The sequence below is a fragment of the Chryseobacterium taeanense genome (genome assembly GCF_900099685.1).
GTDB classification, from domain to species: Bacteria; Bacteroidota; Bacteroidia; order Flavobacteriales; family Weeksellaceae; genus Chryseobacterium; species Chryseobacterium taeanense.
In genome coordinates this window covers 226,491-284,161 of the sequence record NZ_FNDW01000003.1, presented here as the reverse complement: position 1 = coordinate 284,161, position 57,671 = coordinate 226,491, and the positions used below count along the sequence as shown (strand labels likewise).

At 35.1% G+C, this 57,671-nt stretch carries 51 protein-coding genes (2 of these 51 cut by a window edge); 25 read left to right on the top strand and 26 right to left on the bottom strand.

Annotation, left to right across the window (positions count from 1 at the left end):
• From BLR30_RS06815 to BLR30_RS06795, 5 genes are all read right to left on the bottom strand, one after another.
• Positions 1-727 carry the 5' portion of a glycosyltransferase gene (locus tag BLR30_RS06815; protein WP_175443615.1) on the bottom strand. Its footprint begins 425 nt before the window's first position, so the window shows 727 of its 1,152 coding nt (coding positions 1-727); it begins with the start codon at positions 725-727; its stop codon lies off the left edge, out of view.
• On the bottom strand, positions 728-1,921 hold the full coding sequence (locus BLR30_RS06810; RefSeq protein ID WP_089856402.1) for a glycosyltransferase: 1,194 nt from the start codon (positions 1,919-1,921) through the stop codon (positions 728-730).
• Positions 1,921-2,760: a glycosyltransferase family 2 protein gene (locus BLR30_RS06805; RefSeq protein WP_089856400.1), complete on the bottom strand. Its 840-nt coding sequence runs from the start codon at positions 2,758-2,760 to the stop codon at positions 1,921-1,923. Before BLR30_RS06805 ends, BLR30_RS06810 begins: the two co-directional genes overlap by 1 nt.
• Before the next feature lie 12 nt (positions 2,761-2,772).
• Positions 2,773-3,591 (bottom strand): glycosyltransferase family 2 protein, encoded by an 819-nt coding sequence (locus tag BLR30_RS06800; RefSeq protein WP_089856398.1) that lies wholly within the window; start codon positions 3,589-3,591, stop codon positions 2,773-2,775.
• 61 nt (positions 3,592-3,652) lie between these two features.
• A complete protein-coding gene (locus BLR30_RS06795) occupies positions 3,653-4,207 on the bottom strand; it encodes an acyltransferase (protein WP_089856396.1) in 555 nt (184 codons plus the stop codon).
• Positions 4,208-4,298: 91 nt separating this feature from the next.
• On the opposite strand from BLR30_RS06795, the gene BLR30_RS06790 reads away from it, so the two are divergent.
• Positions 4,299-5,069: a class I SAM-dependent methyltransferase gene (locus tag BLR30_RS06790; RefSeq protein ID WP_089856393.1), complete on the top strand. Its 771-nt coding sequence runs from the start codon at positions 4,299-4,301 to the stop codon at positions 5,067-5,069.
• Between the two features lie 23 nt (positions 5,070-5,092).
• The gene (locus BLR30_RS06785) at positions 5,093-6,115 is read left to right on the top strand and encodes an acyltransferase family protein (protein ID WP_139164600.1); all 1,023 of its coding nucleotides are present in this window, start codon (positions 5,093-5,095) and stop codon (positions 6,113-6,115) included.
• Positions 6,116-6,126: 11 nt separating this feature from the next.
• Here the strand turns inward: BLR30_RS06785 and BLR30_RS17570 are convergent, their stop codons facing one another.
• The 18 genes from BLR30_RS17570 to BLR30_RS06695 form a co-directional block, all read right to left on the bottom strand.
• A complete protein-coding gene (locus tag BLR30_RS17570; protein ID WP_139164599.1) occupies positions 6,127-6,894 on the bottom strand; it encodes a hypothetical protein in 768 nt (255 codons plus the stop codon).
• 560 nt (positions 6,895-7,454) lie between these two features.
• Positions 7,455-8,393 (bottom strand): glycosyltransferase family 2 protein, encoded by a 939-nt coding sequence (locus tag BLR30_RS06775; protein ID WP_089856387.1) that lies wholly within the window; start codon positions 8,391-8,393, stop codon positions 7,455-7,457.
• Positions 8,394-8,395: 2 nt separating this feature from the next.
• Positions 8,396-9,334, bottom strand: coding sequence for a glycosyltransferase family 2 protein (locus tag BLR30_RS06770; protein WP_089856385.1), 939 nt, complete (start codon positions 9,332-9,334; stop codon positions 8,396-8,398).
• Positions 9,334-11,130, bottom strand: a complete 1,797-nt coding sequence (asnB, locus tag BLR30_RS06765) for an asparagine synthase (glutamine-hydrolyzing) (protein WP_089856383.1) — start codon at positions 11,128-11,130, stop codon at positions 9,334-9,336. Before asnB ends, BLR30_RS06770 begins: the two co-directional genes overlap by 1 nt.
• A 53-nt stretch (positions 11,131-11,183) precedes the next feature.
• Positions 11,184-11,852, bottom strand: coding sequence for an NAD-dependent epimerase/dehydratase family protein (locus BLR30_RS06760; RefSeq protein WP_089856381.1), 669 nt, complete (start codon positions 11,850-11,852; stop codon positions 11,184-11,186).
• A gap of 38 nt (positions 11,853-11,890) precedes the next feature.
• A complete protein-coding gene (locus BLR30_RS06755; RefSeq protein WP_089856379.1) occupies positions 11,891-12,832 on the bottom strand; it encodes a glycosyltransferase family 2 protein in 942 nt (313 codons plus the stop codon).
• Between the two features lies 1 nt (position 12,833).
• On the bottom strand, positions 12,834-13,919 hold the full coding sequence (locus tag BLR30_RS06750; protein WP_089856377.1) for a glycosyltransferase WbsX family protein: 1,086 nt from the start codon (positions 13,917-13,919) through the stop codon (positions 12,834-12,836).
• Positions 13,920-13,938: 19 nt separating this feature from the next.
• Positions 13,939-14,859: a glycosyltransferase gene (locus BLR30_RS06745; protein ID WP_089856375.1), complete on the bottom strand. Its 921-nt coding sequence runs from the start codon at positions 14,857-14,859 to the stop codon at positions 13,939-13,941.
• Positions 14,860-14,894: 35 nt separating this feature from the next.
• Positions 14,895-15,995, bottom strand: a complete 1,101-nt coding sequence (locus tag BLR30_RS06740; RefSeq protein WP_089856373.1) for a DegT/DnrJ/EryC1/StrS family aminotransferase — start codon at positions 15,993-15,995, stop codon at positions 14,895-14,897.
• Between the two features lie 7 nt (positions 15,996-16,002).
• Positions 16,003-17,871, bottom strand: a complete 1,869-nt coding sequence (locus tag BLR30_RS06735; RefSeq protein WP_175443614.1) for an acyltransferase family protein — start codon at positions 17,869-17,871, stop codon at positions 16,003-16,005.
• Between the two features lie 9 nt (positions 17,872-17,880).
• The gene (locus BLR30_RS06730) at positions 17,881-18,660 is read right to left on the bottom strand and encodes an acyltransferase (protein ID WP_089856548.1); all 780 of its coding nucleotides are present in this window, start codon (positions 18,658-18,660) and stop codon (positions 17,881-17,883) included.
• Positions 18,650-19,057, bottom strand: a complete 408-nt coding sequence (locus tag BLR30_RS06725; RefSeq protein WP_089856369.1) for a sugar 3,4-ketoisomerase — start codon at positions 19,055-19,057, stop codon at positions 18,650-18,652. Before BLR30_RS06725 ends, BLR30_RS06730 begins: the two co-directional genes overlap by 11 nt.
• Positions 19,057-20,313: an ABC transporter ATP-binding protein gene (locus tag BLR30_RS06720; RefSeq protein WP_089856367.1), complete on the bottom strand. Its 1,257-nt coding sequence runs from the start codon at positions 20,311-20,313 to the stop codon at positions 19,057-19,059. Before BLR30_RS06720 ends, BLR30_RS06725 begins: the two co-directional genes overlap by 1 nt.
• A 28-nt stretch (positions 20,314-20,341) precedes the next feature.
• Positions 20,342-21,190: an ABC transporter permease gene (locus BLR30_RS06715; RefSeq protein WP_089856365.1), complete on the bottom strand. Its 849-nt coding sequence runs from the start codon at positions 21,188-21,190 to the stop codon at positions 20,342-20,344.
• Between the two features lie 173 nt (positions 21,191-21,363).
• Positions 21,364-22,224, bottom strand: a complete 861-nt coding sequence (rfbA, locus tag BLR30_RS06710; protein ID WP_089856363.1) for a glucose-1-phosphate thymidylyltransferase RfbA — start codon at positions 22,222-22,224, stop codon at positions 21,364-21,366.
• Positions 22,225-22,274: 50 nt separating this feature from the next.
• Positions 22,275-22,655: a GxxExxY protein gene (locus BLR30_RS06705; protein WP_089856361.1), complete on the bottom strand. Its 381-nt coding sequence runs from the start codon at positions 22,653-22,655 to the stop codon at positions 22,275-22,277.
• Positions 22,656-22,673: 18 nt separating this feature from the next.
• Complete coding sequence (gene rfbB / locus BLR30_RS06700) at positions 22,674-23,765, bottom strand: dTDP-glucose 4,6-dehydratase (RefSeq protein ID WP_089856359.1); 1,092 nt, start codon at positions 23,763-23,765, stop codon at positions 22,674-22,676.
• A gap of 5 nt (positions 23,766-23,770) precedes the next feature.
• On the bottom strand, positions 23,771-25,084 hold the full coding sequence (locus BLR30_RS06695; protein ID WP_089856356.1) for a UDP-glucose dehydrogenase family protein: 1,314 nt from the start codon (positions 25,082-25,084) through the stop codon (positions 23,771-23,773).
• Positions 25,085-25,292: 208 nt separating this feature from the next.
• On the opposite strand from BLR30_RS06695, the gene rimP reads away from it, so the two are divergent.
• The 13 genes from rimP (at position 25,293) to pckA (ending at position 48,901) form a co-directional block, all read left to right on the top strand.
• Entirely contained in the window at positions 25,293-25,760 is a 468-nt protein-coding gene (gene rimP / locus BLR30_RS06690; protein WP_089856354.1) for a ribosome assembly cofactor RimP, read from the top strand.
• Positions 25,761-25,775: 15 nt separating this feature from the next.
• The gene (gene nusA / locus BLR30_RS06685; protein WP_089856352.1) at positions 25,776-27,011 is read left to right on the top strand and encodes a transcription termination factor NusA; all 1,236 of its coding nucleotides are present in this window, start codon (positions 25,776-25,778) and stop codon (positions 27,009-27,011) included.
• Between the two features lie 77 nt (positions 27,012-27,088).
• Complete coding sequence (gene infB, locus BLR30_RS06680) at positions 27,089-30,064, top strand: translation initiation factor IF-2 (RefSeq protein ID WP_089856350.1); 2,976 nt, start codon at positions 27,089-27,091, stop codon at positions 30,062-30,064.
• 311 nt (positions 30,065-30,375) lie between these two features.
• A complete protein-coding gene (locus tag BLR30_RS06675) occupies positions 30,376-33,195 on the top strand; it encodes a SusC/RagA family TonB-linked outer membrane protein (protein WP_089856347.1) in 2,820 nt (939 codons plus the stop codon).
• Positions 33,196-33,206: 11 nt separating this feature from the next.
• Positions 33,207-34,643, top strand: coding sequence for a RagB/SusD family nutrient uptake outer membrane protein (locus BLR30_RS06670; RefSeq protein ID WP_089856545.1), 1,437 nt, complete (start codon positions 33,207-33,209; stop codon positions 34,641-34,643).
• A 341-nt stretch (positions 34,644-34,984) separates the two neighbouring features.
• Positions 34,985-38,038: a SusC/RagA family TonB-linked outer membrane protein gene (locus BLR30_RS06665; protein WP_089856345.1), complete on the top strand. Its 3,054-nt coding sequence runs from the start codon at positions 34,985-34,987 to the stop codon at positions 38,036-38,038.
• A gap of 11 nt (positions 38,039-38,049) precedes the next feature.
• On the top strand, positions 38,050-39,684 hold the full coding sequence (locus BLR30_RS06660; protein WP_089856342.1) for a SusD/RagB family nutrient-binding outer membrane lipoprotein: 1,635 nt from the start codon (positions 38,050-38,052) through the stop codon (positions 39,682-39,684).
• 89 nt (positions 39,685-39,773) lie between these two features.
• Positions 39,774-41,717: a putative porin gene (locus BLR30_RS06655; protein WP_089856339.1), complete on the top strand. Its 1,944-nt coding sequence runs from the start codon at positions 39,774-39,776 to the stop codon at positions 41,715-41,717.
• A 13-nt stretch (positions 41,718-41,730) separates the two neighbouring features.
• Positions 41,731-43,317: a bacillithiol biosynthesis cysteine-adding enzyme BshC gene (bshC, locus tag BLR30_RS06650; RefSeq protein WP_089856336.1), complete on the top strand. Its 1,587-nt coding sequence runs from the start codon at positions 41,731-41,733 to the stop codon at positions 43,315-43,317.
• 37 nt (positions 43,318-43,354) lie between these two features.
• Complete coding sequence (locus tag BLR30_RS06645) at positions 43,355-45,289, top strand: amino acid ABC transporter substrate-binding protein (protein WP_175443613.1); 1,935 nt, start codon at positions 43,355-43,357, stop codon at positions 45,287-45,289.
• 70 nt (positions 45,290-45,359) lie between these two features.
• Positions 45,360-46,235, top strand: coding sequence for an ACP S-malonyltransferase (gene fabD / locus BLR30_RS06640; RefSeq protein ID WP_089856332.1), 876 nt, complete (start codon positions 45,360-45,362; stop codon positions 46,233-46,235).
• Positions 46,236-46,250: 15 nt separating this feature from the next.
• Positions 46,251-47,156, top strand: coding sequence for a GYDIA family GHMP kinase (locus tag BLR30_RS06635; RefSeq protein WP_089856330.1), 906 nt, complete (start codon positions 46,251-46,253; stop codon positions 47,154-47,156).
• A 128-nt stretch (positions 47,157-47,284) separates the two neighbouring features.
• Positions 47,285-48,901: a phosphoenolpyruvate carboxykinase (ATP) gene (gene pckA, locus BLR30_RS06630; RefSeq protein WP_089856328.1), complete on the top strand. Its 1,617-nt coding sequence runs from the start codon at positions 47,285-47,287 to the stop codon at positions 48,899-48,901.
• A gap of 122 nt (positions 48,902-49,023) precedes the next feature.
• Here the strand turns inward: pckA and BLR30_RS06625 are convergent, their stop codons facing one another.
• Positions 49,024-49,437, bottom strand: coding sequence for a type II 3-dehydroquinate dehydratase (locus BLR30_RS06625; RefSeq protein ID WP_089856326.1), 414 nt, complete (start codon positions 49,435-49,437; stop codon positions 49,024-49,026).
• Positions 49,438-49,750: 313 nt separating this feature from the next.
• The gene (locus BLR30_RS06620; protein ID WP_089856323.1) at positions 49,751-50,140 is read right to left on the bottom strand and encodes a hypothetical protein; all 390 of its coding nucleotides are present in this window, start codon (positions 50,138-50,140) and stop codon (positions 49,751-49,753) included.
• Between the two features lie 387 nt (positions 50,141-50,527).
• Between BLR30_RS06620 and BLR30_RS06610 the strand changes: the two genes are divergently transcribed.
• The 3 genes from BLR30_RS06610 (at position 50,528) to BLR30_RS17565 (ending at position 53,233) form a co-directional block, all read left to right on the top strand.
• Complete coding sequence (locus BLR30_RS06610; RefSeq protein WP_089856319.1) at positions 50,528-50,947, top strand: Fur family transcriptional regulator; 420 nt, start codon at positions 50,528-50,530, stop codon at positions 50,945-50,947.
• A gap of 44 nt (positions 50,948-50,991) precedes the next feature.
• Positions 50,992-52,959: a heavy metal translocating P-type ATPase gene (locus BLR30_RS06605; protein WP_089856318.1), complete on the top strand. Its 1,968-nt coding sequence runs from the start codon at positions 50,992-50,994 to the stop codon at positions 52,957-52,959.
• Positions 52,960-53,029: 70 nt separating this feature from the next.
• On the top strand, positions 53,030-53,233 hold the full coding sequence (locus BLR30_RS17565; protein WP_139164598.1) for a hypothetical protein: 204 nt from the start codon (positions 53,030-53,032) through the stop codon (positions 53,231-53,233).
• A gap of 40 nt (positions 53,234-53,273) precedes the next feature.
• On the opposite strand, the gene BLR30_RS17560 is transcribed toward BLR30_RS17565, so the two are convergent.
• Positions 53,274-53,501 carry a hypothetical protein gene (locus BLR30_RS17560; RefSeq protein WP_139164597.1) on the bottom strand — a complete coding sequence of 76 codons (228 nt, stop codon included), beginning with the start codon at positions 53,499-53,501 and terminating at the stop codon, positions 53,274-53,276.
• Between the two features lie 55 nt (positions 53,502-53,556).
• Here BLR30_RS17560 and BLR30_RS06590 point away from each other — a divergent pair, with 55 nt between their 5' ends.
• The 7 genes from BLR30_RS06590 to BLR30_RS06560 form a co-directional block, all read left to right on the top strand.
• Positions 53,557-53,919 (top strand): hypothetical protein, encoded by a 363-nt coding sequence (locus BLR30_RS06590; RefSeq protein WP_089856313.1) that lies wholly within the window; start codon positions 53,557-53,559, stop codon positions 53,917-53,919.
• A gap of 230 nt (positions 53,920-54,149) precedes the next feature.
• The gene (locus BLR30_RS06585; RefSeq protein ID WP_089856311.1) at positions 54,150-54,416 is read left to right on the top strand and encodes a YHS domain-containing protein; all 267 of its coding nucleotides are present in this window, start codon (positions 54,150-54,152) and stop codon (positions 54,414-54,416) included.
• Positions 54,403-55,083 (top strand): SCO family protein, encoded by a 681-nt coding sequence (locus BLR30_RS06580; RefSeq protein WP_089856309.1) that lies wholly within the window; start codon positions 54,403-54,405, stop codon positions 55,081-55,083. The genes BLR30_RS06585 and BLR30_RS06580 overlap by 14 nt, the downstream gene beginning before the upstream one ends.
• 104 nt (positions 55,084-55,187) lie before the next feature.
• Complete coding sequence (locus tag BLR30_RS06575) at positions 55,188-55,862, top strand: superoxide dismutase (RefSeq protein WP_089856306.1); 675 nt, start codon at positions 55,188-55,190, stop codon at positions 55,860-55,862.
• Between the two features lie 9 nt (positions 55,863-55,871).
• Positions 55,872-56,240, top strand: coding sequence for a hypothetical protein (locus BLR30_RS06570; protein WP_089856305.1), 369 nt, complete (start codon positions 55,872-55,874; stop codon positions 56,238-56,240).
• A gap of 190 nt (positions 56,241-56,430) precedes the next feature.
• Positions 56,431-57,255: an MbnP family protein gene (locus BLR30_RS06565; protein WP_089856543.1), complete on the top strand. Its 825-nt coding sequence runs from the start codon at positions 56,431-56,433 to the stop codon at positions 57,253-57,255.
• A gap of 67 nt (positions 57,256-57,322) precedes the next feature.
• A protein-coding gene (locus tag BLR30_RS06560; protein ID WP_394332369.1) for a cytochrome-c peroxidase crosses the window boundary here: on the top strand, positions 57,323-57,671 show its 5' portion. It continues 650 nt past the right edge of the window; 349 of the gene's 999 nt are visible here — the first part of the coding sequence; it begins with the start codon at positions 57,323-57,325; the stop codon falls past the right edge of the window.

Sequence of the window (57,671 nt, the reverse complement as noted above, 5' to 3'; positions counted from 1 at the left end):
GATGTTTTAATCCTTCATCGATGAGTCTTTTATGTACATTCAGCAGTCGGTCGTACCCTTTTTGTGGAAATATTGTACCAATGCTTATAAATGTTGGAAGACTTTCTGTAAAAGGAAAATTATGAATTTTAACATCTGCTTTTCTTAGTGTCTCATTCCGGTCAATCGGGTTAAATATTTTGATGACAGCCGTTTTCTCATCTTCGTTTTGTGCCAGATCGTACATCCCGTCGCGGATTTTATTGGAGATAACAAGAATCCTGTCATATCTGAAAAATTTACGAATTATCTTAGGAGTATAACCTCGTATACTGAAAATGTCGTTATGCACCCAGATGATTTTTTTTGAATTTTTCTGCGGGCTTGAAAGTATTTCTTTATAAAGACCATGAATGCCTGCGATCTCTACGTCGTATTTTTTATTTTTTAAAATGAATCTGTAAAGCAGAAAAGGAAACCAAAGAAACATTTTTTCATAAAGAACCCTCAACGCTTTTATAGGAATATCTTTAGGTCTGTTGGTCGTTATCATCTCACCTTTTATCAGGTAGTAAAGATTTATCCAGGAAGGAACTTCCTTTATGTATATTCCGGAGTATAGATTCAGGAGAAGATCAATTTCATATTTATCCGGAGGGATATTTTTCAGAAAATTAATTAATACCTTTTCTGCCCCGCCGTGGCGCAATGAACCGATACGGATAAGAATTTTTTTCTTTTTTATCATTTATATTGTATTGATCTGATTTAAACGATTAGGACTTTCTTTTCCGACAAGGTTTTCAATGATTTCTTCTACTGCATCAAAAATCTTCTGATTGTCGAATTTACTTTCAATATTGATAAGATTTTTTTGAATATTTTCTAAAAGATCTCTGTTGGTGAGAAACTCCTTAATTCCGTTGTATAAGCCTTCCTGAGAGGATTCTGTGAGGTATCCGTTCGTTGAATGTTCAACCATTTCAGGTACACCGCCTACTGCTGTTGCTACAATAGGTTTCTGAAGAATCAATGTTTCTGCAATAATGAGCGGCCAGCCCTCGCTTTCAGAGGGCATAATGTAGAAGTCTGCATTTTTCACATACGGATATGGATTCATTTGAGTGCCGAGAAGCTTGAAAGAATTTCCGACTCCCAGTTCATCAATTCTCTTAGAAAGCAATTCATAGTCTTCGCCATTTCCAATCACATAAATATGGTGGGTATAACCATCGGCTAAAAGTTTTTGGTGTGCTTCGAGAAGCGTTCTGTATCCCTTCCTGATATGCAGTCTTCCTACTGAGACAAAGGTGGGAAAGTCCTCAAATTCTGGGATAAAAGCCTGTGCTTTCTTCTTTAGCTCCTCGATCGGAATGGCATTGAGTATCACTTTTCCGGGAGGGAATTGTACATCGGGATATTTTTCATTCAAAACATCTTTGCACTGTTGAGAACCATAAATGATATAATCAAACTGCTTCATGCTGTTGAAGATATCGTCACGGTACGCGTCAAAAGAAGGAAGTGTAAGATCTGAATGAAGCCAGGCAATTTTTTTTGAATTTTTATTGCTTGAATTCAGGACCGTTTTGTAAACCGCATAGGTTGTTGCAATTTCCACATCGAATTTGTCTTTCAGGATGCGATCTGCAATTGACGAATCTTTACTGGCTTTGTTAAGCCTGAATCTTCTTATTATCAACTGTATTTTTCGGATCATTGAATTTTTTGAAAGATCTTCCCTACCTTCTGCGATATATACTTTCCTGATGTGGGAAGGAAATTCATTTCTTAGTTCTCCCTGATTGATATTAAGGCATATGGTAAGCTCAAACTTATCTCTGTTGAGGTTATTGAGCATGCTTAAAACAACCTTTTCCACCCCTCCCATTTCCATGGAGCGATGCCTGAACAGAACTTTTATTTTATCTTTTTTCATCATTAGCTAAAAATTTGCTGAATATAAAGGGTTGCCTTTTTCTTTATTTTTGAAAGAAAGTTGTTCTGATATTCAAGAAGGCTATAGATTTCATCTGCATTTCTGAATTCATGCGGTACAGGTCTTCCATTGATTTTTTCTAAATTTCTCCGTTTCATTGCATTGAAAATTACTTTTGCAAAATATTCTCTTGATTTCGGTTTATTTTCATTTTGTGAAATTCCGCCTGAGTGCATTCGGTACAGATAATTCGGCTCATTGATAAAATGCACTTTTCCTTTTTCATACATTTTAAGGTAAAGATCCTGATCTTCCGCAATTTTCATAGAAGAGTCTATCTTTTCTGTCTGGTTGTAGATTTCTTTTTTAAACGTAACAAAATGAGCAATTTCGATAGGACTGTTAAAAAAATATCGAGACTTATTAATAACCTGTTTTCCGCCATTGAAAACTTCCTGAGGATTAAGATTCTCATCACACTTTGTAAAAAGCGAATAAGTAAGCACGACTTCCGGTTTCTTTTTATATAGATTTATGCAGGAAGAAATAGCTGTAGGTAGTATGGCATCATCCGGATCTACAAAGCCACAGATTTCTCCCTCGGCGAGCTCTATCAATCTACTTTTGGTAATTCCGACACCACTGTTTTCTTCACTATAATAAATTTTGAACCGTTCGTCATTTCCTACAATTTTTTTAATGACTTCTACAGAATCGTCTGTGGAAGCGTCATCAAGAATCACGGCTTCCCAGTTCTGATGCTTTTGGTTCAGAATAGATTGATAACAGTCTTTAAAGTGTTTGCCGTTATTGTAATGGGCGATTAATATCGAAAATTTCATTATTTGTGTTATTTACGGGATAATGTTATACGATTTGCGGATAATTTTGAAAAATAGAGTGTTGCGTTTTTTATATAAGTAAGATGGAAGATTTTTGATTTCGTCAATATTTTTATTAAAAATCTTCCTGAGCTCTCTTCTTTTGAGTGCATCATAAAGTACGAGGTGCCAGTTTTTATATAAATTTTCTTTATTGTTTTTATTTTGCGAAATCCCGTTTTCATGAATTCGATACAGATACAGCCCTTTTTTTATAAAATGAAAGTCCCCTTCTTCATACAATTTTAGATATAAATCCTGATCGACAGAAGATGTTAAATGTTCATTTATTTTATCAGTTTTTTCGTACTCAGTTTTCCGGAAAGTAAAAAAATGGTTTACTTCAAAATCAAGATTCAGGAATTTTTTTTGCTTGTTTTTTACTTTCCTTGAGTTAGCAAATAGTTTTTGCGGAATGAGATCTGAAGAACAAATATAAAATTGAGAATAAGCAGCAATGATATTTTTATTCTTGAATACTTCAATACTTTCTTCTAAAGCATCGGGAACTAAAGCATCATCAGGATCCAAAAATCCTAATATATCGCCTGTAGCAAGTTCTGCACATTTTTTTTTAGTATATCCTACGCCTTTATTATTTTCATTTTTATAAAAGAAAAATCTTTCGTCGTTCGCAATCAACCTTTTGATGGCCTGTTTTTCAGATTCCTTAGAGCAGTCATCAACAATAATTACTTCAAAATTGTGATAGGTTTGTTTTATGATGCTATGAAAGCAATCTTTAAAAAAAGTAGCATTATTATAATGGGCAATAAGTATTGAAAATTTCATTTATTTATGCTTAATTGTTATAAAAACAGGATTTGGTTTCTTTGCATTCAGGTATTGTAGATTACAAACCTTTAGTGACGGGCTTGCTGATAAGATCCTGATGGTTTATAATAATGGTATTAGGTGATACATCTTTATAGATTACACATCCCGCACCTATGATGCAGTTATCTCCTATAGTAACTCCTTTTAGAACCGTAACATTACTTCCAAGCCAACAATTGCTTCCAATTTTTATCGGAGCAGTTTTGAATTTATCAGGATAAACTTTAAATGTGGGGTCTGTTTCATAACGATGGTTGTGATCGTACAGTTTTACGTTTTCCCCAAATAATGTATTGTTTCCTATGGATATACTTTCAAGGCAATTAATAGAACAGAAATTATTCATGAAAAAATCTTGTCCAATCTCAAGGGATGCGTTCTGTTGAACAAAAATATGAATGAAATTTCTCAATGAAGCAGAATTTCCTATGGTAAGCTTTTTAATATCGTGATGAAGTACAAAATGATTGTAATTTCCTAGTTTAAGGTCTTTAAAGGAAACTTTTTTATGTTTTTTGAGGAGATAGATCTGGTTTTTTCTCTGAATTTTCTCGAAAATTTTGAAAGCCATTGGTGTAAATTTTTCGTCATATTTGTATTACAAATATAATCGTTTTGTGTAATTAAAAAAAATATATATTTTTGTTTTCAAATTTAACACAATGAGTGAAATATCAAGAGTTCTCAAAACATTTGTTGCCTATCTCAAAAGGCCTGATCTCTATCCCGAGCTGGGAAGAAAAATCATTAAAAATACAGTAAACCGAAAGAGTGCTTTCAAAGGAAAAGAAAAAACAAATTCCTGGGCTGCTTCGGTTGCAATTTCCCAGAAAGAAGCAGTTTTTAAGCTTTTCGCCATAAATATTGAAGACTTCAGAGATCAGTATGCTGAAGTTTTGCAATCTGCAAACCGCAGAGAGAGAGAATGCCCTATTAAAATGGGCGGCCCTGGAGCATTGGAACTTATCTACTATGCTTGTGAATTTACTAAAGCAGAAAATATGATTGAAACAGGTGTTGCTTACGGTTGGTCTTCTCTGGCTGCATTGCTCTCTTTAGAGAAAAGAAACGGGACTTTGTACAGCTCGGATATGCCTTATCTTGCACAGGATGGCGATCAGTATGTAGGATGCATTGTTCCCGAGAATCTTAAAAAACACTGGAAATTATTCCGTTTTGCGGATAAGGAATCTTTACCGAAAATCTTTGCTGAATGTTCTTCTTTTGATGTTCTACACTATGATTCCGATAAAAGCTATAATGGCAGAATGTGGGCATACAACGAAGTGTATGGCAAACTTAAATCGGGTGCGGTGTTCATAAGTGATGATATAGGTGACAATTCCGCATATCAGGATTTCTGTGAAAAAAATAATATTGAAACGACTGTGGTAGAATATGAAGGAAAATATATCGGAGTCTTTGTGAAATAGACTTTTAGATGTATTTTTGATCCGTGAAAATAGGTCAGATTACATTTACCCGATTTGTCGCTGCCATGGCGATCGTTATTTCTCATTTTAATAAAGATTTATTTTTATATAAAATCCCTTATATCTCTGATGTTTTCTTAAAGGCAAACGTCGGAGTAAGCTATTTTTTTATTCTTTCGGGTTTTATCATGATTGTTGCTTATCACAGAAAGGCCAGAATTGATTATAAAGATTTTTACAGAAACAGATTTGCCAGAATTTCCCCTTTGTATGTGGTAGGATTACTGCTGTATCTTGTGACCAGATATTCTGATTTTAGTTTTTATAAAGCTTTTTTATACCTTTTGGGCATTCAGAGCTGGATACCGGGAAAAGCCCTTGTTCTTAATTTTCCGGGATGGTCGATCTCCGTAGAATTTTTATTTTATCTTCTATTCCCTTGGCTGTACAATTATTTTTATTCAAAAGGGAATAAAAGCATATGGGTTATTGCTGTTTTAATCTGGATAGGAACTCAGTTTTTTACAAATCTTTATGTCGATTCCCATGCATATAAAGGACCGCATACGATGAGTCATGAATTCAGCCATTATTTCCCTATGTGGCATGTCAATGAGTTTTTGATTGGAAATCTGGCCGGCTTATTTTTTGTGAACAACCGTAAGAAAAAGAATTACGATATTGCCATTGCTTTAATTTTTATAGGAATTTTACTATCCTTGATTTTTATTCCGCTTAATTTTCATAATGGTTTAATGGCATTACTTTTTGTTCCGTTGATTTATTTGATTTCCTGTAATAATGGGCTGCTGACAAAAGTATTTTCCTTAAAACCTTTGGAATTTCTTGGGGAAATTAGTTATGCTATCTATATTATCCATATTCCCGTGCTGTATATTTTGAGGTCTGTTTTGTGGGATTATTTTCAGATATATCAGAGCAATACCGTATTCTGGATTTACCTGATAGTTCTGATGGTTGTATCAGCATTTTTTTACCGTTTTATCGAAAAGCCGACAAGAGATTATTTGAAAAGAAAAGCTTAAATTCATTAAGTTTATGGTTTACCTGTAATATCAGATGTACGAATATAATATTCAAATTCATGATGATCTGTAGCGTTAGATTCTATTATCTGGTAGTTTTTATCAATAAGAATTGCTTTGAAAAGCAACAATCTGGCATCATTTCTCTCATTATTATCATTTATATTTTTGTAAATGATAAACATTTTTTTATCTCTGGATGAGCTGTCAATTAATTTTTCATATCGAGAAATGTAAGTTTTGATGTTTTCAGAATAAATAAGCACCGTAACAGAATTAAATATAAGAATACCGATAATCAATATTTTAATATAGTTGATCGTATTCTTTGGCAAGTTAATAACAATAAAAAGGATGAGATATAAATAAGCATTACTCTGAATACGGATAGAATCATCAATATAAGTTATATAATAACTGTAAAAAAGACTTACGAGAATACCGCCGAATCCGAAAAGTAAATATATACTAAAATCACTTATTTCCTTTTTTTTAATTAATGCATATAATACAGGAAAAAAAATCATTCCTAAACCTACATACATATGGAAGAAGGATATTTTAGCTAATATTCCTTTATGGAGTATTGCATTAAAGATGCTGAAATTCTTACCAATAGAGAAAATCATTTTCGGAACAAAAGCACTGAAAAATTCAATATGTTTTACTTCAAGATGACTTCTCTTTCCAAAGATATATCCGCAGTATAAATAATTAATTATTAGATATATAATAATTCCGAGTGCAGATAATGTAGCAGTATTTAAAAAAGATCGCAAAGAATATTTTTTCTTTAAAGTGATATAAAACATAAAAAGTATTGACACTGCAAATATGAATATTCCGGAGAACCGTACTGAAACCAGCAAGAAGAATAAAAAGAATAAAGTAATTGAACTTTTTGCACTAAACCCGCTATCTATAATTTTAGATATGATATAAATAATAATATAATTGATGAAAAAATATAAAGGCTCAGAAATGCTGTAAGAATAAAAGTTTATTAAAGGATAAAATGAAAAAACAATTAAAGTTTGAGAAAAGTAAAATTTCTTTCGGTACGAAAAAATAATAATTCCGAGATATGAAAACAAATTAATCAGTTTGGATGCGGAAAAAAGACTTCCAGTAATAAAACTTAATGTTTTAATCGTTAAGGGATAACCTAACGGAAAATTAACTTTATACTTCCAGAAATCATTTGCCTGATTAAAATATTGAATACTGTCCGGGGTAAGCATCCCTGAAGAGTAAACCAACCGTATGTATATGAACATAAGAGAACAGGAAATGACCAAAAAGTCTAACAAAGTATTTTTACTTTTCATAAAAAGAATTATTACATCAAATCCCGTCTGAAATTAATATTATATAATCCGGAACGGATGCTCGGGTAATCAGTGACCAAATATTTTAAAATCATAAACCACTTCTTAAAAAAAGGAGCTATAGCAATTTCAAAACTGCGGGTCATTCTTTTGATATGGATTTTAACGTCATCAGGAATAGCTGCTTCTCCTTCTGCCCAATCATTAACTTCTCTCCAAAGCATGACTCTCGTGGTGGCAGGATTTATTTTTCGAGTATCCACTTTTGTAATCCGGTTATTTTCATGAACACCTCTCATGGCAATGGGCTCATTTAATATCCCGGGATAGAGATTCGTGAAAAATGACAACCGGAACAGAAATTCAGTATCCTGATGCAGTCTTAATGTTTTTTTGAAAAAAGTATCCAGCTTGTATAATGCATTTTTACGAATCGTTAATGTATCCAGATGGATCAGCCCAAAACTACCTTTCATACCCAACTGTCCTGGAAAAACATCTTCGGGCTTGTGTTTTTTATATATTGTAGTTAATCGGTTTCCAAATACTTTATAGTAATCGGCCTTCGCTTTTTCGGAATAATAATGAACTCCCAGCGCCCCATATACCCCATCTACATTAAGCTTTTTAAATAATTCCTTCTCAGCGTCAAATCTGTTGGGCAAATAATAATCATCGGCATCAAGAAATGCGATGAAATCACCTGTAGCCTTTTCAATTCCGAGATTTCTTGAAGGTCCGGCACCATGATTCTCTTTATCCGGATGTTGAAAAAGTTTTACTCTATCATGAATCACTGCCAGTTTCCTGCAGATTTCAAGAGCATTATCCGGAGATTTATCTTCAATCAAAATAACTTCATAAACCTCAGAGAATTGAAGGGCAGATTCTACAGCCTGTGTCAAAAATTTTTCAGCATTATAGACAGGAATGATAACGGAAATTTTCATGATTATGATTTATAATAATTGTATCGGTATCTGGTTCTTAATATTTCGTAGTTCTTAATGACTTCCCAAACGATATTGAAATATTTTCTCAAACCCTTTTGTTGGGAAAGATCAAAAGACTTAAAGCTTAAATAAATCCTTTTTCGGTATTCTGAAGGTAAATTGTTGGTAACAGCCCAATGGTAGAGAGACTGCCACAAAATAAACTGTCTTTCATTATATTCCGGAGAATATTGAATAATCTTGGTAATTCTGTTGTTATCATGAACCCCTCTTATTGCGACCGCTTTATCAATAATACCCGATTTTAAATGACAGAAATAAGAAAGCTTTATATTAAAATCTGAATCCTGATGTACTCTTAGGTTTTCATTGAAGCGAAGGTTATATTTTTCAATTGCAGACTTTTTTATGGTGAGCGCATTCAAATGAAAAAACGTGCCGAAAATCTTTGGGGTAAGACTGAGCAAACCCCTGAAAACCTCCTCACCTTCGGCTGGATAGTTTACGGTGGTAAGAGGTATATCTTTAAATTTTGCCTGAAACTCCTGTCTGCCTTTTTCTGTAAGATATTCAACGCCGATAGCGCCGAACACACCATCAATTGCAGGATCTCTGAAAATTTCTTTATCCGCTTCAAACCTGTTGGGAAGATAATAATCATCAGCATCCAGAAAAGCTATAAAATTACCGGTAGCTTTTTCAATTCCCAGATTTCTAGAAGCTCCGGCACCATGATTTCCTTTATCATGATGTTGAAATAGTTTTATCCTGGAATTTCCTGAAGCTAATTTTTCACAGATTTCCAGTGAGTTATCTGTTGATTTGTCTTCAATCAGTAAAATTTCTTTCACTTCATCAAAATGCAGGGCAGATTGTACAGATTTTTCTAAAAACTGTGCTGCATTGTAAACCGGTATGATGACAGAAATATTGAGCATTATAAATATTTTTGGTTATTGTACGCCCAAAGCGCCAGTTGCAGTAAATTCCAGTGCTTATGATTCTCGTTAAGGAACTTTTGGGTCATTTTAAAATCAATATAATCGAATACTTTCTGAGCCGGATCTTTTAACAAGTCATCGGACAGTTTGATGAGGTTTTCTTCCTCAAACCAGCTTTTTACACTCATTCCAAAACCTTGTTTTTTTCGTTTTCTGATGTTTTCCGTCCAGTAAGATCCCATTGCTTCGCGGAGAATAATTTTATCATTTTTGTGATTGATTTTAAGATTTTCAGGAAGCTGAATGCAGAACTCGGCAAAATCTATATCAAGAAAAGGAGTTCGAACTTCCAGTGAATTCGCCATTGCCATCCTGTCAGATTTTACCATCATATTTCCCGGAACATATCCTTCAAGATCTATTCGCATAATATCATTGAGAGAACTGGTGTTGGGGGAAAAGCTAAATGACTGTTGGTAGTTTGCTGAAATTCCCAAGGCCGTTCTTTCTTCTTTATTGAATGCATTTCGTACAAAATTCTGATGAAAATCGAGTATATTTTCATATTCAAGGTTTTTCTGCGTTAAAAAGGAAACAGGTCTGAACTTTTGATATAACCTTAAACCAAATTTTGCAATGATGTTTTTATAACTGAAATGATTTCTCAATAAATTTTCAACTCTGTAAAAATCATACCCTCCGAAAAGTTCATCGCCTGCATCTCCGGAAAGAACAACCGTGAGCTTTTCTCTTGCATTTCTGCAAATTTCAAAATGAGGAATAAAAGATATATCTGAAAAAGGCTCATCAAAAAACGGAGATATTTTCAGCAATGATGTAGCCAGATCTTTTTTCTTTTCATGAACTTCAATATGATTGGTATGGTATTTTAAAGCAATTTCTTTTGCATATTTCAATTCGCTTTCTGCATGATCGTAACCAAAACTGATGGTAGTCTGTTGAGGCAAAAAATCCGCAACCAAAGCAACAATGGAAGAAGAATCCAGCCCGCCGCTCAGAAAACTTCCTACTTCAACATCCGCAACCAGTTGCTTTTGAACGGCTTTTTTAAGTAGATAATTAAATTCTTCTTTTGCTTCAGAAAGATTCAAAACTCTGTCTTTCACCGGAAGGCAGTAATATCTTGTTACGCAAATTTCACCATTTTTCCAGATGAGCTGGTGAGCCGGCGGCAACGTGTGGATGTTTTCATAAATGCTTTGATGACTACTCACATAACCGTGTTGCAGATAATATGATAGAGCTTCCTGATTTACCTTTGCCTGAATAAGTCCGGATGCAAGAATCGCCTTGATTTCCGAAGCGAAAATAAATTCATTGTTTCTTCCGATTGTATAATAGAAAGGTTTTTCCCCAAAACGGTCTCTGGCACAAAAAAGCTGTTGTCTTTCATTATCCCAAATGGCAAAAGCAAACATTCCAGGAAGTTCGTGGATAAGATTTTCCTGTTTCCTCTGATACATGGCCAATATTACTTCTGTATCTGAACTGCCGCGGTAAGGATAATCATGGTATTTGTTTTTAATATCCATATATCCGTAAATCTCTCCATTAAGTACGATGCATTCTTTTTTTGTAACTGAAAACATAGGCTGCTTTCCTGTCTCGGAAAGGTCAATGATGGAAAGCCTGCGATGGCCAAGAGCTGCATTGTCGTAAAATTCGGAATGTGAAGAATCGGGACCTCTATGAGCAATGGCATCGGTCATTTTTTGAAGTTCTTCCTTATAATTCTTTGCATTGTTGGCTATGATTCCTGCTATTCCGCACATAGGATGTATTTATTAATGAAGTTCATTTATACTTGATGTTTAAGTTCTATTTTTTATAAATAGTTTCTAAAAATTTTATCCAAATAATCTGATGGAGAAATATCTTTGAAATAATCTTTTACGATTATATCGAATTCCATATCATATAATGCCCCTTTTTCCACGGTTTCATAATTTGCTTTTTTAGCCATAAATATTTCCATTCTTTGTATAATTTCCAATGGTGTAAACTGATACGGATAAGCAAAATCGATACGTTGGTTATTAAAATGATTTAAAAAGGAATACACAAATTCTGCAATGTCATCGGCATCAACTAATATTCGACCTGCATTTTTATGAAGCGAAATTTTTTTACCGGTTTCAATAGCGTTTTTCAGAAAATTGATTAAAGTATTTGGATTTCCACCTTTTCCAACGGCGTTTCCTATTCTGAAAATTGTAAAATCATCTGAAATTTCAGAAATGAGATGTTCAATATTAATTTTATGCTGCACATATGGACTTGCAGATTTAGAACTATCATAAATGCTGCAGGTTGAAAAGTAAACCAGCTTCTTGTCTTTGTGATGATCTAGAGCAGAACGTAAAAGGGAAATTTCTCTTTCAAATTCAGCTCTGACCGTTTCCTGTGAGTTTGATACTCCCGAAGCGAAAAAAAGAACATCATCGCTGTCATGTTTTCGTAATGCATTAGCCAGCATGCCGTTTCCGATAATCATAATATTTGTGTTTTTAATTTTTATATCAGACAAGAATATCACTGATTGTTTTTGAGGGCATAATACCGATATCTTGTTTTTAAAAGTTTAGGGTTGAAAATGGTATATATGATGTAATTAAAATATTTTTCAATTCCTTTCATACAGGCGATTCTGGATGATAAATATTTATATCTGAAAACTTCAAGAGCTGTAGCAGGCATTTTCCGTTGTTTTTTACCCCACCGGTACAATGATTTAAAAACGAGTGACTGATGATAAAAATATTCCGAAGAATAGTTTCTGATTTTAGTGATCGTGTTATTCTCATGCCCTGTTCGTACAGCAACCGGCTCACTGATAAAGCCCGATTTCAGGTACGCCAGATAAGAAAGCTTAACGATAAAATCTTTGTCTTCCCCGATTTTCAGTTTTTCATTCAACCTCAGTCCCGTTCTTTGCAGAGCCGCCTTTCTGATGGTGAGGGCAATCATCGAAAAAAATGTTCCATGTTCTTTATTGATCTCAGACAGGCCTTCGAAAACCTCAAGACCTTCTGCTTCCTGATAAACCGTGGTAAGATTATCGTTAAGAAATTTTTCCAGGTATATTTCTTTTCCTTTTTCCGTTACAAATTCTGTGGAGATGGCTCCATAAACGCCTTCTATGTTAGGATTTTGAAAGTATTTTCTTTCAGCATCGAATCTGTTAGGAAGATAATAGTCATCAGCATCTAAGAAGGTGACGAATTCTGAAGTAGCCAGGTCCATACCCAGATTTCTGGAAGCGGATACGCCGTGGTTTTTTTGGTCTGCGTGCTGAAGAACTTTTACGATATCATGCTGTTGTGCCGCTTTTAAGCATATTTGGAAAGAATTATCTTTCGATCCGTCATCAATGAGCAGTATTTCTTTGACTTCGGGGAACTGTATCGCAGAATTCACGGCTTTTTCAACAAAAGCTTCTGCGTTATAAACCGGTATTATTACTGTAATGGTCATTTTATTTTGTGTTTTCTTCTTTCAGTACTTCCAGGTATCTTCTGCCATATCTGCGATCAGGTTCCAGGTAATTTCCTTCAGCCCATTCATTCCAGGATTTGATGAATATGATATTTTCATCATCCGGTTTATTTTCTACGAAATTTATTGCTTCACGTATATGTTTTCTGAAATGCTCAGGTGTAGAATCATGAAGAATCAATGTTTTTCCTTTACTTCTCGGCGAATGATCCCAGTTTGGGAAAACAGTAGGAATAATATTGTCTTTTTTTGATTCGTCTCCCAGCAAAACTTTTATAGCATCCTCATATTTATAGACAGGCAGATTTGCAGAAATATTTTTAAGCTTATATTTAAATTTCTCTTTTAAACTAAGCTTAGGTTTTGGAAGTTGTCGCTCAACTTCATTCATTCGGACAACATTTACGGCATCTAATCCAAGATCTAAAAGGTCCTGATATCTTCTGTAATCGAAAAGGTGGCCTATAAAATAAATCCCTTCCAGTTCGTTTTCTTTGGCTAAAGAATTCCATAAATCCATAAAAAAATTAACGTCCGGGATATCAAATGGTTTGTAAATGACAAACAGGGGTTTATTATTGACGCGGATATACCTTTTATCTTGAAAAGCAGGCAACAATTCATAAAAATGAGTGACATAATCTTCGGTTCCCGGATATTTCTGCTCCGCAAGAATTTGATTATTGAGTCCGTGCCATACCCCTTTCCAGGTTTCATTAGCCCATGCAAGGCAAAACGGAAAATCAGGTTTTCCTGTTTCTAATACTTCTTTGAAGGTACGTTCCAAAATTCTTTTTCCGTTTCCAAACCAATAATGCCAATAGCAAAATCCTTCAATGCCGTGTTCTTTGGCAAGTTGCGCCTGCTGCTCTCTTACTTCAGGAACTCTGAGGTCATAAAATCCAAGTTCTGAGGGCAAATTTGGCTGATGGTGTCCCGGAAAAAGCGGTTTTGCTTTCGTTACATTCGTCCATTCTGTAAAGCCTTTTTCCCACCATTCATCATTTTCAGGAATAGGGTAATATTGAGGGAGATAATATGCTATGGCTCGGGCTTTTGTTTTCATTTTATGTTTTTAAATATTCTTACCAGCTTTTATAATAAATTTTTTGAAAGAAAAGCAAAGTATTATAGGTGACATTTCCTGCGTTATTTAATATTAACTTTTCTGTAAGCGTTTTATTATCAAGTTCTTTAAGGTAGTTTCTGTGGCTTTCTGTCAGTTTTTTTTCTTTATACGCCTGATGTATAAGTTTTAATATTTTCTTCTTCATGACAGGCTGTTCTTTGTGTTTTAAATAAATGTCGAAAAAAGAAGCATTTAAAAAATTTTTCTTTTTATGGGAGTTTGTAGCATGTATTCTATAGCTGCATGATTTGTAATCATCATAGATGAAATTATATTTTTGACTTAACCTCAACCACATATCATAATCTTCAAAGGTTAATGTTTCGTCCCAACCCCCAATTTCCCTTATTATAGAAGATTTCGTGACACAAGACATGGCAGGAATGAAATTATCATTAAGCAAAGTCTCGTAAAAGTTTCCGGATTCAATGCTTAAGTATTTATGAAAATAGGGAATGAATGTATTTTGAAACCGTACCGAATGATCGTCTATTAGGTAAGCATTTGAAAATACCAAAGCTTCATTTTGGGAAGAGTTTTCAAGAATGTTAACATGTCGTTCCACTTTATCATATTCCATCAAATCATCTAATGCTATGGTGATAATATATTTTCCTTTCGAGAGATTAAGCAACTCGTTTAAAGATTTACAAATACCTTGATTTTGAAGATGATTAATGAACTGAATATTTAGTTGTGGATTATTTTCAATCCAATTGTTGATAACTTTCACCGAATTATCTTTGGAAAAATCATCGCAGATTAAAATTTCAATATTACTGTAAGTCTGTAATTTTATACTTTCCAGAGATTCTACAACAAACCGCTCCTGATTGTAACTAAGACATAAAATCGAAACAAGTGGCAACTGGGTCATGATTTCTTGAATTTATCTTTTATGAGAATTAAGTTTTAAAATCGATTCACAATTTCTATGACTTTATCCGTTTCTTCTTCGGTCATTACAGGAGAAATAGGCAGGCTTAATACTTCTTCGTGAATCTTTTCACTTATTGGAAAAGATAAGCTGTTCCACTCTTTATAGGCTTTTTGCTTATGAGGAGGAATGGGATAGTGTATCAGAGTTTGAATGCCATTTTCAGTCAGATATTCTTGAAGCTTTTCACGGTTTTGTACTCGGATTACAAATAAATGCCAGACATGCTCATTTTCATCAGTCGGGAATAGTGGAAGAATTATTTTTGGATTTGATATTTTCGAAATATATTTTCTTGCAATTTTTTTTCTGGTTGAATTTTCTTCATCAATATATTTTAATTTAACCCCCAACACAGCTGCCTGAATTTCATCTAATCTTGAGTTAAGTCCCTGATAGATGTTAATGTACTTCTGATCGGATCCATAATTGGCTAATGCCCTAATTATTTTTGCTAAATTTTCATCATTGGTGGTAACAGCTCCGGCATCTCCCAATGCGCCAAGATTTTTTCCGGGATAAAAGCTAAAACCAGCGGCATCTCCCAGATTACCTGTTTTTTTACCTTTCCATTCTGCGCCAATAGCCTGAGCGTTGTCTTCAATGATTTTTAACTGATATTTTTCTGCAAAGTCTTTAAGCTTATCGGAAAAAACAGTTCGGCCATATAGATGAACAATAAGAATTCCTTTTGTTTTTGAAGTAATATTTTCTTCAATTTTCGCAATATCAATATTATAATTATTAATGTCTGGTTCTACAAAAACAGGCACTAATCCATTGTCTGAAATGGCAAGAATAGAAGCTATGTACGTATTGGATGGTACGAGAATTTCATCTCCTTTTTGCATAATTCCCATTTCTATATATCCACGAAGTATGAGCCGTAAAGCATCTAATCCATTAGCCACACCGATAGTATGCTTTGTTCCTATATATTGAGAAAGACTGCTTTCAAAAGCCGAAAGTTCCTGTCCCATAAGATACCACCCGGAACGAAAAACATGAGAAAGTTTTTTTTCTATTTCGTCCTGATGTGTTAAATTAATTTTTTGCAGGTCTAAAAATTTAATCATCTTTTTATTATTTGTAGTTACAGTACTGCTCTAAGGACTGATGTATTTTTTGTGTTAAAATATTTTTATATTGTTCTGTTCCAAACAGTGTTAAGTGATTGGTATCATACATATAAGGGAAGCTATCTGAAGATACTTTTTCAATATTTTGATCGAGTAAGTCTATATATTTTTTGCCTAAATAGCGCTTTAAAAAAACATTGAAATTTTGATTTTCTTTTATATCTTTTTCCTGTACATACATATTTGCGTTATATTTTTTCTTTATATAATTGTACGTAGGATAATCTATTACATAAATGTCTGTCATGCCAATATAAATTGTTGGAAGATTATATTTTGAATAATATTTTTCGGTCAGTTGGATATTCTTTTTTATTTCTTCTTCAGAATACCCCGAATAATTAGCATTAATAATGATAAGATCTATGCTTTTATAATATTTTGGGATGTATTGTGTAAATACGTAATTAAAATACTTTACAGGATTTTCGTAAGCACTTTTAGAATTTTCCATGGGATATGTAGCATCTGCAGTTATTTGGATAAGATTGGAATTTTTTATACCAGAAAAGATGTTGTGAAGTGTTTTGGAAAACATTCCTGCATGGCTGTCTCCTAAAAGAATGATATTTTTTTTATCCGGAACAGGAATGTCTAAATGTTTTATAAATGATTGATAATCTTTGTTATATAAAAGATGCTTTGCATTAAACTTGTATTGTTTTTCAGCGGCTTTACTGAACTTATAGTTTGAAGCGACATTTATGAACTGGTATTCTTCGGTGTAATTTTTTGCATCAATTTTTGTAATAGAAAATGAGATGATAAATGCTATCATACTCATTGCCAAAATAGACGAAGTCTTCTTAGAGTAGTCTCTTTTTTCTACAAATTCATAAGAAAGTATGGCGAAAACAAATGAAAGCAATATGGTTAAAATACGATACTTTAAATTAATATTTACTTCAAAAAACAGTAGAAATACATAAAACGGCCAATGATATAGATACAGAGAATAAGAAATATTTCCCAGATAGATCGATGCTTTATTTTTATATATCCTGAACTCATAATTCATACAGATAAGCAATGCCGTAAAAAATACCGGAATTATAGCATATGAAGATGGCCACTTAGAAATATAGAAAAGAAAAATGAAGCATCCCAAAACCGAGAGACACAACAGAGCTACAACTAATTTTATTTTTGACGGAATTTTTTGTGACTTTTCTTCAAATAAAAAAGCAAGTCCACCCAACATCATTTCCCATGCTCTGGGATAAAAAATATAAAAGGAAAAATCTGTATCATTTATATTGTGTAGAAGCATCGAAAGAAATGAAATCGACACCAGTAGTAAAAAGATTATGGTGAACTTTGTTCTCTGGTTGTTATATATTTTTTTTAATAAAAGTAAAATGATAGGATAAATTAAATAAAACTGCCATTCTACAGAAAGAGACCAGGAATGTAATAGAAAATTGTATTGCGAGGAAGCATCGAAATATCCATTGTTGAGGTAATAATAAATATTAGAAAAGAATAAAATACTGGAAAATGCACTTCTTAAAAAAAATACAATCTGCGGTTGTAGAAAAATGAATATTAATATTGTAAAGATAATAATTAATGCCAAAAGAGCAGGAATGATGCGTATTACTCTTCTACTATAAAAGTTCCATAGATTAAAGTTGCCTTTATCGAAAGAAGACAAAATAATTTTTGTCATTAAATAACCCGATATGACAAAGAATATATCAACACCAATAAATCCGGACTTAAACCACGGAAATTTATAATGATAAAAAAGAACCGCGAGTACAGAAAATGCCCGCAAGAAAGAAATATCGTATCTGAATTTATTGGCTTCCAAGTTCTTAATTTAATCGTGTTCGTATCCGTTTTTGTTTTTCCAGTTATCAAATCCATCTTCTTCCCAAGGCATGCCTCGAGAAAAGTTGTAAGGCCATGGATAATGTGATCTGCCTGTTTCTTTTGATTTCATTTCGCGAACATCTTTGATTTTTTTTCCAGGATTACCTATTATCAAAGAATAATCTTCAAAGCTTCCTCCTATTAATGACTGAGCGCCTACTAAACAATGTTTACCGACTGTTGTTCCAGGTAATAAAACAGACCCCACTGCTATCTGGGAAAAGTCGCCTATTACAGGACCTATACACATATCGGAAGGAGGCATGGGATCATTGGTAAATACTACATATGGGTAAATAAAAACAAAATTTCCAATCGTAGAGTTTTGGCCGATATGCACGTTGCTGTGAAGCCAGCAGTTATTACCAAAAGTAACGTAGCCTTGTATATCGGTAACCGTACCCAATCTGCAATTATTTCCAAAAACAGAATTTTCCCTTACCGTAACACGATGTCCTGTGGAGAAATTATTTCCGAATCTCGAACCTGCATATAGTATGGTGTGGCTTCTTATCAAAGCATTTTCACCGATGACGGTTTCAGGATTTATATAATCATCTTTGAAATAATAGTCATTCAGAGGTTCTCCGATAATACAGTCATTAGCAATAATAGAATTATCACCAATTGTTACATAGTCATAGATTACAGTATTGTCACCAATTTTTACATTTTTGCCTATTACTGCTTTATCACTTATAAATACATTTCTGTTATTAAATTTCATATTCATAATTTTTAAAATCCTGATAATTTCTAAAATAGTCGCTTTCATCATATAGCTCGGAAGCTAAACATAATAAAACAGCGCTATGACTAAATTTAATATCTCTCCAGATAAGTCTTGGCAGATATAATCCTTTTGAAGGAGAATCGAGTACAAATGTTTCTTCCATTCCATGTAAGTTGATGGTATTGAATTCAATTCTTCCGGAAACTGCAAATATGAGCTGCTCTAATCTTTTGTGGGCATGGCCTCCTCTTACCACATCCTGAGGAGTATAATACGTCCAGTACACACGCTTGATTTCGAAAGGTATATTTTTCATATTTTCGGCCACGGTAATGAAGCCAAGAGAAGAATTACCAATTTTATCTAAACAGAAATATTGCGGATTATTCATTAGCTGATGATTTTAAAATCCAACTCAGGTCTTATAACTCCCGGGAGAAGCTCCATGTTTTTTCCAAGCTTAATATTTTCCACTTCAAAACCTATTATATTGGATATGGTGTACAATGGAATTCTTTGATTTTCACCAAAAATGAGTTTGAAGTAAAAATTTCCGGCATTAAGCAAATTCTTCGGAATGTCAAATTCAATACAATATTCTTTAGTTTCCGAATCATTATCCGTTGTGATAAGAACACCCGTATGAAAAACAGCCACTTCTTCATAAGTTCTCAGCTCAAAGGTTGCGTCTAAATTTATTCCAGGCCTATAATTAAAGAATCTTAATTTTACAGACACTCCGGAATTTATATCTAATAATTCTCCCTGTGTAGCCTTGGCAGAAAATTCAAGAATCTTTATATTCTCATTTCCCAATGCTGTTTCAATGGATCCTTCATGAATGTATTTGTTCTGGATTTCAGAATTTTTCTGATATTCAACGACCGTATCGATAATATCTCCTTCATAAACCAATTGTCCCTGATTCAAAAGAATTCCCTTATTACAAAGCTCTTTTATGGCTGTCATATTATGGCTTACGAAAAGAATCGTCCGTCCGTCTCCTTTTGTGACATCATTCATTTTGCCCAGACATTTTTTCTGGAAATCTGCATCTCCTACGGCTAAAACTTCATCTACGATTAGAATTTCCGATTCCAAGTGGGCTGCAACTGCAAAAGCAAGACGAACATACATTCCTGACGAATATCTTTTCACAGGCGTGTCAATATATCTTTCTACACCAGAGAAATCAACAATTTCATCAAATTTTCTGCTGATTTCTTTTCTGGTCATACCAAGAATGGCTCCGTTAAGAAATACGTTTTCTCTTCCTGTCATTTCCGGATGGAAACCCGTTCCCACTTCCAGTAAGGACGCAATTCTTCCTCGTGTGTAAATTTTCCCTGTGGAAGGTTTTGTTACTTTACTCAAAAGTTTTAGGAGGGTAGACTTTCCTGCTCCGTTTCTCCCGATGATTCCTACAGCATCTCCCTGTTTAATTTCAAAATTAATGTCACGGAGTGACCAGACGTAATCAGATTCTCCCTTTACAGTCCGGTCATTAGCTTCGCCAATTTTCAGATACGGATCTTCTTTTCCGCGCATTTTGTGCCAGAATCTGTTGAGATCATGAGATAGGGTTCCGGTGCCTACCTGTCCTAATCTGTATTGTTTTGATATATTTTCTGCTCTTAAAGCCAACATACTTTTAGAATTTATAAATAATAAAACTTTAAACGGTGTCCATAAAAGTCTTTTCCACCTTATTGAATGTAAGAGTACCAATCATGAGGAGTAAAAGGATAATGATTGTACTAAAAATAAGCATGACAGGCGAGAATTTTCCAATCCCAAGCCATGCGTATTTGAAACACTCAAAAATTCCTGTTAAGGGATTATAAACAGCAAGGTTTTTGAAAAAACCGGGTAATGCTGAAGTAGGATAAATGACTGGCGTTGCATACATATATAAGCTGACTCCGAACCCCAAAAGCATGCTCATGTCTTTATATTTTGTTGTAAGGGCAGAAAAAATCATCCCTGTTCCCAAGGCGAATAGTGCCATAAGAATTATCAAGAATGGGGTTGCCAAAATCCATAGGTTGGGCTGTATTTCTTCTTTAGATAAATAATACATCCAGGCGATCAAAAATAAAAGAAATTGTATCCCGAATCGCATCAGATTAGAAATTACAATAGATAAAGGAGTTACGAGCCTTGGGAAATAAACCTTACCAAAAATACCGGCATTTCCCACAAATGTAGAAGAGGTTCCTAAAAGACACGATGAAAAATAATTCCAAAGCGTAACACCGGAAAGATAAAATAATAAAGGTGGTGCGCCATCTGTAGGAAGATTGGCAATTTTTCCGAAAACAATAAGATAAGTAATGGTGGTGAAAATCGGGTTAATAAAAAACCAGACAGGACCTAAAATTGTCTGCTTAAAGCTTGATATGAAATCCCTTTTTACAAACATGTAAACGAGATCTTTGTACTTCCATACCTCTTTTAATTTTAAGTCAAACAAAGAATGCCGGGCTTCAATTATTTCGGTCCACTGTTGTTGTGGTTCATTCATCTGTGTATAGTTTTATGCAAATTTATATTATTTTAGTAATATTTCATATTTTTTTTCTTAAAAAATTATCATTTAGTTAAAAATTAAAAGTTTAGTAACCAATATTAATATTCAGTACACAAATAAAAAAACTGACAAGCCGAATGTCAGTTTTATTTTTTAAGTTAATATATTTATTTAACAAGATTTTTAAGATACTCGCCGTAACCGCTTTTTCCGTATTTTACAGCAGTTTTAAGGAGCTGTTCTTCACTAATGAATTTATTTCTGAACGCAATTTCTTCAATACACCCTATTTTGAACCCCTGTCTTTTTTCAATTACCCTTACAAATTCTGAGGCATCATTCAGTGATTCAAAAGTTCCTGTATCCAGCCATGCTGTACCTCTATCGAGAACGCCCACTTCCAGTTTGCCTTTATGAAGATAAACGTTATTTACATCGGTTATTTCAAGTTCTCCTCTTGCAGAAGGCTGAATGTTTTTTGCAATTTCTACAACTTCATTGTCGTAAAAATATAAACCTGGGACGGCATAATTTGATTTTGGTTTCAATGGTTTCTCTTCAATGGATACCGCTTTGAAATCATTATCAAATTCTACTACACCATATCTTTCAGGATCTGAAACATGGTAAGCAAAAACTACTCCGCCTTCAGGGTTTGTTTTATTTTTAAGTAATGTTCCCATTTCGGAACCATAGAAAATATTATCACCCAGTACCAATGCAGCTGCATCGTCTCCAATGAATTCATCCCCCAGGATAAATGCCTGTGCCAATCCGTCCGGACTTGGCTGAACAACATACTGAATATTACAGCCTATCTGTGAGCCGTCACCCAAAAGTTTGATGAACCCTTCCTGGTCGTGCGGGGTTGTAATGATTAAAATATCCTTGATTCCTGCCAACAATAATGTTGACAGCGGATAATAAATCATTGGCTTGTCATAAATTGGCATCAGCTGTTTGCTAACGGCAATTGTAAGAGGATAAAGTCGGGTTCCTGATCCTCCGGCTAAAATGATACCTTTCATTATTATTCAAATTTTTACGAATATTTCGAATTTATCAAATTTCGTATTGTTTATAAATTAATAATACGTTTGTATTTTAAAGATTTTTCTCCAAAATTAATAAGAATGCCTAGCTTTTTATTTGTTGCTTTCAAATAATTGAGAAGCTGTCCGGAAAAATTTTCATGTAAAAATGTTGTTGATTTTAGTTCTATTACAATTTCGTTGTAACACACATAATCAGCTTTATATCTTTTATTTAATTCTTCTCCTTTAAAAAATATTTTAAGCATCTTTTCTTTCTCATAAGGAATATTATTTTTTATAAATTCCTTTTCAAGAATTTCACTATAGACAGCTTCTGCAAAGCCATTTCCTAATGTACTATGAATATCCATACAAATTCCGATTATTTTATAGCTTTCGTCTTTGTAAAGAATTTTTTCAGGCATCAATTCGTGAAATTCGTTTTAATTCGTCTCATTTGAATACTGCGAAGCATAATATTTCTGGTAGTCTCCGCTTGTCACATTCTCCAACCAGTCTTTGTTTTCAAGATACCAGTCAATCGTTTTTGCGAGGCCCTGTTCAAAAGTTACGGAAGGTTTCCATCCGAGATCTTTGTTGAGTTTGGTAGCATCTATGGCATAACGCTTATCATGGCCAGGTCGGTCTTTTACGAAAGTAATCAGCTTTTCAGAATATCCTTCAGGTCTGCCAAGTTTTACATCCATCTGTTTGATAAGTTCTTTCACCAAATCAATATTCTGCCACTCATTGAATCCTCCGATATTGTAGGTTTCTCCTGTTTTAGCTTCGTTAAAAATCTGATGAATTGCTTTTGCGTGATCGATTACAAAAAGCCAGTCTCTTGTATATTTACCATCACCATAAATAGGCAAAGGTTTTTCATTAATGATATTTGAAATGCAAAGCGGGATTAACTTTTCAGGAAAATGATTCGGACCGTAATTATTTGAACAATTTGATACGATAAAAGGCATTCCGTAAGTATTGCCATAAGCCCTTACCAAGTGATCTGAAGCAGCCTTTGAAGCAGAATACGGAGATTGCGGGTCGTAGGCTGTAGTTTCCAGGAAGAATCCTGTTTCTCCCAAACTTCCATACACTTCATCGGTAGAAATATGATAGAAAAGGTTTTTTCTTTTTTCGTCAGGAAATCTTCCGTGCGTATGATCTGGGTTGAGTGTCCAGAATTCTTTACATAAATTCAAAAGATTGGCAGTTCCGTTTACGTTCGTATTGATAAATGCCATCGGATCCGTGATGCTTCTGTCGACATGGCTTTCGGCGGCGAGATGTACGACCGCATCAGGATTATATTTTTCGAAAATTATTCTTAATTCTTCAGGATTTGTAATGTCTGCTTTCTCGAAAACGTAGTTGGGCTCATTTTCAATGTCCTTCAGGTTTTCAAGATTTCCTGCATAAGTAAGTGCATCAAGGTTAATGATTGTACTTTCAGGATTATTTTTTACAAATTCTCTTACAACGTGTGAGCCGATAAATCCTGCACCACCTGTAATGATTATATTTTTCATTTTCTTTAATTTACAATAGTTCTGCGGCCAATGCTTTTATAGTAAAATCCGTTTTGTTCAGGTATTTCCAGAGGGTACATATTTCTTCCGTCAAAAACAGCTTTATTTTTCATTTTTTTAGCCATTAATTCAAAATTAGGATTTTTGAATTCAGGCCATTCTGTTGCTATGAACAAAGCATCTGCGCCTTCCAGTGCTTCATACATGCTTTTGGCAAATTGTATTTTATCTCCCAGAAGTTTTTTAACGTTATTTTCTGCAACGGAATCATACGCTACAATTTTTGCGCCTTTCTCCAGTAAAATAGAGATATTGTCAAGTGAAGAGGCTTCACGGATATCATCGGTGTTTGCTTTAAATGCAAGTCCCCACATTGCAATTGTTTTCCCTTCGATGTTTCCGTCAAAATATTTTTCAATTTCGGGAACTAAAATTACTTTTTGCGCAGCATTTATCTTTTCTGTAGCTTCCAGAATACGGAAATCAAAATCATCATTTTTTCCTGATTTTATTAAAGCTTTTACATCTTTCGGAAAACAGCTTCCGCCATATCCGATTCCCGGGAATAAAAATCTGTGTCCAATTCTGTCATCGCTACCCATTCCAAGTCTTACTTTATCTACATCTGCGCCTACTTTTTCGCAATAGTTGGCAATCTCGTTCATAAAGGTAATTTTTACGGCAAGAAAGGAATTTGCCGCATATTTTGTAAGCTCGGAAGATTTTTCGTCCATGAAAATAATAGGGATTCCGGTATTGGTAAAAGGCTGGTAGATTTTTTCCATAATCTCCTTTGCTTTCTCCGAGCTCGATCCTACAACTACTCTCGAAGGATTCATGGAATCTTCAACGGCAAAACCTTCTCTCAAAAATTCCGGATTAGAAACTACATCAAATGGAATTTGTGTCTTGGACTCGATCACTTCCCTCACTTTATCGGCTGTACCTACCGGAACCGTACTTTTATTAACGATAACCTTATAATCTGTCATCATTTCACCGATATCATTGGCAACTTTCAGCACATAAGAAAGATCGGCAGAACCGTCTTCTCCGGGAGGTGTGGGCAAAGCCAGATAGATCACCTCACTTTTGTCTAATGCTTCCTTTAAATTGGTAGTGAAAAATAATCTTTCGGATTGTATGTTCCTTAGGAACATTTCTTCAAGGTTCGGCTCATAAATGGGAACTACGCCGTTTTTCATACCTTCTACTTTTTTTTCATCAATATCTACACAGTATACTGAATTTCCAAGTTCTGCTAAAGTCGTTCCTGTGACTAATCCTACATAACCTGTTCCTACAATAGTAATATTCAAAATGTATGTTTTTTAAATTAATACAAAAGTAATAAAAATACAATCATGCTAAACTTTTAAATAATAAATAACTTATCCTGTTGATAATAAGTTATTTTGCTTTTTTAATAAAAAGTTGTATATTTGCAGTGGATTTACGGAAAAACATGGGAAGGCCTTCGGAAGAAAGCCTTTTTTCGTACGGGTAAATCAGCATTTTAAATAACGTATGGAGTTTAGAAAAAGAATTGAAGAATTATTAAATGAGTTCCTGGAGACAAGAAAAGATCTGTTTCTTATAGATCTAAAAATCTCTGCAGGGGATGATATTACGGTGATTTTGGATGGTGATAACGGAGTTTCTCTGCAAGACTGTCTGGATGCAAGTCGCGCTATAGAATTTAATATGGATCGTGAAGAGCATGATTTCAGCCTTCAGGTAATGTCTGCCGGATTAAGCGAGCCGTTGGTAACTCCGAGACAATTTACCAAGAACATCGGAAGAGAAATTGAAGTATTGTTGAATGACACTACAAAAATTGAAGGCGAGTTGTCAAAAGTAGATGAAGAAAAAATTACACTTATACTTCGTTACCGAAAACCTAAAGACATCGGTAAAGGAAAAGTAGATGTGGAGGAGGAGAAGGAAATTCCATACTCTGAGATTAAAAAAGCATTAGTAACAATTAAATTTTAAAAAGAAAAAGAATAAATGGACAATATAGCGTTGATTGAATCCTTTGGTGATTTTAAAGACGAAAAGGGGATCAGTAAGATTGATCTAATGGCGATTATTGAAGATTCACTGAAAACTCTTTTGAGAAAAAGATATGATTCAGACGATCATTTTGATGTGATAGTAAACCCTGATAAAGGAGATTTTCAGATATTTTTAAATAAAACCATTGTAGAAGATGAAATGTCGGAAGATGATGATCTGGAAATCGAAATCTCTGAAGCTAAAAAAATAGATCCTACTTTCGAGGTAGGTGAGGATTTTACTATGGAAATTCCTGTTGCACAGCTCGGAAGAAGAAATATCCTTACGCTGAAGCAGATTTTGGCTACGAAATTGCAGGAACACAACAACGCGATGTTGTATGAGCAGTTTAAAGACAGAATCGGGGAAATTGTAGTCGGAGAAATTCACCATATTCGCCATAAGCACGTAATTTTATTGGATGATGAAGGAAATGAATTTATCTTGCCTAAAGAAAATCAGATCCCATCCGATTTCTTTAAAAAAGGTGAAAACATCAGAGCTATTGTTGAAACGGTAGATTTCAAAGGTTCAAAACCACAGATCATTATTTCCAGAACTGCACCTAAATTCCTTGAGAAATTATTAGAACTGGAAATTCCCGAAATTCAGGACGGAACAATTATGCTGAAAAAGGTAGTAAGAATTCCTGGTGAAAAGGCGAAGATTGCAGTAGATGCTTACGATGACAGAATTGATCCGGTAGGAGCTTGTGTGGGTGTGAAAGGATCCAGAATTCATGGCGTTGTAAGAGAGTTGAGAAATGAAAATATTGATGTTATTCAGTGGTCGAAAAACCCTGAGATTTTAGTGAAGAGAGCATTAGGAAATGTTACCATCAATAAAATCGACATTAACGAAAACAGTACATACGCTTTGGTATATACACCTGTTGAAGAAATCTCGAAAGTGATCGGAAAACAGGGACAGAATATCAGACTTGCTTCTTGGTTGACAGGTTATGAGATTGATGTACACAGAGAATCCAGCGAAGATGATGACGTTGAATTGAAAGAATTCAATGATGACATCGACCAGTGGATTATTGATGAATTCAAGAAAGTAGGTCTTACGACTGCGAAATCGGTTCTGGATAAAGAAACTGAGAGTTTATTGAATATGGTAGATCTTGAAGAAGAAACCATTGAAGAAGTGAAACGTATTCTGAGAGAAGAATTTGAAGATTAAGATTTTAATTAAATTTTAATAAACAGTAAAAAAGAAATACTTTAATTTTAAGAATTAAAAAACAGTAAATAATATAGATGCCAAAAATTAGATTAAATAAAGCGGTTAAGGAATTCAATATTTCCATGTCCAGATTAGTAGAATTTTTACAGTCAAAGGGCATTGAGGTTGAAAGCAATCCTAACGCTCAATTGGAAGAAGCGGCATATTCTGCATTGGAGGCTGAGTTTGCCAAGGACGGCGAACAGCGAAAGGCTTCCCATGAGGTGGTGATCACAAAAGTTCCGGAAGAAAAACTGGAAATTGAAGAAAAGAAAACCCCTGAAGTAATAAGAGCTAAAGCTAATAAACCGGAAACTAAGATTTTAGGTAAAATAGACTTAGAGCCTAAAAAACCTGAAGTGGAAGAAACTCCTGCTCCGAAACCGGAACCTGTGGTGGAAGAGAAAAAAGAAGAGGCTGCACCTGAAGTGAAAGCAACTCCTGAAAAACAGGAATTCAAAGTTCTGGATAAAATAGATTTGTCTCAGATCGAGTCTAGAAACAGACCGGTGAAAAAAGACAAACCGAAAACAGAAGATAAAAAAGAAGAAACGAAACCTGTGGAAAAAACAGCTCAGGCGGTAAAAGAAACGCCAAAACCAGCTGTAGAAGTTCCATCAAAACCTGTAGAAGAGAAAAAAGAAACTCCAAAACAGGAAGAAGAATCGCAGGAACCTCAGAAAATTGAAACCGTTTACCAAAAACTTGACGGTCCTAAAATTGTTGGTGAAAAAATCGATTTAACACAGTTTGCCCCTAAACAGGGAGCTGGTGCTAAAAAGAAAAGAAAAAGAATTGAAAAGCCTGGAGGCCAGAACCAACAGGGAGGAAATAACAATCAACAAGGCGGTCAAAATCGTCCTCAAGGTCAGGGTGGACAAGGCGGAAACCGTCCTCAAGGCCAAGGCGGAAACCGATTTGGAAACAATAATCAGGGAGGTCAAAACCGTCCTCAGGGTCAGGGTGGCCAAGGTGGAAACCGTTTTGGAAACAATAATCAGGGTAATCGTCCTCCTGGACAGGGTAATCGTCCTCCAGGACAAGGTGGAAACCGATTTGGAAACAACAGACCTGGGCAAAGAACAATGCCTGTTGAGCTTACGGATGAGCAGGTGAAAAATCAAATCAAGGAAACTCTTGAAAAATTAACCAATAAAGGGGGGAAATCAAAATCTGCGAAACATAGAAAAGATAAGAGAAACTTCCGTAGAGAGCAGGATGAACGTCAGCAGGAAATTGATGCGGCAGACAGAACATTAAAAGTAACGGAATTCATCACAGTAGGTGAATTGGCGAGTTTAATGAATGTATCTCCTACAGAAGTAATTTCAGCTTGCTTCTCATTAGGTGTAATGGTTACTATGAACCAAAGACTGGAAGCAGACACCTTGTTATTAGTAGCTGATGAATTTGGGTATAAAATTGAATTCTCTGATGCAGATCTTGAAGAAACTGAAACTGAAGATGAAATTGATAATGAAGAAAATTTAGTTTCAAGAGCACCAGTAGTTACCGTAATGGGTCACGTTGACCACGGTAAAACATCATTACTGGATTACATCAGAAAAACGAACGTTATTGCAGGTGAATCCGGAGGAATTACCCAGCACATTGGTGCTTATAACGTGAAACTGGAAAATGGTCAGAGAATTACATTCTTAGATACGCCTGGTCACGAAGCCTTTACCGCGATGAGAGCTAGAGGTGCACAAATCACCGATATTGCAATTATTGTAATTGCTGCGGATGATGATGTAATGCCTCAGACAAAAGAAGCGATTGCTCACGCTCAGGCTGCACAAGTGCCGATGATTATTGCGATCAACAAGGTTGATAAACCAAATGCAAATCCGGATAATATTCGTCAGCAACTATCAGGCTTAAATCCACCTGTTTTAGTGGAAGAATGGGGAGGAAATGTTCAGGCACAGGAGATTTCAGCTAAAATGGGTAATAATATTGATCTTTTGTTGGAAAAAGTATTATTACAGGCAGAAATTCTTGAATTAAAAGCTAATCCTGCACGTTCTGCAAATGGCGTTGTTATTGAGGCTTCCTTAGATAAAGGTAGAGGGTATGTGGCAACGATGTTGGTGCAATCTGGAACTTTAAAAGTTGGAGACTATGTTGTTGCTGGTAAAAATCATGGTAAAGTAAAAGCATTACTTGATGAAAGAGGTAAAAATCTTGCAGAAGCAGGACCGTCAATCCCGGCTACAATTTTAGGTCTTGACGGAGCGCCTACCGCTGGTGATAAATTCAGAGTATATGCTGACGAAAGCGAAGGTAAGGCCATTGCTAATAAGAGAGAACAGCTTCAGAGAGAATTATCAATCAGAACTAAAAAGCATACGACGCTTGAGGAATTGGGAAGACGTATTGCTTTAGGTGAATTTAAGGAATTAAATATTATTCTTAAAGGTGACGTAGATGGTTCTGTGGAAGCACTTTCTGATCAATTACAGAGATTATCAACAGAGGAAATTAGTGTGAAAATTCTCCACTCAGGTGTTGGGCAAATCACAGAATCTGATATCAACCTCGCCGCAGCATCTGATGCAATTATCATTGGATTCAACGTTAGAGCTGGAGCTAATGCAAAAGACTTGGCTGACCGTGAAGAAATCGAGATCAGAACGTATTCTGTAATCTACAAAGCGATCGACGAGGTGAAAGAAGCGATGGAGGGAATGCTTTCTCCGGAAATTCAGGAGCAGGTGATTGGTAATGTTGAGATCCGTGAAGTATTCAAAATTTCAAAAGTAGGAACAATCGCAGGTTGTATGGTTCTTACCGGTAAGGTTACAAGACAATCAAAAATACGTCTATTGAGAGATGGTATCGTTAAATTCGAAGGAGAACTTGAAAGCTTAAAACGTTTCAAAGACGACGTAAAAGAAGTTACCAAAGGCTACGAATGTGGTTTGAACCTTAAAGGTTACAATGATATTGAAATTGGTGATATCCTTGAGGTGTATGAGGAAGTTGCAGTGAAGAAGAAATTGAAGTAATATATATAGTGTATAACTATGATTAACCCGCTTTTTATAAAGCGGGTTTTTTTATTAGTAATTAAATTTATAATAATTCTAAATAAAATTTTAACATTTAACTAATGTGTGTTAAAATTTTTCATTCAGCAGTATTTGTCACTTAAAAATATTAATCATTATTATTTTAGTATAAAAAATTCGTTAAATCAATTGTATCTATGTCATGATAACAATATTATTTTGATAAAATGTGAAACATAAAAATTGTCTGTGTTAAAATTTATTAACATATTTGTTTACTTTTTTTAAAAATATTAAAATTTGTTAATATGAATGTGAAATTACGTGTATTAAGTGCTGGCGTTATGTTTTTTATAGGAGGACAAACGGTTTTAGCACAAAAAGCAAAGAATGATACTGTAAAAGAGCAGCAGATTGAAGAGGTTGTAATGGTTGGTTTTGGACAGAAAAAGACGGTTACGGAACTAACAGGAGCTGTAGGTACCATTAAATCTGATGCTATTGAAAATGTACCTGTTGCATCAGTGGATAAGATGTTACAAGGAAGAGTATCTGGAGTGCAGACAGGAAATGCTTCAGGGCAACCTGGTGGATTTGCAAGTGTGAGAGTAAGAGGTATTTCATCAGTTAATGGAGGAGTAAATCCTATTTATATTATTGATGGTGTAAGAGTCACTTCTGGAGACTTAACGAGAGGAGCAATCACTGCTAATGCTTTAGCTAATTTAAATACGGATGATATTGAAAGTATGACCGTACTTAAGGATGCTGCTTCAACAGCTGTTTATGGAGCTGATGCCGGAGCCGGTGTAGTTATTATTACTACAAAATCCGGTAAAAAAGGAAAACCAAAAATTAATATTAATTTTGAACATGGTACCAATTCCAGAGCAATTGAAGGGCAGAGAGGATTAAATACTGAGCAATACAGATATTTATTATCACATACATTTGGAAACTACTTCAATATTAGTCCTGAAGAATTTGTGCAAGAAGCTATTGCCGGAAATATTAATGCTGATTTGCAAAATATATACACAACTTCTAACAATACAGATTGGAGAAAAGTTTTAAGCAGATCTGCATACCAGCAATCTATCAATGCTTCCATCAGTGGAGGGAATGATAAGGTTACTTACTATAATTCAGCTAGTTATTTTTTACAAGAAAGTGAAATCAAAGGTTCTGATTTTAAGAGAATGGCATTCACAAGTAAAGTGAATTATGATGCTTCTGACAGATTGAAAATAGGATCAGATATTCAATTGGCATATAGTAAAATTAATACACTTAACAATGGTGGGGCATTCTCAAATCCTATTTTAACTGAATTATTTGCAAGACCTACGGATCCTGCTTATAATACAGACGGAACTTACTATCTTGGAGTTAACGGGAGATTAAGCAATAACTTGTTCAACAATGCTTACCTTGCAGAAAACAATTATTACAGAGCAGAAACGGCAAGAGTATTTGCAAATGTAAATGCAGATTACAAAATTTTAAAGAACTTAAATTACAGATTTGTTTTAGGTGGAGAATTCCTGAATGTTGAAAATAATACATATCTGAATCCTATCCACGGAGATGGATATCAGGTAAATGGTAGAAAAACAGAATCTATTGAAAGATTCTTCAACTGGAATTTACAGAATATCTTAAGTTACAACTTCAAAGTCGGTGATAAAAATAACTTTGATTTGCGTTTAATTCAGGAAGCGTATCAAAGACAGAATCATGCTGTGGGAGCGGGTGCTACTTCTGTAGGTTCTCCAACGCTAGAATCATTAAGTAACTTCGTAAAACCAGCTTCATTCTTAGGAGAAAGAGGGAGAAGTTCAAGAACTGGTTATGCTGCTACTGTAAACTATAATTTTGACAGATTGATAACTGTTGATGCAGCGTACAGAAGGGATGCTCTTTCTAATTTTACAACAGATCAGAAATGGGGCAATTTTTACTCAGTTGGACTTGCTGTAGATTTAGCAAGAATAAATTTTGTGAAAGATCTTAATGAAATTTCGCTATTCAAATTAAGAGCTTCTTATGGTAAAGTAGGAAATCAGATCTCGAGTAGCCCTTATTCATTGTATGCATTTACTACAAACTATAATGACTTGGCAGCAGCTACTTATGGTGGTGTTTATAATCCTGATTTAAAATGGGAGACTATTAACCCTTTAAGTGTTGGAATCGATGCGGGATTATTCAAAAACAGATTAACATTCACTGTTGAATATTACAATAAAGAAACCAAAGATCTTGTATTTGCTCAACCACTTTCTTTAGCACAAGGTTTAGCTTCTTATGACAGAAATATTGGTTCTTTAGTTAACAAAGGATTTGAATTTGCTGTGAATGGAGAAATCTTTAATAATGATAATTTCTATTGGTCATTAGGTGGTAACTTCAGCACATTAAAGAATGAGATTACTTCATTATATGGAGGACAAGATATAATTTCCGGCTCCACTATTCTTAGAGAAGGTGAATCTGTAGGAACATATTATATGAGAAAATGGGCTGGGGTAGATGCTTCAAATGGTAACGCTTTATGGTACAAAAATGGAGTTGACGGCGAAACTACTTCCAATTATAATGATGCTCAGTTAGCTGTACAAGGCAGTAATTTTGCTAAATATTATGGTGGAGTTAATACAAGGGTAGCGTACAAAGGCTTCAGTTTAGAAGCGTTAGCAACATTCGGCTTTGGCGGTAAGGTTATTAACGATTGGGCGAATTATACACAGTCTGATGGACAGTATAGCTACAACTATGTTGGTAGTACGGATCAGCTGGATTTCTGGACACCTGAGAATCCTAATGCGGCAAATCCAAAACCTGTCTATAATAATTCTAGTTTATCTAATAGAATATCTACAAGATATTTATCAAAAACAGATTATTTAAGATTAAGCAATATTAAAATCGGATATAAATTTAATGCTGATATGCTTAAGGGAACAGGAATGACAGGATTTGAAGTGTATGTTCAAGGAAATAATATCTGGACACATCTTTATGATGATACTTTAAGATTTGATCCTGAAAATAACCTGACTACAACTAATAACCTTAATTTACCAATACAAAAAACGTATTCATTAGGTTTTAACCTGCAATTTTAAAAAAGATGAAAATGAAAAATAGTATATTAAAATATGTATTTATATGCATGTCTGCAGGAACATTATTAACGTCTTGTAGTAATGATTTTATTGAAACTGAATTTTTTCAGTCTATTGAACAGCGCCCTCTTGTTTCTATTGAAGAGATGGAGTCTACTGTAAGAGGTCAATATAATGCAATGAGAAGTACAAATTATTATGGTTGTGATTTCCTTATGATCGCGGAAATCAGAAGTGATAATATGTTTTCCAATAATGCAAGTGGCTATTACAATACGGTAAGTAATTATTCAATGTTGTCGAGTGATGCCTATGCCTCTGGTCCTTATACACAAATGTACAGAGTCGTTGCATTGGCGAATACTGTAATTAACAATCAGCCGGCTTCTCCGCTTACGTGGAAAGCCAGTGCCGATCCTGCTGCTATTACTGCCAAAGCAAATTATCTTAAAGGTCAGTCTTATGCTGCAAGAGCATTGGCATTCTTTGATGCTTTAAGGCTATATGGGCAGGAATATTCAGGAGGTACTGATGGAATTGTTATTCCTACAAAATACGATCCAACTGCACTTCAACCAAGAGCTTCTGTTACTCAGGTTCGTACTCAAATTGAAAGCGATTTTGATCAGGCTATCGCCTTAATGAGTCCAGCGTTAGATAATTATACAGATAAAACAGTTTTAAATACGATCTCAGTAAAGACTTTGATGTCAAGGTATTATCTTTACAAAGGAGATTATGCAAAAGTAAGAAGCTTAGTTAATGATGTTGTATCAGCTGGTAAATATTCTGTTATTGGAAGAGGTGATTATGCTAATAGCTTTAGAAGTACTTCTGCTCAAAACTCTATGTTTGAATTGGCTATTGGAACTTTAGGCGATTTAGGTACGACATCAGTATCATATAAATTATTAACAGCGCCTTCTGGTTATGGAAACATGAAAGTTCTAGCAGCTTTAAGAAATACTTATAGTACTAATGATATAAGGCTTAACGGAGGTGTCACTTCAGGTGCTATTCTTAATGGTATCACTACAGGATTAGTTCTTAATGGTAAATATGCAAATACTTTTGATAATATAAAATTAGTTCGCTACGAAGAAGCTTTGTTAAATGGAGCCGAAGCTGAATTAAATGCAGGAGGAACCCCAAGTAAAGCGGTAACATATTATAATCTTATTTTACAAAATAGAATATCAAATTATACTCCTGTCACATCAGTGACTCTTGATGACATCTATCTAGAAAAGAAAAAAGAATTCGTAGGAGAAGGATTTGGTATGTTTGATCTTTTAAGAAGAGGACAGCCGATTACGCAGAGAAGTACTGCCGGAGCAGCGGTTCAGGTAAGGAATATTGGAAATAATTTATTAGCATTCCCAATTCCAAGAGCTGAAATTAATGTTCCTGGAACACCAGTAGTTCAAAATCCGGGCTACTCCAATTAGTACCAAGATTTAAGTAATAATATAAACTATAAAGCCGTCTCAAACTTGAGACGGCTTTTTTATGTCTATTCTAAAATAAACTGGCAGAATTAGTTTTTAATAGATTAATTAAAATTTAGAACTATTCTAAATAATTTTTTTCACATAAAATAAATCTAGTGAATAAAATTTAATAACAGATTTTTTTTTATAAAAATAAATTATGAGATAAAAAAATTAATTAAAAATCGAAGTTTAGTTAAATTATATATTTGATTATTAAGGAGTTGTGTGATTTTGTTGTTTGGTAATTTTAATATTTATTAACATATTTGCCATTGTAAATATTAAAATTTGTTAATATGAATGTTAAATTACGTGTATTAAGTGCGGGAGCGTTGTTCTTTTTGGGACAAACGGCTTTTGCACAAGAAACAAAAAAAGACACTATAACTAAAGAAAAGACTATTGAAGAAGTAATTGTTACTGGCGCATTGGGTATTAAAAAGAAGCAAGATGCAGTAATTGGTAGTAATGCAGTTATTAAAACAGATGAACTTAAAAAAGCGGGAAATCCAAATGCCGTACAAGCATTAACGGGGAAGGTTTCTGGATTACAAATTAATGTTCCTAACACTAGCGTGAACTCCCAGGTAACTATTAATCTTCGTGGTCAGAGATCAATTACAGGTGACAATAGTGCGCTTGTTGTTATTGATGGGGCAATTTCAACTGCTACAATTTTCCAGCAATTGCCACCTGAAGTTATAGAAAGCGTGAATGTTATCAAAGGACAACAAGGCGCTGCATTATATGGTTCTCAAGGGAGTAATGGTGCGATAATAGTAACGACTAAAAAAGGAAGTAATTCAGAAAAGATTACTTTTACATTAAGTTCTAATATTGATTTTACATCAATTTATAAGCTGCCTAAAGTTCAACAAAGATATGGACAGGGATGGGTAGGCGAACCAACTGATTTTGATCCGAATGAATATGGTGGAACCAATTGGGTTCCTTACGAGAATGGTAGTTGGGGGCCGGATTATTCTACACCTGCTTTAGCAGGTCAGATTTTGCCGATTGGTTTGCCTCAGGCTGATGGTAGTTTTATAACTGGCGCTTTTGCTCCTATAAAAGATAATTATAAAAAGTTTTTTAAGACAGGTGTTCTGTATCAAAATGGTATATCGATGAATGTTGGAGGTAGAGATTCTTACGCGTTTTTATCATTGAATAGAGTACAGAATGATTTCGTAGTAGATCAGGATCAACTGAAAAGAAATAATATCCTCTTTAAAGCAGGTAAAAAGTTAGGCAATTTTAGAATCGATGGTGTTTTCAACTTGATAGATCAGCATACTTCTGAAACTGATCCTAACCTTTATAATGAATTATTGAATACACCTACAAACGTAGATGTTACTAAATTTGCTCATTCCGGGGCAATGGGTGCCTGGACGGTGTATGGTCATAATCCCAATCCATATTGGCAAATAGAAAATGTGAGATATGACAATAAGTCTACAACTTTTGTGGGTAACTTAAAAGCTGAATACGAAATTAATAAAAACATAAGTGTTTCTTATTTAGCAAATATGCGTACACTGTCTACTTTGGGGGAAAGTCATAATAATGGTTTTTTATATTCTGAACATCAATGGTCAAATTCAGGAACATTTTTAGATGGTTTAAATCCTGCTTCAGACATATTTGGTACTCAAGACGTAATATCTAATTATTATAAGAGTATAGGTAGGACGTTTGATTATTACGGTGATTTATTGGTTAATTTTAATTATGACTTAACTGATGATATCAATATGAAGTTAAACGTTGGTTTTAATAATACTGATGTTAGTTCTTCAGTTGTTACCCAAGGTGGTTCTAATCTGCAAATACCAGGTTTCTATCATATTAATAACGTTCAGAATCTCGATACAACGAGTAATTTGGCAAATACACAATCTAGAAGAAGAACTGTAGCAGGTCTGGCAAATTTAGATTTGTCTTATAAAGATTATTTATTCGTAAACTCTACATTTAGATACGAAGGAAATTCAGCGACAGCTACCAGACCTACTGGTACGGATGAATTCACAACTAAAGCTCTCCCTTATTATTCCGTTGGAGCGTCATTTGTGCCTACAAAAGCATTTGATGTTTTAAGAAATAATCATGTACTAAGTTATGCTAAGATCTCTGTTGGATATACAAAAGTAGGGAGTGCGGCTGCGATTCCAACTTATGGAACCGATGAAGTTACAGGTTTAATACCTGCAGGTTTTCCTTTTAACGTATCTTCATTTGCGATAAATAGAAATCCTACAGATCCAGATATTAATCCTGAATTTACCTATTCTAAGGAAGCGTCTTTACAGTTAGGGTTCTTTAAAGATAGAATTTCATTAGGGGCTGCTATTTATGATTTGAAGGTTAATGATCTTATTACAAGAAAAACTACTTCTTCTGCTTCTGGTGTTGCTACTTTTTTGGGAAATGTTGGAGATATGACTAATAAAGGACAAGAATTCGATCTAGAAATAGTGCCTTTCAGATCTAAAGATTTTGAGTGGAAACTGAGTGGTTCTTATTCTGCATATAAATCTAAAGTTACAGCACTTGATGGTGGTGTAGATAGGGTTTCATTGTTAGCTTATGCTCCTTTTGGTGTATATGCTAAAGTAGGTGAGGATTTCCCTCTAATTATGGGAACTACATACCAAAGAGATGACCAAGGCAGAGTAATTGTTGGTGCTAATGGTATTCCTTTGGTAAATTCTGACTTGCAGGTTCTTGGTAAAGTAAATCCTGATTATATTTTAGGTTTTAGTACTTCGTTCAGATACAAAGGGTTTACACTTTCCGGTACTGCAGATTATCGTACTGGAAATAGCTTTATAGCCTTGGTTAAGAACGGTATGTCGCAAAATGGTCAGTTAGAAGAATCTGCTAATTTTGATAGATCTAAAGGTTATATTGTACCTAACTCTGTACAATTAGTTGGTGGTGCTTATGTTGCGAATACCACTCCCGTTAATGGTGTAGCAAGTTATGCAAGTGTTGTTAATTATTTTGGGGCAAGTTATCCTGCAGTAGGTGAAAACTATATAGTGGACGGTACTACTCTTAAGATAAGAGAGATTGCTCTAAGTTATACTCTTCCAAAATCTTTATTACAAAACACATTTGTAAATAGTATGTCTTTTGGTGTTTACGCTAGAAATCCTTTTGTTTGGTACGCAGATTCTAATGCAAACTATGCAGATCCTGAAACTACAAGTAATACTGGTGCTATTAATAAACAACCAGGTCAAGCCTTGGGTACAGGTGGTCCAAATGCTAATGGTATAGCTCAAACCGGGCAGTATCCTACTACCAGAACTTACGGCTTTAGTTTTAGTGCAACCTTTTAAAATTTAAAATTATGAATAAAATTATAAATACAATCCTTATACTATCTCTCTCTTTGGGAGTGGTATCTTGTAATGATTATTTGGATATAAACGAAAATCCAAATTCTGCACATATTGAAGATGTCTCACCTAAACTTATTTTTCCGGGTGCTGCCGTTTCTATTCATGCCGTACAAACTGGCGGTGCAGGCTCTTTGATGGAACTTGGCGGCACAATGATGAATAGCTGGGCTCTTAATAGCTATTCTTTCACTAGTGGATACTTTGGTAGAGAATTTACTCTTAGTACAGTAGATAGTTCCTTCTATTCAGGTATTTGGTCTACAATATACCTGCAATGTGCGAATTTTAAGCTTATAGAAGATTATAATAATGCAGATCGTACGCAAGATAATTATGTTGCTATGGCAAAAATTATGAAGGCTTTCTATATGCAATATATTGTAGATCTTTATGGAGATGCTCCTTATTCTGAAGCTTTCAAGAGAAGTTTTAATACTACTCCTAAATATGATGATGATCAAAGTATTTATAAAGCTCTAATTTCAGATTTAGATGCTTCAATTTCTTTAATTGATAATGCTGGTTCCACTGCAATTGTGCCAGGTGGAGAAGATGTTATTTTCTCTGGTTCTATGGGTAAGTGGAAAAATTTTGCAAGAACAATCAAATTAAGAATGCTATTAAGAATGTCTAATGTTACTGGAGATATGGCAACATACAGAGATTCTAAATTAGCAGATTTTAATGGTTTAACTGATGCAGATTTCAATATGGGTAATGTAATAGTAAATCCTGGTTATAGCGGTGCTAATGATGATAAAATGAATCCATTTCTTGTTTCGTACAGAGTAAATTCTGCTGGTGCCACTGCTGCAAGGTATAACTGGATAACAGTATCTGAACATATGGCAATAGCTTTAAATGGTAATACAGTAGGTAGTGTAACTCCATTTTCAACTCTTCCAAGTGATGCTAAATTTAATGGCATTGTAGATCCTAGAAGGTTTAGATTATTTTCTTCAGTAACTTATCAAGGAGTGCCACAAGTTAAAGGTACAAGACAAGGAGCCTTACCGGGAGAGTCTGGTGCTCCATTAGACTTGACTACTGTTTCTAAATTTGCTAATGGTAATTTTGCTGGTAGTGCATCTTTAACAATTGCAAATGGTAATGCTAGAGGCGGTATGATAATGTCTTTGGCAGAAACCAAGTTTTTACTTGCTGAAGCAGCTCTAAGATATCCTACAATTTTTGGTTCAGATGCGCAAGCTAATACTTATTTCAATGCAGGTATAGATGCCTCCGCATCATGGCTTGGTACAACAATGGGTACTTATAAAACAGATATTGCAACTAGGACAGGCTTAGGATGGACAGGCTCATTTAATAATAAACTAGAAGCTATTATGACTCAAAAGTGGATTGGGTTAACAAACGTATCTCCTATAGAATCTTATATAGACTATTTAAGAACAGGATATCCTTTTACTCCTATGGCGGCTTCTGCAACTGTTGCTAATAAACCATATCGTTTAATGTACCCTTCAACTGAATTTTCTGCAAACTCTGCTAATGTACCAAATATTACTAGCCAACAGCTGTTTGTTAAAAATCAGTATACTCCATTCTGGAATCAAAATTAAAATTGATTATTTTTATTATGCCCTGCACATTATTGTGCGGGGTTTTTTATTCCCCATTATTTCTTATTTTTGCTGTACAAAAAAGAATAATGAAGTATATACTTTTCATAATAACTTTCTTTAGTTTTGTGGCTAATGCTCAGGTTGTTAATAAGACAGATTCAAACAGGCTTGATAAAAAGTTAGAAGCAAAAGACACCCTGGTCATCGATTCAGGAAAGAAAGACTCTTTAAAAATATTCAAACCAACTATAAATGACTATCTATATCAAACGCAATTTTCAGAAAAAAAAGTGTTTGATACGGTAATGACATTTGATAAAACATATATATATTCACAATACAACAATAGAGATAATTTTGGCAGAGTACAACCTGCGAATATTGGGGCTGGTTTCAACCCTATTTCCTATGAGTTTAATTCAGAGCAGAATTTGGCATTATTACCCACCAACAAATCATATGGAATTCTTAGTGTAAATGATATTCATTATTATGATGTTAAAACACCAACAGCCACTTTCATTTATCATAATGCCATGAAAAACGGCGCGGCTTTAAGATCTTCCTACACTCAGAATATAGGGAAAAGATTCAATTTTTCAATGGAATATAGTGGGTTGCGATCTCAGGGAATGTACAGGAATTCATTAGCATCTAATAACAATACTTTATTTTCAGGACATTATATTTCAAAGAGTGGAAATTATGAGTTATTTGCCCATTACCTTCATCAGAACGTAAACAATCAGGAAAACGGAGGAATTGCTGTAGACAGTCTCTTCCAGAATGGCAATAGTGATTCTAAAAACAGACAGAATATGCAAGTTAATCTGTCATCTTCAAGCTCTCAGTTTTCGTACCGCAGATATTACCTTACGCATCAGTTTGCTCCTTTCAATTCAGAAAAAATACCTTTTAAAATCAGACATACGATTTCTCATCAGGGAAATAAATATTATTATACGCAAAGTGCTGCAGAATCTTATTGGTATGATGCTCCACAACAGCTAGTGGATGGAGGACCTGTCTCGACAAAAAAATATTCAGACAATTTCAGCAATACGGTAAGTCTGGTTTGGGATAATGAAAAGTTCAAACTTGATGCAGGGGTTCGATATCAGATGTTGAAATTAGGATCCAGTGAGATTGTTCTGCCTTTACTTGAAATTCCTACAGAAATCAAGGAAAACAGAATTGGAGCCGTAGGTAATTTACAAATCAGACTTTTTGATAAGATTCAGCTAAATTCATTTTTAGAAGTTTCAAAAGGAAACCAGTTCGGCAATTACCTGAAAACGACAAACAATATCAAATTTGAGCCAGTAAAAGACTATTTCGTAAATGCTAAATTAAATTTTCAAACAGCTTATCCATCTTTTAATTATCTACTGAATACGTCAATTTATAATAATTTTAACTACTATTTCCAGAACGCTCAGAACCAGACAATAATGGAGGCAGGCGGAAGTCTCAACCTGAAATGGTTTAAAACTGAATTGTTTGCCAATTATTTCAGAATTGAAAATTATACTTACTTTGATATAGCAGCCATGCCGAAACAAAGCGAAAGCTCAGTCAATATTTCACAGATTGGAGGTGATGCCACTTTCAGCTATGGAAATTTTCATTTAAATACAAGATTGCAGTTTCAGAATGTGTTAACTAACAAAGACCTTTTGCCATTGCCCGGATTCATTGGAAGAGCCAATTTCTTTTACCAGTCAAAAGCATTTAAAAATGCCGCAGAAATTCAGGCCGGGATAAAGGTATATTATTTCTCGAAATTTGCATCCAGAGAATATTTCCCGATTCTTAATGAGTATATTTTACCAGGTGCCAATTCATTTTCAATTGGCGGGCAGCCGATCGCAGATATTTACTTTAATATGAAAGTTAAAAAAATGTTCTTCTTCATCGAAGGGCAACAGATCGGAACTTTAATTTCCCACAACAAAGCTTACGCATTTCCAAGTTATCCGGTCTATGATTTCAGATTGAACCTCGGAATTGTATGGTATTTGTTCAACTAAAATTAAATATAGGTTGAAAACAATTAACAAGATATCATTTCAGGATATAGAAAGCATTCCTCAACTGATAAAAGATTTTTTAAATCAGAAAATTGAGGGTTTTGAAGAATACACATTTTCTTTAGATCATTTTAAAAAGCAACTTCATCAGAAGCAAAATTCGTTCACTTCGGCGCAGAGAGAAATTCTTGCTGAAGCGTTGGAAGATCAACTTTCTGGTCTTAAATTTTCGTTGAGCCAAAGACAGAATTTGAATGATTTAAAACTTCAGAATACATTTACGATCACTACGGGACACCAGCTGAACCTCTTTTCCGGACCTGTTTTTTTTGTATATAAAATTTTACAGGCCATCAAAACGTGTTCTTATCTAAAAGAAAAGTTCCCGGAATTTAATTTTGTTCCGGTCTATTGGATGGCTTCGGAAGACCATGATTTTGCAGAAATTAATCATTTTAAAACAGAGAATAATTATTACGAAATCAATGAAAAATCCGGTGGGGCGGTCGGAAGAATTCAGATTACAGATACATTTTTCATTTCAGAATTTGAGAAAGAGTTTAAAGATTTTGTTTTTGGCACAGAGCTGATTTTAATGTTGAAAGAAGCTTACAAAGCTGGCAATACTTTAACGGAAGCTATTAGGATTTTAGTTAATCGATTGTTCTCCGATTTCGGCTTGTTGATGGTAGACGGAGATTCTAAGGAATTGAAAAAGCAAATAAAAGATACATTCAAAGATGAACTTCTCAACTTTACTTTGCAGAAAACCTCAAAAGAAAAAGTAGAATTCTTAACCGAAAAATATGGAAAAGTTCAGGTAAATCCTCGTGAAATCAATCTTTTTTATTTAACGGATACGAGAGACAGAATAGATTTTTACGGAAATAAATATATTATCGTTGATAAAAATATACAGTTTACCCAGGAAGAAATTCTCGACGAACTTGAAAAGCATCCGGAAAAATTTAGTCCAAATGCCTTAATGCGTCCTGTATATCAGGAAACTATTTTACCAAACCTGGCATATATTGGAGGAAATGCCGAAATCATGTATTGGCTCGAATTGAAAGACTATTTTACAGAGATCAATCTGCCGTTTCCAATTCTGATTCCTAGAAATTCAATGCTGTTTTTAAAGGAAAAAACACTGGGGAAAATTGAGAAATTACAATTAAAAATAGAAGATTTTTTCAAGAATTTCACAGCGATTACCAACGCTAAAATCTTAGACAATAATGAGATTTTATCATTGCTTCAAGACAAAGAAAATAAATTAATACATCAGTTTTCTGAATTAAAGAAAGCTGCTGAAACCACCGAGAAATCCTTTGGCAATATGGTGAAAGCTGAAGAAATACGACAGCTGAAATCATTCAAAAGAATGAAAAAACGACTGTTACATGCCGAGAAAATAAAACAAAACGAATTACTCGAGAGACTTGAAAATTTGTTTCTTGAAGTGCACCCTTCTAAAAACTGGCAGGAAAGAGTATATAATTTCAGCGTCTTTTTTGCAGACCATGGTTATTTCTGGCTTGCGAATTGTTTAGAAGAGATGGAAATTGAGGAGTCTAAATTAATAATCCTTGCCATTTAATTTTAAAGAAGTATTTTTGTAAATATAATGATCCAATATGATAAAGAGGTTTTTTATTCTGTCCAGTTTATGTATGGTTTTGGGAGTGTCTGCTCAGAAATCGCACACCGTCGTAAAAGGTGATACCCCTTATAATATTGCTAAAAGATACGGGCTTACAGTTGATGAATTACTTAAACTAAACCCTTCTGTAAAAGACGGAAAGCTTGCCATTGGTGAAGTTTTAATGATTAAAAATGATAAAACGGTAGTTTCATCAAAAGCGGTTGTTTCAACAAAATCAGCAGGTAGCGTTGAGTTGGGGAAGATCATTCTTCAGCCAAAGCAAACGATTTATGGGATTACAAAACAGTATAGAATTTCGGAAACTGATCTCAGAAAACTGAATCCTGAACTGGATTCCCATATGAAGATTGGTGACGAGGTTACCTTACCTCTTGAAAGTATTAAAAAATACGGAGCTAATCAGCAGGCCGTATCGTCAACCGTAAAACCTTCGGAAACAATAGTTGAAACGCCTGTGGTAAATGCTTCTGAAGGAGAATACATCATTCAGCAGAAAGATAATTATTATAGAATTTCAAAACAGTTTAACCTTACCAAAGAAGAGCTCTTTGCTTTAAATCCTGGTTTGGAAGAAAAAGGATTGAAACCTGGTGAAAAAATTTTAGTTAAAAAATCGAACGACGAAAATTATTCAGGAACAAACGTTTCTGAAGAAAAAAATAATTCGAAAACAAAGGTAGATTCAGGAAACGAAAAATCCTCAGCGACTGCAAATACTATAGCGGCAGATGATTATGTTACCTACACCGTTCAACAAGGGGATACCGTATTTTCAATAGTAAACAAATTCGGGATTTCTATTGATGAATTAATTACCCTGAATCCTGAACTTTCCAAAGGATTAAGAACAGGAATGGTTCTTAAGATCAAAAAAATGGATCCCGCTTATGTAAAGAAAAACGGAGATGCATTGAGTGTTGTCGTAATGCTGCCTTTCGGATACAGTACGGGAGAAACTCAGTACAGAACGATGGCAATGGATTTCCTTACAGGAGCAAAGCTTGCCATTGAAAGAAACGCAAGAAACGGACAAAAATTGGATGTGAAAATTGTAGACTCAGGAAACGAAGCTTCTTTCAGAAATTCACTCACACAGATCAATCCTGATAATACAGATTTAATCATTGGGCCATTCTTTAAATCGAATGTTGTTGATGTTCTCGATTTTACAAAAAATCAGAAAATTCCTATTGTCGCTCCTTTTGCCAATTCTCCGGAATTGTATAATTACAGCAACCTTATTATCGTTGAAACCAATGACCAGACCTATGCTGATAAAATTGTAGAAGAAGTAAAAGCTACATATTCCGATCAGAAGATATATATATTGGCCGACGCGAAAAAGGAAAACGCAAATTACATCAAGGCTGGCCTTGAAAAAGTACTGAAAAATCCTAACGTTACGATTGTAAATTCAGCTGCTGATATTCAGTTGGATCAGAATATGATGACAGGGCAATCTGCTCCGGTAATCGCGATTCTTGCAAGTGATAATGATGCTGTAGGTGAAGCGTTCGCCAATAAAGTAATTGCCTTGTCAAAAGAAGTTCAGGGTGTAAAAGCATTCAGTATGCATTATGCTCCGGTCTTTGAGAAAAAAGTAGATGATTTGGTTCAGGCAAATTTGGTTTATCTCATGGACAGAACAATTAATACGGAAGGAAATTTTGAAAAAGAAATTCTGGCCGCTTATAAAAATAAATACTGTAAAACGCCTCCTAAGTATGCAATCATAGGCTTTGACATCCTTAATGATATGCTGACGAGAGAAAATAAAAAAGGAGAAATTTTCAGGCAAATGAATAAAGTTCAGACTCAGCTGGCTACCAAATTTGAGTTTGTAAAAGCTAAAGCAAATGGAGCGTACGTAAATACAGGATACCGTGTTATCAGATTAGTTCCATAAATGATTTGATCGCTTATAAAGAATATTATTAACATTATATTTATATTTGCAAAATATTTTAAATTAATACATGAAAGCACTTGTGTTTCCTGGGCAGGGTTCTCAGTTCGTAGGAATGGGAAAAGAATTATATGATTCTAGAAAAGACATCAAAGATCTGATGGAATCTGCCAACGAAATTTTAGGATTTGATATCCTTTCTATCATGTTCAACGGAACAGATGATGACCTTAAAAAGACCGAAGTTACCCAACCTTCAATTTTTATACATTCTGTTGCTGCACTAAAAGCAGTAAACGGCCTCGGAGCAGAAATGGTTGCCGGACACTCACTAGGCGAATTTTCCGCATTGGTTGCCAATGGGGTTCTGTCTTTTGACGACGGACTGAAGCTGGTTTCCGAAAGAGCTAAAGCGATGCAGGCTGCTTGTGATGCCAACCCGAGTTCTATGGCTGCAATTTTAGGATTGGAAGATGCTAAAGTTGAAGAAATATGTTCCCAGATCAACGGAATTGTAGTTCCTGCCAATTACAACTGTCCTGGTCAGCTGGTTATTTCAGGTGAAACAACTGCGGTTGAAGAAGCGTGTCTAAAACTAAAAGAAGCCGGAGCTAAAAGAGCATTATTATTGCCTGTAAACGGGGCATTCCATTCTCCTTTGATGCAGCCGGCACAAGAAAGATTAGCAGCTGCCATAGAGCAGACTAAATTTAGAAAAGCGACAATTCCAGTATATCAGAATATTACGACCACGGCAGTTTCTGATCCTGATGAGATTAAGAAAAACCTGATTGCACAATTGACAGGTCCTGTAAAATGGACACAGTCGGTACAGAATATGATTAAAGACGGTGCTACTAATTTCGTAGAAGTTGGGCCTGGGAAAACGCTACAAGGATTAATCAAGAAAATTGATGGTTCGGTAGATATTGCTTCTGCAATCTAAAAATATAATAAAATCATGGGCGAAATATTTTCACCGGGAAAGCTGATGCTTACTTCAGAATATTTCGCAATAGACGGAGCTCTTGTCCTGGCGGTACCAACTAAGCTGGGACAAGAGTTTTCTTTTAAAGAAACAAACGACGGGAAATCCCTGATCTTCTGGGAGGCCTATCACCAAAATAAATTATGGTTAAAAGCTGTCATCGATTATAGGAATTGGCGGATCTTGGAAACCAATATCCCTACAAGCGCTGAGTTTATTTTAAAAACATTAAAAAACGTTCAATTGCTTTCCAATACAAAATTCAAAAACAATTTTACTTACCATCTTACGACCAATCTTCAGTTTCCGGCAGACTACGGCTTAGGAAGCAGTTCTACTTTAATGAATAATCTTGCAGAATGGGCAGATGTAGATCCTTTTTATTTAAATACGATAAGTCTTGGCGGAAGCGGTTATGATATAGCGGTGGCAAAAGAGAAATCGGCAGTGCTTTATCAAAACAAGCCGGAGATAAAATATGAAAAGGTAAACTTCAATCCTTCTTTTAAAAATGAACTGATTTTTATCCACCTGAATCAGAAGCAGGATAGTCGTGAAGGAATCAACTTTTACAGGTCAAAAAAGAAGTCCCAAAAATTGGTTGATGAATTTTCGGATCTTACAAGAAAAATTTTATTATGCAGTGAATTGGAAAAATTTTCCGACTTATTGTTAATTCATGAGCAAAAAATAGCAGAATTTCTTGAAATTCCTACAGTTAAGGATCGTTTTTTTGCAGATTGCCCCGTTTTTGTCAAAAGTTTAGGCGCATGGGGTGGAGATTTTGTCATGAGCTCAAAATTTGATGGCTTTAAGGACTATTTTTGGGACAAAGATTTTAACACTATTTTTGAATGGTCGGATATAATAGGTTTGTAATCAGTAGATTATAAACTTGTTTTTTTATTTGCCATTCTGACTTATATCATTATATTTAAACCACTTTTAACAATTAATTAATATTAATTTTGTTAAGACCCAAAAAAGAAATAGAAAATATAAGTAAAATGAAACACGCTAAAATCATCCAGGATTTAGAAAAATTAGGGATTAAAGGAAACTATGAAGTCATTTATAATCCTTCTTACGAAGCATTGTATCAGGCTGAAGTTTCTCCTGAAAATCAGGGCTTTGAAAAAGCTGAGCTTACGGAATCTGGTGCAGTATCAGTAAAAACAGGAATTTTCACAGGTCGTTCACCTAAAGACAGATACATTGTTCAGGATGATGTTACAAAAGACACAATTTTCTGGGACGGCAAGGTAAACCTGCCTACAACTCCCGAAATTTTCCAATCTTGTAAAGAATTAGTGCTGAATCAGCTTTCAACATCCAAAAAAATCTACGTGGTGGATGCTTTTTGCGGAACCAATGCAGATACGAGATTAAAAGTAAGATTCATCGTTGAAGTGGCTTGGCAGGCACATTTCGTCACGAATATGTTTATCCGCCCTTCGCATTTTGATCTGGAAAATTTTGGAGAACCGGATTTCACCGTAATCAACGGGTCTAAAACCACAAACCCAAACTGGGAAGAACAGGGATTGCACTCTGAAAATTTCGTTATGTTTAATCTTACTGAAAAAGTTCAGATTATAGGAGGAACATGGTATGGTGGTGAAATGAAAAAAGGAATGTTCTCAATGATGAACTATTACCTGCCGCTAAAAGGAATGGCTTCCATGCACTGCTCTGCGAATGTAGGCGAAGACGGAGATGTTGCCCTTTTCTTCGGACTTTCCGGAACAGGAAAAACAACATTATCTGCTGATCCGAAAAGATATCTGATCGGGGACGATGAGCACGGTTGGGATCATAAAGGAGTTTTCAACTATGAAGGCGGATGTTATGCAAAAGTAATCGATCTTTCTGAAGAAAAAGAACCGGATATTTTCGGTGCCATCAGAAGAGATGCGCTTCTTGAGAATGTTGTCGTGAATAATGGTGTTTCCGATTATACAGACAATTCTATCACTGAAAATACCAGAGTATCTTATCCTATTTACCATATCAATAAAATTGTTCTTCCTTCAAAGGCAGGACACGCCAAGAAGGTTGTCTACCTTTCTGCAGATGCTTTCGGAGTATTGCCACCGGTTTCTATATTAGATGAAGATCAGGCACAATATCATTTCCTTTGTGGTTATACCTCAAAATTAGCAGGAACAGAAAGAGGAATTACAGAACCGGAACCATCTTTCTCACCAGCGTTCGGAGAAGCTTTCCTTACATTGCACCCTACCATGTATTCAAAAACACTGATCGGAAAAATGAAAGAAAACGGAGCAAAAGCCTATCTGGTAAATACCGGCTGGAACGGAACAGGAAAAAGAATTTCATTAAAAGATACAAGAGCAATTATTGATGCTATTATTGATTGTTCTATCGAAGATGCTCCAAAGACGAGAATCCCGATCATGAATCTGGAAGTGCCTACATCTTTGCCAAATGTTTCTGAAGGCATCCTCGATCCTCGTGATACGTACAGTAATGTTGAAGAATGGGAAGAAAAAGCAAAAGATCTTGCTGCAAAATATATCAAAAACTTTGAACAGTATTGCAATTCCGATGAAGCTAAGAAATTAGTGAAATCAGGACCTCAACTGCAGGAGCAAACAATTTAATAAATGCAAAGCCTCATCATTTGATGGGGCTTTTTTATATAAGTTATTGAGAATCCTAACCGTCTTATTGTTGCTCAAATAATCTGTAAAATTCGTGTGAACCTGTGATGATGAATTTTAGCTTAAGCAGAAACCAGACTCAACAAAGCCAGCCTGTATCCATCCATCCCAAAACCTGACAAAACCGCATCGGTATTCGCTGCCGTTACAGACTTTTGACGAAACTCCTCTCTTTTATAAATATTGCTGATATGCACTTCCACTTTTGGCTTACCAATATTCTTCAGACAATCGGCAATAGCATAAGAATAATGCGTGAATGCACCCGGATTAATAATCAGGGCATCAAAATCGTCCTGCTGAAGCCGGTTGATAATTTCACCTTCAATATTAGACTGATAATAATCCAGTTCATGAGATGAAAACTCAGGCTTTAAATGCCTCAGGTAATCTTCCATCGACATGGTGCCGTAGATTTCCGGTTCACGGGTTCCCAGCAGGTTAAGATTCGGGCCGTTTATAATTAAAACTTTCATAGCATAAAATTAAATAAATCCAGCATCAGTTTGAGTATTGTTAGCTAAAAATATATTAGATAAATGCTGTAAACTTTAAAATTATTGTCAAAAGCTTGTATGACATTGGTTGCAGTGTTGTCTTTACACACAAAGAATGTATATACAGATTGAATTCAACCTACTCTTTATTACTTTAAATTTTGTTTTTCCTTTCTAATTATGTTTCTTAACCGTCGAATATGTAGGAATTGATTAAAAATATTCAGCCACTGTTAAAGGCAGTGGCTGACTTATTTAAAGTAACAAATACTCTTTTAAGTTTTAAGGAATGTTAGTTAATATTTATATAATAAGAACTATTTTTTCCTTTCGTTAATTTCTGCATTAAATTACTTTTATCAATTTTAATAGTATCCGAATCCTTAATTATTTTAACGCTTTTATATGGAAAATAATTGGGGTTCGGTACACCTAAATTTGAAAATAATAAGATATTTTGATTTTTGCTTAATCTATATAACTCTTTTGCACGCAAAGGATTTACTTTTTTTGAAACAATAGAATCATAAGCCGGACCTTTCTTACTTACCAAGCTGCTTTCAATTGCATGGTCTGTTTCAAGATATACATTATTTTGCGATCTGTTTGCAACATATATAACATAGCCAGGATCACAACTTGCCAGCAGGCCCAGAAGTAATATCATTACTGTTTTTTTCATATACTTTAATATTCATTAAATCGAGAGCAAGCTTTTCCTAGTTTGTCTGCGTTGCTCTCTGTATAGAAAGCGCTATAACTTTTGTGAAACAGTGTCAAAGATCGCATTTGGTCATATGATGATAATATTTCCCATGGTTATACCGTCTCCATCCATCTATTTGTTTACAGCAACAATTGAACCGCTCGAATATCTGTCTACAGAGCCAATACTACCTACTAGGTTGGTGATTTCAGCAGTTAATGTTCCTAAACTTAGAGCTGAAGCAACGAAAGTAACACCGGATAATCGGTTAATCTGTTTTAAACTGTTAACTTTGAGAAAGCAGAATCTGTAGAACAGCTTCACGGAAAAATCAGGAGAAGGGGAATTGCATTTACAAAGATTATGAAAAAAGATATCGAAAATAAATTAATAGATAAAAATACCAAACCCACCAGCATGAGGATTCTGGTGTATGACTTTTTGAGTTCTCAGGAAGCGGCTTTGTCACTATCCGAAATCGAAAATCATTTTGACAATGCAGACAGAACAACCATTTACAGAACTTTAAAAACGTTCGAAGAAAAAGGAATTGTCCACAGTATCCAGGAAAATAATACGACCAGATACAAACTCTGCCACGACGGATGCGGCGAAAATACACATAAAGACTGGCACCTGCATTTTTATTGTAAAATCTGTAAACAGACAACCTGTAAAGAAGATATTTCTTTCCCGGAAAATATGCAGACTGATTTCCGCATTGATGAAATACGCCTTTTTGCCAAAGGAATCTGTGAAAGCTGTCTGGAAAGTTTGCAATAGTATTGCATCAAGCTTATGTATATTTTTGATGAAAAGTTTAAGTTATGGAAGAATGCTGTAGTACAAAAGCAAAACAAAACCATCATCACGACCACGACCATGACAGTCATGATCACGATCATTCCCACGATACAGGAAATCAGTCTGTATTTAAGATGTTCCTTCCTGCTATCATATCTTTCGGATTGCTCCTCGCAGGCATTATGCTGGATCACCTGATAAAAACCGATTGGTTCACCGGCTGGATTCGTCTGGTTTGGTATTTGGTTGCCTATGTTCCCGTAGGATTGCCTGTGTTGAAAGAAGCTTGGGAAAGTATTACCCATGGAGATGTATTCTCGGAGTTTTTCCTGATGGGCATTGCTACAGTCGGAGCTTTTGCAATTGGTGAATATCCGGAAGGCGTTGCTGTGATGCTTTTCTATTCCGTTGGCGAAGTGTTCCAGGGAATGGCTGTGACCAGGGCAAAAAGTAATATTAAATCACTTCTCGATCAACGTCCCGATGAGGTGACTGTTATAAAAGACGGAAAACCACAGATCGTAAAAGCCGAAAATGTAAATGTCGGAGAGATTATTCAGTTGAAATCCGGTGAAAAGCTGGGGCTGGACGGAGAACTTTTATCTGAAATAGCTTCATTTAATACCGCTGCGCTGACCGGTGAAAGCAAGCCTGATACCAAAATGAAAGGTGATCTTGTGCTGGCGGGGATGATTAATTTAAATACTCTCAGTCAGGTTAAAGTAAATGCTGCTTACAAAGACAGTAAGCTGAGCAGAATTCTTGAGTTGGTTCAGAATGCGACGGCTCAAAAAGCACCCACCGAGCTTTTCATCAGAAAATTTGCTAAAATATACACCCCTATTGTTGTTTTTCTGGCAATAGCAATAACCCTGCTTCCTTATTTTTTCGTAGATGAATATTACTTCAGCGATTGGCTCTACAGAGCATTGATATTCCTGGTGATCTCTTGTCCGTGTGCTTTGGTGATCTCTATTCCGCTGGGTTACTTCGGAGGAATTGGTGCCGGAAGCCGCAACGGAATATTATTTAAAGGAAGCAATTTCCTGGATGTTCTGGCCAATGTTCAGAATGTTGTCATGGATAAAACCGGAACATTGACGGAAGGTGTTTTTAAAGTACAGGAAGCTGTTTTTATCAATGATATTGATAAAGATGAAATCCTTAAACTCGTTAATGCCCTCGAAAGTAAAAGTTCACATCCTGTGGCCACCGCCATCCACGAATATGTCGGAGAACCGGATCACTCTGTTGACCTGAATGACGTGGAGGAAATCCCCGGACGCGGACTGAAAGCCACGATTGATGGTAAAGAACTTCTGGTTGGTAACCTGAAATTAATGGATCAGTTTGACATAAGCTATGATATCAATACAGAAAATATTATCTATACTTTAATAGCAATTGCTTACGATAAAAAGTTTGCCGGGTATCTCACCATTGCAGATGAGATAAAAACAGATGCACAATCAGCCATCAGCAAGCTGAAAAATCTTCATGTAAAAACCACCATGTTGAGTGGTGACAAAACATCAGTAGTAAAACATGTTGCAGATCAATTAGGAATTCTCAATGCCTATGGCGACCTCCTTCCTGAAGATAAAGTCAATAAAGTAAAAGAAATAAAAGCAAAGAGAGAAACTGTTGCTTTTGTAGGAGACGGTGTGAATGACGCTCCTGTTGTTGCCCTCAGTGATGTTGGTATTGCCATGGGTGGATTGGGAAGTGATGCCACCATCGAAACTGCCGATGTTGTGATACAGGACGATAAACCCGGTAAAATTCCGATGGCTATTAATATCGGAAAGCAGACGAAAAAGATTGTCTGGCAGAATATCATGTTAGCATTTGTAGTAAAAGCGGCAGTTCTTATTTTGGGTGCCGGTGGTTTAGCCACGATGTGGGAAGCCGTCTTCGCAGATGTCGGCGTAGCTTTACTGGCCATCCTCAATGCTGTGAGAATCCAGAGAATGACTTTTACTTCTGAATAAATACAATGTAAAAAGAACTTTTCATTTCAATAGAACGGGCTTCAGTCCGTTTTTTTAATTCAAACTGAATATGAGAATAGTCATAATTCAGGGAAACCTCATAGCATGGTTTCGTTCCACCAGAAAGTTTCATGCAAGGGTGCAACAGGTTTTCTGGTGTTTCGGAAAGCTTCCTGCAGGTTGCAGCACGTTTTCTGGTATCCCGGAAAGTTTTCTGCATAGTGTAGCGGGCTTTCCGGAAATATCAATGGCTTTCATCATAATTGTCTCGTAAGAAGATTTTAAATTTTTATAATCGGCTAAATAATTTGGCTTCATCCAAAATTTAAAATAAGTACCGTACGTTTTTTCTTCCACCCGAAAGTCTCCTGCAAGCTTGTGACACGTTTTCGGACGTTCCCGAAAGTTTGTTGCGAGGGTGCAACAGGTTTTCGGATGTTCCCGAAAGTTTGTCGCAAGGGTGCAGCAAGTTTTCGGGTGTTCCGGAAAGTTCCCCGCAATGTGCAGCGGGTTCTCAGGAAAATATCGATGATTTTCATCATAAATGCCCGCTAAGAAAATTTTCAGTAGTATATTTGTGGCAAGAAATAAAAAAGGTTGAGGTTTTTCATTTCCATATTCATCATTTTTACCATTGCATTGCGTCCGGTTCTGCCAATAATCAATTATGCGGTAAACTATGATTATATTGTGAAAAATCTTTGTGAGAACAGAAATATTCCTCAATCTACCTGTAAAGGAAAATGCTACGTAGCCAAAGAACTGGCCAAAACGGAAAAGCAATCCAACAATAATCAGAATATAAAAATTGGTAGCGTGGATGTATTTATTTCCAATGAAATTCTTTCCTTCTCCACAGGTAATCAATACATTTATAAACTTAAAAATCCAACCCCGGATTATATCAGCTTTAGCACTTCAGAATATTTTTCCGGAATATTCCATCCTCCTTTAGCATAAAACTGTTTTCAGCTCATTTTTTAGTTGAATTTAACATTGAAATAAATTTGGCTATCATTTGTTGAGTGTTTAGTTTATGCTGAGCCTGTCGAAGTACCCTTGCGAACATATAAACATGAAGTTTTACAAAAAACTTTGCGAGCCTGGCGTTTAAACTAAATTCATTATTAAATTTAGTTTAAAAATCGACCTGTTTTTTCCATACAAGTATTAATTTCAATTTAAATAAAATGAAATCAAAAGTTATTTTAACAGCACTATTGTCTGTTTCCCTGATGGCCTGTGCCCAGGAAACCCCTAAAGTAAAGCACAAAAAAGCAAAAACAGCGGTTACTAAGCCTGTAAAATTTGCGAATGCGGTAGATCCTATCTGCAATATGCCGACAGAACCCGGAATGAAAGATACGGCAGTATATAAAAATAAAACGTATGGTTTTTGTAGTGCTTACTGTAAAGACGAATTCAAAAAGAATCCTGAAAAGTATGCCAAAAAATAAGAAGGATACTAGCTCCAAAACAAAAATTATTGTTCCTGTTGTCGTTATTGCTCTTCTCTTTTTGGGAATCGGAATGGGAATGGGATACTTCAAGAAAAGTCTCTATACGGTAATGAAAGTTCCTGCTTTTGAGCTTACCGACCAGAATAACAAGAAGATCACCGATAAAGATATGCTGGGAAAAGTATATCTGGTAGAATTCTTCTTTAGCCGATGCCCCACGATTTGCCCGGTGATGAACCGTAATATGCGGGCTATCGAAGATGAGATCAATAACCCGGATTTCGGAATTATCTCTATCAGCATCGACCCTGAAAATGATACTCCTGAATTATTGAAGGAACATGCGGAAAGAATAGGGGCGAAATCTCCTAACTGGCATTTCCTGACCGGAAACAGAGATTATATCGGTAAGCTGGCGGATCAGTTTAATATTTATGTAGGAGATAAGGAAGATGAAAGTGAAAGCCTGAATCATAGTGGAATGATCGCTTTGGTGGATCAGGAAGGAAATATCCGCTGCCGGTATAATAGGGAAAATATGCCGATTCTTTATTATTCAGGGTTGAATTATGAAGATCCTGAGGGAATAATTCCGAAGCTTAATGGGAAATATCATCCCGACCGGGAAATCCTGATTGAGGATATCAGGAAGTTGTTGAAGTAAAGAATGGAAGTTAGAAGATGGAAGCTGGAAGGCATTCAGATTAACTTCCAGCTTCTTGCTTCCATCTTCCATCCAAAATAAACCATATATAAAAATAAAAAAGTATGAAAATTATGAAAGTTGCTGCTTTGACGGCAGTATTTGCGGCTCAGTTTGCCATGGCTCAATTTAAGCAGACTCCACTTCCGTATGCTTACAATGCACTGGAAGGGAACATTGATGCACAGACTATGGAAATTCATTATTCAAAACACGCTGCAGCGTATGTTGCCAATCTGAATAAAGCAATTGCCGGAACACCACAGGAAAAACAAACGTTGTTCGAAATCCTGTCAAACGCTTCTAAAATGAGTCCGGCAGTAAGAAACAATGCCGGTGGACATTACAATCACGAATTGTTCTGGACTGTGCTGACTCCTGAGAAAAATACCCAGCCTTCAGCAAAATTAACAAAGGCAATTAATGAAGCTTTTGGCAGCATGGATGCTTTTAAACAAAAAATGAGTAAGGCCGGAGCAGACCGTTTCGGTTCAGGATGGGTATGGCTTGCGGTGGATAAAAATGGGAAACTGTTCGTTTCTTCAACGCCAAATCAGGATAATCCTTTAATGGATGTAGTGGAAGAAAGAGGAACCCCGATTTTCGGAATCGATGTTTGGGAACATGCATATTATCTGAAATATCAGAATAAAAGAGCAGATTATCTGGCTGCGATCTGGAATGTTACCAACTGGAAAGAAATCAGCAGAAGGTACGAAGAAGCGATCAGCAAAAAATAATCTTGATCCATGAATTATATTTGCAGCATATTCCTTACTTTATTTGTGGTATTCAGACCTCTGGTGCCACTGGTGGAGTATGCTGTAAATTATAATTACATCTCTGAAGTTTTATGTGTCAACAAAAATAATGTAGAGTTGCACTGTAACGGAAAATGTTATCTCAGTAAGCAGCTCTCAAAAGTCAACGATGTTGATTCTTCTCCTTTAAATAAAACAAAAATTCCGGGACAGAAATTACTTGATATCTACATTCTTCCCGATATAGCCGGAATTAATACAACAGAAAATACATTCTTATTGCATTTCGATTTTCTATTTATATCAGAATATTCTTTTCTGTTCCTGAAACATATTTTCAGACCACCGGTTTTTTAAGTTCAATTTTTCAAATCTTATTATAATTACTGAGAAGGCTTAGGCTTTTATCACTTCGTTGTTATTCTGTAAGAATTCCAGCAAAGTATTTATTGTTATTTCCAAAGCTTAAACTTTTCGGTTTAAATCGAATGTGATGTCATTCGATCTAAAAATTCTATTTAACAAAATTCAACTTAAAAAATCAACAATGAATATTTATAAATTTTTATCATTATTCTTTATTGCCTTTACTTTATTTACTTTTTCATCATGCAGCAGCAACGACGACGATGTTCAGGATACCACACCGGGAAATCTTCAGGTAAAGTTTGAAAACGGATTCAATAATCTTGGTAATATTGTTTTAAATCAAACAACACAAACCTCTTCCAATGGGCAGAAACATCAGTTTTCAACGTTGAAATATATCATCAGCAATATCACTTTAATTGATGAAAATGGCGGAGAATTCAAGTATCATGAAAATGACCCGGACAAAGGTGCTTTCATTATCGATCAGGCGGAAGCAGTGGCGGGAATTAATTATATAAACCTTACCGATATTCCAAAGAATAATTATAAAAAAATAAGATTAGGTCTGGGAATCAGTCAGAGCGCTTACCTTATTGGCCAGGAAGGTCAGGGCATTTTCTGGCAAAAAGCAAAAACTTCCGGAATGGCCTGGTCATGGGCGGCAGGATATGTTTTTACAAAGCTGGAAGGTAAATACGGAACTTCTTCATTAACCAACGAGTTTATGAATCATTGTGGAAATATGGGAAATACTACAGCGAACAACACACCTGATCTTTATCGCGAAATTACCCTTAATCTTCCAACCACGGCAAGAGTATCTCAGGATATAACTCCCTCCATTCATATTATAGCTGATCTTAATCAATATTTAAGTGGAGAAACCGCTTTGGTACTGGACAATACAAACGATTCGGCGATGGGCTCCAGCCAGCATCTGGTAAATGTTACCAACAATATTTCGAAAATGTTTAAAGTAGAACATGTTCATAATGATTAATGTACTCATAAAATTCGGAAGAGGGCTATCTCGCGCTCTTCCTGTTTTCTTTATTGTTAGTATGTTCATGCTGTCATCGTGTTCAGACGAGGTGATGGAGCCGTTAGAAAAAGACGAAGCATATCAGCTCGATAAACCCGCAGGTTTTCCTGACATAACATTTGATGTTACTGGAAATCCGATCACTGTAAACGGAATTGCTTTAGGCAAAAAGCTTTTCTATGAAGGTAAATTATCACGAAACAATACGATCTCATGCGGGTTTTGCCATATTCAGGAATATGCTTTTACACATCATGGCCATAATGTAAGTCACGGAATCGATGACAGACTCGGAATCCGAAATGCACCGCCGATACAGAATATGGCTTTCCTGAAAAATTATACCTGGGACGGAGTAGGGCATAATCTCGATG

What these genes read in the sequence shown, in the direction of transcription:
- BLR30_RS06810 (WP_089856402.1), bottom strand. Translation starts at nt 1,921, where the DNA reads ATGATGAAAAAAGATAAAATAAAAGTTCTGTTCAGGCATCGCTCCATG.
- BLR30_RS06805 (WP_089856400.1), bottom strand. Translation starts at nt 2,760, where the DNA reads ATGAAATTTTCGATATTAATCGCCCATTACAATAACGGCAAACACTTT.
- BLR30_RS06800 (WP_089856398.1), bottom strand. Translation starts at nt 3,591, where the DNA reads ATGAAATTTTCAATACTTATTGCCCATTATAATAATGCTACTTTTTTT.
- BLR30_RS06795 (WP_089856396.1), bottom strand. Translation starts at nt 4,207, where the DNA reads ATGGCTTTCAAAATTTTCGAGAAAATTCAGAGAAAAAACCAGATCTAT.
- BLR30_RS06790 (WP_089856393.1), top strand. Translation starts at nt 4,299, where the DNA reads ATGAGTGAAATATCAAGAGTTCTCAAAACATTTGTTGCCTATCTCAAA.
- BLR30_RS06775 (WP_089856387.1), bottom strand. Translation starts at nt 8,393, where the DNA reads ATGAAAATTTCCGTTATCATTCCTGTCTATAATGCTGAAAAATTTTTG.
- BLR30_RS06770 (WP_089856385.1), bottom strand. Translation starts at nt 9,334, where the DNA reads ATGCTCAATATTTCTGTCATCATACCGGTTTACAATGCAGCACAGTTT.
- asnB (WP_089856383.1), bottom strand. Translation starts at nt 11,130, where the DNA reads ATGTGCGGAATAGCAGGAATCATAGCCAACAATGCAAAGAATTATAAG.
- BLR30_RS06760 (WP_089856381.1), bottom strand. Translation starts at nt 11,852, where the DNA reads ATGATTATCGGAAACGGCATGCTGGCTAATGCATTACGAAAACATGAC.
- BLR30_RS06755 (WP_089856379.1), bottom strand. Translation starts at nt 12,832, where the DNA reads ATGACCATTACAGTAATAATACCGGTTTATAACGCAGAAGCTTTTGTT.
- BLR30_RS06750 (WP_089856377.1), bottom strand. Translation starts at nt 13,919, where the DNA reads ATGAAAACAAAAGCCCGAGCCATAGCATATTATCTCCCTCAATATTAC.
- BLR30_RS06745 (WP_089856375.1), bottom strand. Translation starts at nt 14,859, where the DNA reads ATGACCCAGTTGCCACTTGTTTCGATTTTATGTCTTAGTTACAATCAG.
- BLR30_RS06740 (WP_089856373.1), bottom strand. Translation starts at nt 15,995, where the DNA reads ATGATTAAATTTTTAGACCTGCAAAAAATTAATTTAACACATCAGGAC.
- BLR30_RS06730 (WP_089856548.1), bottom strand. Translation starts at nt 18,660, where the DNA reads ATGAAATTTAATAACAGAAATGTATTTATAAGTGATAAAGCAGTAATA.
- BLR30_RS06725 (WP_089856369.1), bottom strand. Translation starts at nt 19,057, where the DNA reads ATGAATAATCCGCAATATTTCTGTTTAGATAAAATTGGTAATTCTTCT.
- BLR30_RS06720 (WP_089856367.1), bottom strand. Translation starts at nt 20,313, where the DNA reads ATGTTGGCTTTAAGAGCAGAAAATATATCAAAACAATACAGATTAGGA.
- BLR30_RS06715 (WP_089856365.1), bottom strand. Translation starts at nt 21,190, where the DNA reads ATGAATGAACCACAACAACAGTGGACCGAAATAATTGAAGCCCGGCAT.
- rfbA (WP_089856363.1), bottom strand. Translation starts at nt 22,224, where the DNA reads ATGAAAGGTATCATTTTAGCCGGAGGATCAGGAACCCGACTTTATCCT.
- BLR30_RS06705 (WP_089856361.1), bottom strand. Translation starts at nt 22,655, where the DNA reads ATGCCTGAAAAAATTCTTTACAAAGACGAAAGCTATAAAATAATCGGA.
- rfbB (WP_089856359.1), bottom strand. Translation starts at nt 23,765, where the DNA reads ATGAAAAATATAATCATTACAGGTGGTGCAGGATTTATCGGCTCACAC.
- rimP (WP_089856354.1), top strand. Translation starts at nt 25,293, where the DNA reads ATGGAGTTTAGAAAAAGAATTGAAGAATTATTAAATGAGTTCCTGGAG.
- nusA (WP_089856352.1), top strand. Translation starts at nt 25,776, where the DNA reads ATGGACAATATAGCGTTGATTGAATCCTTTGGTGATTTTAAAGACGAA.
- infB (WP_089856350.1), top strand. Translation starts at nt 27,089, where the DNA reads ATGCCAAAAATTAGATTAAATAAAGCGGTTAAGGAATTCAATATTTCC.
- BLR30_RS06675 (WP_089856347.1), top strand. Translation starts at nt 30,376, where the DNA reads ATGAATGTGAAATTACGTGTATTAAGTGCTGGCGTTATGTTTTTTATA.
- BLR30_RS06670 (WP_089856545.1), top strand. Translation starts at nt 33,207, where the DNA reads ATGAAAAATAGTATATTAAAATATGTATTTATATGCATGTCTGCAGGA.
- BLR30_RS06665 (WP_089856345.1), top strand. Translation starts at nt 34,985, where the DNA reads ATGAATGTTAAATTACGTGTATTAAGTGCGGGAGCGTTGTTCTTTTTG.
- BLR30_RS06660 (WP_089856342.1), top strand. Translation starts at nt 38,050, where the DNA reads ATGAATAAAATTATAAATACAATCCTTATACTATCTCTCTCTTTGGGA.
- BLR30_RS06655 (WP_089856339.1), top strand. Translation starts at nt 39,774, where the DNA reads ATGAAGTATATACTTTTCATAATAACTTTCTTTAGTTTTGTGGCTAAT.
- BLR30_RS06645 (WP_175443613.1), top strand. Translation starts at nt 43,355, where the DNA reads ATGATAAAGAGGTTTTTTATTCTGTCCAGTTTATGTATGGTTTTGGGA.
- fabD (WP_089856332.1), top strand. Translation starts at nt 45,360, where the DNA reads ATGAAAGCACTTGTGTTTCCTGGGCAGGGTTCTCAGTTCGTAGGAATG.
- BLR30_RS06635 (WP_089856330.1), top strand. Translation starts at nt 46,251, where the DNA reads ATGGGCGAAATATTTTCACCGGGAAAGCTGATGCTTACTTCAGAATAT.
- pckA (WP_089856328.1), top strand. Translation starts at nt 47,285, where the DNA reads ATGAAACACGCTAAAATCATCCAGGATTTAGAAAAATTAGGGATTAAA.
- BLR30_RS06625 (WP_089856326.1), bottom strand. Translation starts at nt 49,437, where the DNA reads ATGAAAGTTTTAATTATAAACGGCCCGAATCTTAACCTGCTGGGAACC.
- BLR30_RS06620 (WP_089856323.1), bottom strand. Translation starts at nt 50,140, where the DNA reads ATGAAAAAAACAGTAATGATATTACTTCTGGGCCTGCTGGCAAGTTGT.
- BLR30_RS06610 (WP_089856319.1), top strand. Translation starts at nt 50,528, where the DNA reads ATGAAAAAAGATATCGAAAATAAATTAATAGATAAAAATACCAAACCC.
- BLR30_RS06605 (WP_089856318.1), top strand. Translation starts at nt 50,992, where the DNA reads ATGGAAGAATGCTGTAGTACAAAAGCAAAACAAAACCATCATCACGAC.
- BLR30_RS17565 (WP_139164598.1), top strand. Translation starts at nt 53,030, where the DNA reads ATGAGAATAGTCATAATTCAGGGAAACCTCATAGCATGGTTTCGTTCC.
- BLR30_RS17560 (WP_139164597.1), bottom strand. Translation starts at nt 53,501, where the DNA reads ATGATGAAAATCATCGATATTTTCCTGAGAACCCGCTGCACATTGCGG.
- BLR30_RS06585 (WP_089856311.1), top strand. Translation starts at nt 54,150, where the DNA reads ATGAAATCAAAAGTTATTTTAACAGCACTATTGTCTGTTTCCCTGATG.
- BLR30_RS06580 (WP_089856309.1), top strand. Translation starts at nt 54,403, where the DNA reads ATGCCAAAAAATAAGAAGGATACTAGCTCCAAAACAAAAATTATTGTT.
- BLR30_RS06575 (WP_089856306.1), top strand. Translation starts at nt 55,188, where the DNA reads ATGAAAATTATGAAAGTTGCTGCTTTGACGGCAGTATTTGCGGCTCAG.
- BLR30_RS06570 (WP_089856305.1), top strand. Translation starts at nt 55,872, where the DNA reads ATGAATTATATTTGCAGCATATTCCTTACTTTATTTGTGGTATTCAGA.
- BLR30_RS06565 (WP_089856543.1), top strand. Translation starts at nt 56,431, where the DNA reads ATGAATATTTATAAATTTTTATCATTATTCTTTATTGCCTTTACTTTA.